This window comes from Photobacterium sp. MCCC 1A19761, from assembly GCF_037389125.1.
Classification (GTDB): domain Bacteria; phylum Pseudomonadota; class Gammaproteobacteria; order Enterobacterales; family Vibrionaceae; genus Photobacterium.
The window spans coordinates 1-57671 of the sequence record NZ_JAZGTF010000031.1 but is presented as its reverse complement, the minus strand read 5'-3'; the positions used below and the strand labels follow the sequence as shown (position 1 = coordinate 57671).

Genomic DNA, 57671 nt, shown 5'->3' with positions numbered 1-57671 from the left:
CGCCACCGGGCAATCCGGTTATTGCCGGAATCGGCGATGAAGATATCGTTGGTAACCGGGTCGATTTCGATTCCCTGCGGTTTATTCAACTGCCCGGGCAGGGCACCCAATCCGCCAAAGAAGGTATAGGGGATCAGCTCCCCGATCCGGGGGTCATACTGAAAGACTGACACAATCCCGCTGAGATAATTGCCCACGATAATCATCGGCACACTGGCATCCACCTGGCCGGGGAGTCGGGATCGGGGCGTATAAGCAGCAATCCCCAGTGAGCCTGGCAGCAGCGGTAAACTAATGGGCGCAGCCGAATCTGTCTGGCCACTGTCACTGGCCTGAAGCTGGTAATTCCCGGCATCCACCATCCAGAGCAGCGCTTCGGGATCGTCAAACTTGTCGTTCAGCAGGATCCGCAGCCAGGTCTGCTGCCAGCGCTGAACCCACTCCGTTTGTGCAGCCATCGCAAGGCTGAACCAGGAAGGCATGCCAGCCGGCTGCATCGCCTGGAACAATTTATCCTGCCACCCCAGCTGATGGTTCAGCCAGCTTTCCAACAGTGGAAAAGGCTGGCGACGCGGTGACGATGGCGGATTTGCCGTCATCTCCCCTGCGACCGCGGTCACAAAATGAAACTGGCCGGGGTTATCCCGCTCATCGCCGATCCGCTGTAACACTTTGGTTGCGCGAACTGTTTGGTCTTTAAGCGACGGCAGGTGAACTTGATGGACCTGAAGTGACGCCAAAATCGGCTCGGTAATCAACAAGCGATTTTTCCCGGGCAGCGGCGTGATCTGAATGGGGGCAAAGAAGCCGTCCAGTACGCCTTGAAGCCGACCTTCCAGGTTATATACAGAGATCGCGTTCGGCTCTGCTCCGGGGATTAAGATCCGGTTCTGGATCACCGCAACATCACGCGCCAGTGCCAGCCCGTCAATGTAGCACTTCTGAGTGCCTTCAAAAGGAAGTCCCTGTCCCTGCCAGTTGCAGCGAACCACGGTCGCAAAGCCGGTATTTGCAATATACAGCGCGCCCTGATGATCGAGACTCAGCCCCTGGGGCCACAACAAGTGGATTGGGCCATCAGGGCCTTCAATCTGATGAATGGAACGGCGATACTCACCGGTTTCTGAGAAAACCACCAGCCGGCTGGCCCCGCCTTCCCCTTCATAGAACTCATCGGCGACACACAGTTCTCCCTGATAAAAGGCCAGCCCGTTCGGCCCCTGAAGCTGGACATGCGGTTCATCACCGAAACAGCGCTGTGATGTAATGTTGAGCTGCTCATCGTACGTCAGCAGGTGTATGCGCCGATTGCCGATATCACTGACATAAATCCAGGGTTGTTCCGGGTGGGCCAGCAGGCGGAACGGCATGTTGAACGCCTGTGGCCCCGAACCGATGGTGCCGAAATGGCCAATGACCTGCTCAAGCACATAGTCAAAGATCAATATCCGGTTATGCGCCGTGTCTGCCAGCCAGAGATTGCCGTACCGATCCACGCAGCTTCCCACCGGCGTATTAAGCGATACATTGCCTTCAACAGCACAAGGCACTTCAGGAAGGCGCTCAACCACACGCCCGATGTATGACTGAAATTCGATTCCCATGTTGCAGGTCCATCCACTTTGGTGATTCGACAGTATATGAGGTTAATTACATATCAATTATCATTAGCTGATGGATTGGCGGTTGAAAAATAATCACCTGCAGAGTTTGACTGAGTTCAAACTTTATTGATACGGCCGACGGATGCCTCGTCTGTCTCGACAAAAATAAACACGGCCAGGATCCGAGCTTACGGATCACTGGCCGTTCTTATTGACGCCACGGTGTCACGGTCACGTTCCCGATTCACACGTGGCCTCAGTCGACTCACCTGCTCAGGACACGGCGTTCCGTGAAGAGATAAAACCTGCCCGGATTCTTACGTCGCGACTGATTCTGACGAGAAACGCGTCGTTATCAGCTTACTCCTGCGGACTCATGTATGGCTGGCGATGCTCATGCCATGCTTCAATCCAGGAGAACAACTCCCCTGCCGGCATCGGCTGCGCAATATAGAACCCCTGAGCCACATCGCATGTTGTAGTGCGAATAAATGCCCAGTCTTCCGCGGTCTCTACCCCCTCGGCCACTGAACGCAGTCCCAGTTGTGAAGCCATAGTGGCACTGGCTTCAAAGATAATTCGCAGCGCCGGATCTGAATGCGCATCGTGCACAAACCCGCGGTCAATTTTCAGCTCATTGAACGGCGTATCACGCAGTTGTGCCAAAGACGAGTGCCCGGTGCCGAAATCATCAATTGACAGTGCCACGCCTTTGATCCGCAAACGGGTCAGAATATCCAGCGCCGCCTGTCGATCCTTCACCAAACGACTTTCAGTGACCTCAAGCACCAGGCCGGAGAGATGAACACCAATATCGTCCGCGACTTCCTGCAGCCAATCCGGAAATGCCAACGATGTCAGGCTTTCCATCGACACGTTGACCGCCATCGTCAGTTGGATGCCATCGTTATGCCAGGCCTGAAGCAACTCCAGCGCCCGGGCCAGCACAATCACCGTCAGTTCTCCAATCAGACCGCACTCTTCGGCCAACGGCACAAACCGATCAGGTTCAATCAGGCCGTATTCCGGGTGCAGCCAACGCACCAGGGCTTCCACGCCAAGCACCTCTCCGGTGTGCACATCCACCTGCGGCTGGTAATAGTTCACCAGTTGCCCCTGCTGAATCGCCTGACGAAGCTCATCAATGGTGCATTCAAACGGATTATCCACACAAGTCACAGTATTGAGTGTCGGTCGTTTCGCAATGATCGCTTTAATTTGGGATGCGGTGACTGGTTTTTGCAAGCCTTCCAACACGTTCAGTTGATGCGCCTGCGCAAGCGCGCGGGCACCTTTTAAAATGGCGCGTTCCTGACCGCTCATCAGAACGACGCCTCCCCGAAATCCAATGCGTCCCAGATGACGAACAAACTCAATGCCATCCATTTGCGGCATACGCAAATCACAGAACAGCAGCTCCACTTGCTCCGGATTCTGTTCCAGGGCCCGCAGTGCATCCTCAGCATTGTCGTGCAGGAGCAACTCCTCACTCACCAGCGAATTGAGCTGGTGTGCAATTAACTTCAATGAAAATGACTCGTCGTCAATTAACATGATGGCCATAAGTTTCTCCTAATTGCGCCGCTTTACCGGCAAGATAAGCCTTCACGGCAGCTTCTGTACTCGCGGACACATCTGCCAATTGCGCCATGAACGCGGACGCAGCAGAAAGATCGCCCTTGGTGCAGGTATTTTCCAGCTCGGCACACAAATCACCCAGTTGAAGTGCCCCGACAGAACGAGAAGATGACTTCAGCTTGTGCGAAATTTCAATCATTTGTCTAACATCTTCATCACTGTAAGCTTGTTGCAATAACTTTTCCTGACCCTGCATCACGGAAAGGTATTCTGTGAGAAACTCATCCACAACCGCCGGGTCAGAGCCCACCAGCGCTTCCAGTTTAGACACTTGCAACACCACCACAGCAGGTTTCGGGGCACCCAGCATCTGCTGTGGCTGGGCTTGTTCCGATTCACACACAGGATGCGGGAGCCATTGCGCCAGAACCTGCCTGAGTACATCCAGCTGCACCGGTTTGGTCAGGAAATCATCCATTCCCGCTTCCATCGCCCGTCGTTTCTCGCCCCTCAGCGCATTGGCTGTCAGGGCAATAACGGGTTTGCGCTGGCTGCCAGTTTCCGCATCACGCACCGCGCGGGTTAACTGATAGCCGTCCATTTCCGGCATATGCAGATCCGTCAGCAACAGGGCATATTGATCATCCTGCCAGAGCTGCCACGCCTGACTCCCGTTTTCAGCAACTTCTGCGGCATACCCCAGCATGTTCAGCTGCTTGAGGATCACCTTGCGGTTAATCTCGTCGTCTTCGGCCACCAGGATCAATCGCTGTTCTGCCCGGGCCTGCGCCACAGTCGGGGCTGCTGGTAGAATTGCACCACTTTCCCCGACGGTTTCCGTGACCGTGCTCGGTGACATCACCCCGGCAGCCACAGCAACGGCCTCCAGGAATTCCCGACGACGCATCGCCAGGCCGCTCATGGTGACCGTATTGGGTAAGGTGCATTGGAATGCCCGCTCTCCACCGGGTGTCAGGATGAGGCGCCGTATCTGTGTCAGAGTGTCAAGCGGGTCTTGCGGCTCATTCGCAACCCATGCTGATGGCCCTGAGGCGGTAATGACCACCGTGTTGGCCGACAATCCCCGGACCAGTGCCAATGCCTCCGCTTCCCGGGCGACAATCTGTACTTTCCCCCCGGCCAGATGCAGATAAAGCGCCAGATCGTCAACCGGTAACTCGGGGTCGGCTATTAACACAGCAAAGACCTGATCCAAATGCGGCGGCACGAAAAGTCCCTCACCAGAGACCGGCTGGATCGGCAGCGTGACCGTAAACTGTGCGCCCTGCCCCGGACGGCTTTCCACATCAATGATTCCCGCCAGCAACGCCACCAGCCGTTGGGTAATCGCCAATCCGAGACCGGTGCCGCCAAACCGCCGGGTAGTCGAGGACTCCGCCTGGCTGAAAGATTCAAACAGCGAGCTCTGCGCCATGTCCGAGATCCCGATACCATTGTCGATCACCCGAAACACGACCTGCTCCGGTTTCCCTTCAGGGCACTCCACCCGAATCCAGACTCGCCCGGCAATATTTTTGCGCCCGCCACTGAACTTAATTGCGTTGCCAATCAAGTTATAGAAGATTTGTCGAAGTCGGGTCGGATCTGACGCCACCCAGGTCGGGATCCGGGGGTCAATAAATAGATGAAGGGACACCCCCTGACGCTCCGCCAATGGCAGCAGAGAGGTACAGATCCCCTCCACTATTCCTTCGATCGCCACCGGGATCTGCTCCAGTTCCAACCGTCCGGCTTCAATTTTGGAGAAATCCAAAATGTCATCGATTAGGCGCAGCAAGGAAAATGCGGAGTCCCGAATGGTGTTGACTTCATCTTGCTGGCGACTGTCCAGCTCACTGTGTGAGAGCACTTCCAGTAAACCGATCACCCCATTCATCGGGGTCCGGATTTCATGGCTCATGGCCGCCAGAAAAGCTGACTTGGCCTGGCTAGCCTGCTCAGCCTCCTCACGGGCTAGTTCCAGTTTGTCGTTGGTCGCACGCAGTGAAGCGGTTCGCTCAGATACACGCAATGCAAGCTGCTCGCGTTCGCGGGCAATTTCTTCATTGGCAACTTTCAATTGCCGGGTCCGCTCATCAACCCTCACTTCAAGCTGTAAATTCAGCTCCCGCAACGCCCCTTCGGCTTGTTCCCGGGCCCGGACTTCGCGATTCAGCCAGACCGTGCTTTGATAAGAGCTGATTAACATCCGGCTCATCACAAACAGCAACAAGCTCAACAAACCACCGGCGGTGAGGGTGATCCAGGACAGGGAAAAATCAATGGTTGACTCAAAGGCTGGTGTCGCACTGAACGCAACCGTCCAGGGATGGCCGGCAATATAGATAATTTCCGTTGATTGCAGTGCGGGCGGGGTGCTGGACAGATCCAGCTTGAGTACTTCATGGCCATCAAACAGCAACTGCTCAGGACGATTGGACTTCCCGTCAAATAACTGAAAACTCACAGCAGAGTTGGTTGTCAGCAGCCCCTGCAATAAATTCCCGGCACGAAATGGACTGTACACATACCCGACAAAGGCCTGACGACGTGCTTCAATCGTCTCTGGCGGGGTTGCCACGTTATACACGGGCAAGTAGAGAATAAATCCCGGCTGTATTTCTTCTGTGAGGGGATCGGTCCACGCCACTTTGCCTGACAGTACCGCGGAGGCACTGTCCCGGGCCTTGATCAGCGCCGTCTGCTGCTCGGGAAGCATCTGCATATCGAAGCCGTAATACTGATAATTCAGCTCATCCATGGGTTCGATAAAGACCGTCGGCGTATATGTTTCCCGCTCCCCTTCCGGAATAATGCGGTAGCGGCCCAAGCCTTCTGCCTGTATTTGCCGGATATGCGCCTGTTTATCTTGATCTGTAACCGGCACAGCAAATCCGATGCCGTGAATCCCGGGATAGTGCATCCCAAGGCGCAGCTTTCTCACATAGCTTTGCCATTCGAGACGCTCAACCTGCTCTGACGCCGCGAACAAGGCCACGCCGCCCAACAAGACCTGCTCATGGGCCACCATTCGACTTTTGATCCGCGCCGCCACGTCATGGGTTTCATTCTGAAAACGTTGCTCAACATCCCGGTTGACATAGGCGGTTGCCAATTGCCATGAAATTGCCGTGACGACGAGCGAAAGGAACAACACTATCCATGGTATTTTTCGAGCTACACCGACTTCTAGCACTGGCTGTCCTTCTCTCAGTGTTTTGCCTGGCAAATTCCATCGCCGGGCAGCCTGGTTTAGGGATGCAATGTTTCAAGGTTCAGAGTGTCAAGGTTCAGAGTGTCGAAATTCAGGGTGCCGAAATTCAGGGCATCAGGCCCCGCATACCCACACATTGCATATAACATTTTTAGTACACAGGGACGCAAATTAACAAGGAATTAATCGAATCAGGCAGCAGATGCTGATGAAATGAGGTCAGGTGGGCGGGAAGTGTTACAAAACCAGACAGGTTTACTGGCTTTGTAACACTTCTTGAAACAGCTGGTAATCGAATTAAGCGATTTTTTGTTGCGCACTATGTTGCGCAGGGAGCAGTTCATCAACAATCTGTTTGAGCAGGAAAGTTTCACGCTCGATCGACATCCCTTTCTTATCACTATTGGCCATGGTTTCTTCATTGTGACGAATGGCATCGAAGATATTGATCCAGACCGGTTTCATCCCGTTGCTGATTTCGTAATCTTCCAGTTGCGTCTCTCCCAGCTCGGTATCAATGGTGCAGACGTAACAGTAGGACTCCATATGCACGATGTCGTGCTCCGGCTTGTACCAGGGACGAAACTCTTCGTAGAGACCAAACTCCCGGAGATCGCGAATATTACGCGCGCCGGTTTCTTCGGCCAGCTCGCGGATTAAGCCCTGAACGATATCTTCCCCGGCATCGACCCCGCCCCCCGGCAAGGTGTAATCGTGATAGCGAGCGGTGTAGAGCATCAGAATGTTCTCGCCATCCAGAATGATGCCACGGGCCGCTCGGCGGTGAAAAATACGCCCTTCCAGGGTGTCAATATCCGGATGGACCGTTGATCTCAGTAATCGCATACTTGCTTATTCATCTTTTGCTTCAGACAGGCCGGGCATTCTAGCGAACCTGTTACCACTTGAACAGGCGATGGAAGAAGTCCTCGACCTGTTTGATGCAGGTTTGCTTGAGTACACCTCGCGGATCCCAGGCAGGTAAGTCCATCGTCCCGATACATGACTGCTCCAGCCCGCCCATCGGATGACGCTGATAGGTAAAGTTTTGAATTTGAGCCGGGGTGCGCATCACCAGAGGCTCCGGATCCCGACGCTGAATATAGTCCGCATACAAACGCAGCGGGCCGGATGAGCCGGTGAGGTTCGCGCTCTGGTTGTCATCGCGTCCCATCCAGACGGTCACCACTTCCCGACCGTCAACCCCCACATACCAGCTGTCTCGGCCTTTATCTGAGGTGCCAGTTTTACCGGCCAGACGTGACGACGGCAGCACGGAATTCAGGTAACGGGCGGTGCCTTCGGTCACGACTTTCTGCATGGCATATAAGGTTAGCCAGGAAGCTTGCTCGGGCACAGCCCGGGCTGATTTCGGGATACGCTGATAGAGGATATTCCCCTCACTGTCGACCACCGAACTCAGCGCCGTCAGTTCGCTCTTCATACCCCCGCTGGCGATGGTCTGATACATCTGCGTGACTTCCACTGGGGTCAGAGTAAAGGCACCCAGCAACATCGAAGGCAATTTCGGGACTTCCTGGCGATCCACACCCAGCAGATCCAGCGTTTCGATGACCCGATCCAGACCAACGGCCAACCCGAGATTAACCGTCGGCACGTTGTAAGATTTCGCTAACGCCTGGTACAAGGGAACCTGACCGCGATACTGGCGATCATAATTGCGTGGCGACCAGCGTTCGCCATTCTCGCCCGTGAGCGTGAGTGGCCGGTCAGCCAGAGTCGTCGCCAGAGAAAAACGTTCCGGCTGTGACAGCGCCGATAAATACACCGCAGGCTTCACCACAGAACCAATCGGCCGGCGGGCATCGATAGCCCGGTTGAAGCCGTCGAAGCCCGGACGGCTGCCGCCCACCATGGCACGAATTTCACCGCTCAGGCGATCGGCCACCACCACCGCGGTTTCTAACTCATTACCGGCCTGTTTTTCCAATTGTGGAATGGTTTTCCGGACCGCCTGCTCCGCTTTGGCCTGAGAATCCGGATCGAGCGTGGTAAACAACCGCAGCCCCTGACCGGGACGATAATCTTTCACGTTGTCTGCCAGCTCCCGCTCCAACTGACCAAAATAGGCCGGCTGGCGATGCGCCACCTGCCCTTTGGATTGCAAATCCAGCGGACGCTTGATCGCGCGCGCATAGTCCGCCTGCTCCAGCTTGCCACTCTCGACCATCAAGCGCAGCACCAGATTTCGCCGCTCTGTTGCGCGTTCCGGATAACGCCAGGGATGATAGTAAGAAGGCCCTTTGACCAGACCGACCAACAACGCTTGCTGATCAACCCGCAGCTCGGTCAGCGGCAAACCAAAGTAAAAACGCGCACCCAGCTCAAAACCATGAATCGCATCAGCACCGGCCTGCGCCAGGTAGATTTGGTTCAGATAAGCATCCAGAATTTGATCTTTGCTGTAGCGATAATCGATGATTAACGCCATATAGGCTTCTTTCAGCTTGCGCCATAAACTGCGCTCGCTGCTGAGGAACAGATTCTTCGCCAGCTGCTGAGTCAGGGTACTGCCACCCTGAACCGTCCGGCCAGCCTTCAGGTTGGCAACCAGTGCCCGGGCAATCGCTGCCGGTGACACACCGTCATGCTGGTAAAAATCACGATCTTCGGTCGCAATCAAGGCATCAATCAAAGGCTGCGGCATATCCGCTTTCGCTCGGTAAATCCGCTGCTCGTCGGCTTTGGCTTCCAGCATGCCCAGCAACTTCGGCTCGACACTGAAGGTGCCGTATTCCCGGCCGGTATCCGGCTCATAAATCCGCTTCACTTTGGAATAGCTGAACTCCACCACGACATGTTGCTGCGCTTTTTCGCCATCCGAAAACTCAAACGGACGCCGGATGAACTCCACCTTGAGTCGGCTGGTCGCATATTCGCCGCTCTGGGTCGGGCGGCTCACTTTGCGGTACTTGAGCGTTTCCAGCTCATTGACCAGATCCTCGTAACGGATCAAAGCGCCGGGTTGCAACGTCAACTCGCGGGCATACACTACAGACGGCAGCTGCCACAATTGCCCTTCAAATTTTTCCGTCACCACCTGATTCAGCGAATGGCCCATCCAGGCTCCGCCACCGGCCAGCAAGGCAACGCCCAGCACACCGGCTTTGAGCAGTCGTTTCTTAGGCCGGGTCGTCACCGGCGGCGGTGTCGGTTCAGGCGATGCACCCGCTCCCTGACGAGATTCATCAGCGGGCGGTACATGCGGCGTCTTGGGGTTTTGTTCTGGTGTCGTCATGATAATTTGCAATAAAAATGGGCAGCAACAGAGAAGAATCGGAGCAGACAATACCCGAGCCCCCTTCCGGCAATGTCATCGGCCTGTCAAAGAAACACCTCGCCCCGCGTGTCGCGACTGGCCTTTCACGGCAAAATCACGCAGAATACGCGCCCTGAATGAGATGCCGAGAACAACTATGGAACGCGATTACCAACTTGACTGCCTGCTCACCATGCCCCGCCATGAACTGGAAGAATTCAGCTTACGGGTGATTGGCCGAATGGTCCCGGAAGATGTGATGGAAGAGCTGTTTACTTTTGAGCATGAAGAAGTGGACAGCGAAGAGCGGATGCAGGCAGCCCGATTTGATGCCCTGCTGCGGATGACGGCAATCGCTCTGGGTGAAGTCAATGTCGCGTTTTCCGAATCAGCGCAGGCGCAACAAAACATTGAGCGCATGACCCGTCTGATCCTCTGGCACTTCTACGCCATGTCATTCAACCTGGAAGAAGCTATCACCCTGGAGCAGCATTGCACACAAGTCGAAACTATCCTCAAGCAGGCCCCGAAAGACGCCTTCGGCTGGATCAAGGTACTCACCGAGCTGCTGCACACTTATGCCGACCTGAGTGACAAAAGCAACGGGTAAGATGGCTAGGATACCGTCAGCCCCTGGCTGACGGTATGAGGCAACCGGATTCCGGTTTGGTGGGGATTAACCCAGCAGGGATTCCTGATGATGGGTGATGAGATCTGCCATCGCATCTGCGGCCCGCTGCTGCGCATGCGCCAGCGTATCTTCGTGGGCGATCAACTCAACCACTTCGTAATAACACTTCAGCTTCGGCTCGGTCCCTGACGGACGCACCACCACCCGCGACCCATCATCGAGATGATAGATCAGCACATCACTGGCCGGCAGATCGATCGGTTCAACCGCCCCGTCGGCATGGATCCGCTGCGAAGTCTTCAGATCTTCTGTGATCATCACCTGACGCCCGGCAATACTGGCCGGCGGCTCCGCCCGCAGTTGCTCCCCAACCGATGGCGCGCCGGGCTGTAAGGCAATACTGCGCTGGGCATTGAGGTACAAGCCATGCTCACGATAGATGGATTCCAGCTGATCCCAGATCGTTTTGCCCTGCGAAGCCAACTCAGCCGTGAGCTGGGCAAAGGCCACCAGCGCGGACAGGCCGTCTTTATCCCACACCTCGCTGCCGACGGTGTAGCCCAGTGCCTCTTCGTAAGCAAACAGGAAGCGGCTGTCTTCGCTCTGGCGTTGCATCGCAACATTGGTGAGCCACTTGAACCCGGTCAGCGTCTGGAAGTAATTCGCTTGCTGGGCTTTCGCGACCTGCTTGAGCAAGCTTGAAGAGACTATCGTGGTTCCCACCAGATTCTGACCCGGCTCGGCATGAGTGAGCAGGTAATGCCCCAACAATACCCCCACCTGATCGCCGGTCAGCATCTGGTAGTCACCGGCTTCGGTGCGAACCGCAACGGCAAATCGGTCGGCATCCGGGTCATTGGCGCAAGCCAGCGTCGCGCCGTGTTGTTTCGCTTCGGCAATCACCATATCCATTGCGCCCGGCTCTTCGGGGTTCGGGAAGTTGACCGTCGGAAAAGTACCGTCCGGCTCGCGCTGCGCTGCAACGCTGTACACCTGGGTAAACCCGGCATCAGCCAGCAAAGCCTCGGCCATGTGCGCACCAACCCCGTGCATTGCGGTATAGGCGATACTGACGGATTCCGGCTGGGTGTGGTTGGACAACAGTGCGCTTTGATTAAGCGCATGGCGGTAAGTGTCATAGAACGACTCGCTCAGCCAGTACAGCAGTCCCTGCTGCTTGGCCAGTTCCAAATCCAGGAGATCCAACTCTTGCCGGGTGGCCAGATCAATCTTTTCCGCAATGCCGCTGTCGTGGGGAGGAATGATCTGCGCACCATTGCCCCAGTACACTTTGAAGCCGTTATAGGCCGGTGGGTTGTGACTGGCGGTCACCACCACCCCGGCCGCCGCGCCAAAATGTTTCACCCCGAAGGCAACCATCGGCGTCGGCGCCACATGGGTGGTCATGTAGACTTTAATGCCCTGCGCCGTCAGGACCGACGCAGTGTCATGGGCAAATCGTTTGGAGTCCGGCCGCCCATCAAACCCGATGACCACACCGCGCTCCGCGGCATCGGATTCTGTGGCCAGCAGGTACTGACCCAGCCCGGTGGCCGTTTCCCGGATCACCAGGTGGTTCATTCGGTTCGGACCAGCCCCCACAATACCGCGCAGGCCCGCCGTCCCAAATGCCAGACGACCGGAGAATCGCTCAGCCAGCTCGGCTTCATTGTGGGTATCGATCAGCTGTTGAAGCTCATTACGGGTTTTCGGATCCGGGTCACGCGCTAACCAACGCGCAATTTCTGTCTTCATCATGACTATTCCTACAACGCAAGTTTCAGAACACAGCAATACAAATGAGAGTTATTATCACCAATTTACGCTCATTCTATGACTTTCTGACACATCAAATGCTGAAATATTCGCCAATTCAGGTAAGGTCGACTGCGTTGAATACATCATGGCGATTAAAAACACCATGGCTTTGACAACCCTAGCCCTCAAAACGGATAACACCAAGTATAGAGGGAATCGGGTACTCAACCATTCTGCGCGGCGACGGCCTGCAGGCCGCCCGCTGTGGCTGTCACTGTCTCATGTCATCATTTGGATCGATCCCGCCGGGTGATCCGGGCCTAATCCCACTTCCAGAAGGATTTGCCGATCCCTCTGACTTTGTTGGTGGTCGGCGCCTGATACCAAGGCGTTGCCTCGACCCCGTCATTCAGGACATACCCCAGGAAATTGCTGTACGCCTCCCCCAAATCGACATATTCCAACGGGGGTTGCCAGTCATCCGGAATAATGACGGCGAACGGGTAGCCCTGCGCATTTTTAAAGCCGCCCGCCGTCTCGGCATTGTTCACCGAAAAGGCCAGCCGGGAAGCCTGCTCAGACAAGTGAATTTCATAACCGGTTCCGGGCACATACAGATACGGATCATAAGGCGGCAGAGCGATGTCACTGACTTTCAGAGGCGTCTCAAAGTCCACCACAACACTGAATTTATGGCCTTGCACCAGCGGCTCTTCCGCTTCGGTATTGGCAAACGCTTTGCCGGGGATCTGCATCAGGGCTTTAGTGCCCGTCAACAATCGCTGATCGAAACTCCCGTTCTGACTAAACGACTTCGGATAACCGCTTTCCTGCTCGGCCGTCCCCGGTTTAAACAAGTTCACTGTTCCCGTCCCCGATGTACTCTCAGGTAACCCGATGTGCAAATACCAGTCGTGGGTATAATCTGAGCCCCGGGCAATGATATAACCGTAGACAATCAAAGAATTCACGTCCTCGCCCGTCATACCGTATCCCACCCGGTATCCGACCACCAAGTCGTTAAAATCATAATCGTTTTTCGCCGGATAGTTATCTTCATAGGCTGCGATGTAATAGTCATCTGCCGCCGGATAATAGACCCAGGACTCAGACGTGTTTTGCACCTGGTTTTGGGTGATCACCAACGGCGCCTCTTCCTGGCCCGGTGCGAGGTCAGCCAAGTACTGCGCATCTTCAACACTGATCAAGGCCAGGTCTTCAAATCCTGCGGTGTAATCATAGAAGGCTTCCGGGTCGCCCAGCTGCGTATTGGTCTCCAGTAAACTGACGACTAAGGTTGCCGATACCGCCTGATCCAGCGCCATATCCACCGGAATAGTTAAAAGACCATCAAAAGATGTTCCATTGAGCTCACTGTCAGCGTTCGGCGTGATCAGGGACGAGCCGGTCTGGCCAATAATCGTAAAATAGCTCTGGCGCTCCGTTTGACCGGCGCTGGCCAGCAAAGAACTGGTTGGCGTGGAAAAATCAGTAAAGGTATAGCTGTTCCCGCCGCTGACAATGGTCAACTGCACAGCGCTGATGGTTACCCCCTGAGTCGAAGCTTTTTCAGTACCACTTGCCGCTTCATTAATATCAACGGCGAGGACCAGCGCGCCGTTGTGAGCCAAACGGAACGCTTCCAGTTCAGCCGGAGTCAGTGCCGCGGTGCTGTGCTTCAAATCAAACAGATTGATATTACCTTGCCCGTTTTTGATGGTATCCGTGAGCAATACAGAAACCGGCTCCGCCCAAACGACCGGACTCAGCCACAACCCGCACAACCAGAACCAAACATGCTTTTTCATATCGCGACCTCCCTGGTCATCCCCTGCTCCCCCTCATAATCACTGAACAAATCAAACCGGACGGTTTGCACGTGGTTTGGCAGCGACAAAGGCAAGGTAAAGACGGATTGCGGATCAATTGTGCCGAGATACAACACACTCCCGGACGACAGATAGACTTTCAGATACAGGTGCTCACCCACCAGACCATATTCCCGTGGGTCCAGTTTAAAAGTGCGCAGTTGGTATTGCTGGAATCTGGCATCAGCCGGAACCGTGTTGTCGGCCAACAAAGAACTGGAGACTGATTCGGCCACATCACCCGAGTCCGGGGCAGTCGAACCACCGCCGCCACATCCAACCAACAGGACACCTATCAAACTCAATCGTGTAATTTTCATGGCTCTCTCCGGATTACATCCCGGCGAGAACGTTTCACATCCCGTGCCAACTTAATAAAGGCTAAGAAATCAATATTTTAACGAGATAATCTATCATTCACTTTTCCGTGGTTTGCAATTTGCAAATCGTCCTGGCAGACCGTCAGACAAACGACAACGGGTTCAATTACGTGATCAAACAGCGGTGGAAATACATGGAGAGGAAAAGTGCCAGCTTATTTCAGACGAAGGAGAAACAAAAAGCGGTACATACATATACCGCTTTCTTTGGTCATGGCTTGCGCCCTGCAGTTTAGCGCTGGAACGGATAAACGCTGCCCAGAGACAGGATCTGAGTCAGTTCATCCAACGCTGTGCGCGATTCCACCAGCAGTTGCGGATCAGCCAGATCGGCTTCAACCAGGCTGTCACGGTAATGACGATCAACCCACTGGTTCAGACGGGTAAACAAAGCATCATTCATCAGCGTCGATGGGTTCACCGCCTGACGTTCCTGCTCATTCAGCACCACACGCAGACGCAGACAAGCCGGACCGCCGCCGTTGGCCATGCTTTGCTTCAGGTCGTACACTTGCACCTTATCAATGCCACGTTTTGCAGCCAGCAGTTGCTCGATGTACGCCCAGACATTCGGGTTATTGCGACACTCTTCCGGCAGTACCAGCATGGTCTCGCCGCTCGGCAAGGAAACCAGCTGAGAGTTGAACAGATAACTGTGAACCGCATCGTCCACCGACACCGCGCTGGTCGGCACTTCAATCACATTGAACTGGCCGCCCATTTTCTGTGACAGTTGATCGTAAACCCCTTGCTGATCCAGGAAGGCTTGCTCATGGCAAAACAGGATATCCCGGTTGCCGACAGCAATCACGTCGTTATGGAACACCCCTTGATCAATCACATCCGGGTTCTGCTGGGCAATCACTACTTTATTCGGATCCAGCTGGTGCAGGCGCGCGACGGCTTCGCAGGCTTCAAACGTATGGCGGGCCGGGAACTTCCTCGGCGCCGGGTGACGGCTGTCAAACGCATAACGACCAAAGACGAAAAATTCTACCCCCTGATCACCATACTGATGGCAGAAGCGGGTATGGTTCGCTGCACCTTCATCGCCGAAATGCTCGACGGTCGGCAGCGCCGCATGGTGAACAAAATGCTCCGGCGACGCGAAAGTCGCTTTCAGGATCCGCCCGGTCACATCGTGCTCGATCGAACGGTGGAACTTGTTGGTCAGGTTCGCCGGCGTAAAATGGATTTTACCGTCCGCTGTATCTGATGACGGTGAAACGGTCGCGGCATTGGCTGTCCACATGCTTGAAGCTGAGCAGCATGCAGCCAGCACTTTCGGTGCCTGTTTTGCGGCTTGCTCAATCACGGCCTGATCACTGCCGGTAAAACCAAGGCGACGGAGAGTTTGCACATCCGGACGCTCTTGCGGAGCCAATACTCCTTGTACCATGCCCATGTCGGCAAGCGCTTTCATTTTTGACAGCCCTTGCTTCGCGGCCTGTTTCGGGTTTGATGGGGCAGCCTGGTTTTTGGCCGACGCCACGTTACCGTATGACAGACCACTGTAGTTATGTGTTGGTCCCACCAACCCATCAAAATTTGCTTCAAGTGCTTTCATAGACATTCCATGTTTGTTCATAACATCGTAAAGATAACAAAACATTTACATTATCAACAAGTGCGGCACAATATGCCATTCGATACCCATTAATTAGATAGTATCACTGCTACACAGCATGACTATTCATCGCCTGAGAAATGACCATGATTCCCCGCTTCCCGCATGCTTCCGACCGGACGCCATTTTTTCAGCCCATTTCCTCCCAAAGCGCGTGGCACGCCAATATTCAGTGTCTGCCGCACTCAACGCTCGAGTACATATTTACCCACTTCTCCACACAAAAAAATCAGCCTGAAATTGGCTGACTTTTTTCAATTTTGTGTACACGATCAGGCTTCTGACGGCCGATCTACTCACAAATCCCACTCCACAACGTGGCCTTCATCGTACACACCATCGCTATACGCCGGGGTGAAATTGATAAAAATATTATTTTTCTCAATGGGGATCTGTTCGGAAATTGTATGGGCAATTAGTTCCAGCATCGCCGCAATCTGTGCTTCGGTATTGAAGTTCGGTGCGATCAAATCCACCAGCAACGGATGGGTGGTTTCTGGCTGGTTGTTCACCACCTGGCCATGATGCGCATAATGTCCGGCAGGCAGATATTCCCAGGTGACCATAATGTGATGCAGCGGGATCTTGGCGGCATCGGAGACGGCACGGGATAACGAAGTCACTGCTTCAGCCACCTTCGACTCCTGTTCAAACGGCAACGACTTAATACGAATGAGCGGCATAGTGACTCCTTTTCCTTCCGGTGATCGCCCGAAACGATGTGATTCAGCTCGGGACACGATGTAACGGAATAGCTGATGTAACGGACGATTTAATGAATAAGTTAGCTAAAGCCTAGTGAAAGCCTGCACATCACCCCTATCTCATTCATAAGACACGGGCAAAAAAGTGCAAAAATCATAAAAAAATTGCTCAGAGTGCAACAGTCAGGGGAGGATTCAGGAAAGTGGCCAGCCCCGTACAATACCGGAACTGACCTGAAATCACGAGCGCATGGGCTCAATCGCAGGAATGATCGTCACAGCATGGATTCACTACCCGCTCGGCACACGTGTACGGCTCAATATGAATAATGACGTCCACCACTTCATCCAACTTGTCCAGGATATGTGACTTGAAGTTTTCGCTGATCGTATGGGCATGTTCGACACTCATGTCCGGTTCCACCAGCAAGTGAAAATCTAATAAAATAGTACTGCCGGTGCGACGACTGCGAATGGCGTGGACCTCACGAATATCCGCATCATCTGCCGCATATTGCTGGATCTTGGCTTCAATCTGGCTATCGGCTTCCGCCTCTGTCAGTTCAAGCAAAGCCGGCCAGAGGATCTCCGCGGCAGCTTTCAGGATCATCGCGGTGACCAACAGCGCCGCAACTTGGTCAAGATAATGCAGGCCGGGGAACAGGTAATTGGCCATCACCGCAACCGCAACCGGAAAGGAGCTGAGGGCATCCGTTCGGTGATGCCAGGCATTGGCATGCAGTGCCCTGCTGTTAATCCGTTTCGCCTGGACCAGGGTCCAGCGATACAGCCCTTCCTTCACCACAATCGATGCCACCGCTGCGAAAAAAGCGAGCATGCCCGGCGCTGCCGCAGGCTCCTGACTGAGCGCATGGAGAGAGTCCCACCCGATTCCAATCCCGACGATCGCCAACAGGACGCCAATAAAGATATTGGTCAGGGTTTCAAAACGACCGTGGCCATAGGGATGGTTTTTATCCGCCGGTGCCGTCCAGTATCTGGAGCCAATCAAAATGGCGGTATCGGTGACCAAATCTGAAAAACTGTGTACCCCATCGGCAACCAGTGCCTGGCTGCCGGTCAGCTTGCCCACCCCGATTTTCACAATGGCCAAGGCAACGTTCGCCACAGAGCCAACCCAGGTGGCCTTGCGAATCACTTGAACCGGGCTTTCTGACATATTTCAACTCGCTCTTTCTATTCAGGCGTCTTTCCGGTTGAGAAAAACACAGAAGATCCGCCCATTCAGCTTTCAACAGATGGCTGTATCATGACACTTTCCCGCGTCTCAAAAAAGCGACGCGTCTTAAGAATGCATTATAATTAAGTGACAGATTGATCGAACACCCGTAAATCTCCCCCGGTAATTCACCGTACAGGATAAACGATGGTCAATAAACGCTGCGAGGTGGCCTTCTTTTCGGTATCACTGGGATGTCTTCTGCTCCTTTCCGGCTGTTCGTCAACGACCCAGACCCACGCCAACAACCTTCCTTCCGGGATGGATGCCCACCAGTTTCGCCAGCAATATATGGAACTATACCGCACGCAGGAGGCCCAGCCGCAACCTCAGCCGATTCTGATCTTCAAGTCGATCCCAAAAAAATGAGCCGTCAGCGAACGCCTCTGCAATCACTCAATAAAAAAGCTGCAATGAAAAAGCGCCACAGGCAATGCTCAAAATGGCACCTCTGCAGAAAATGCGCTTTGGGTAGAAAGGAATATAAATGCCTCCCGTAAACACAACAAAAAAACACCATATGAAACTGGTTTTTTTGGCTGTACGATGAATCATCAAATGATTCTTTATAAAAATTCACGTTAACGCTACATCTTTTAATCGCTTTTTATTATTTGATTTATCTGTACAAAATAGTTGCAACCGGCAATTGCAACAAAACATCGCCCAGATCACATTAATCAAGAAAAGCAACTGATTTCAAATTGAAAAAATTTACCTTCATTCCATAATAGGACGGTCAATATTAAAATATTGATAATAACAAAAGGACTTTTATGAGACATATTGCCGATTTTATCGAGCAGCTTGAACGGGGCAAAGCGCCTTTCAATATCTGGGTGTACTCAAGTAAAGGTCAATACAGTCAGCTTGGCAATCAAAGTAAACAACTACGAACACCACTGCTATACCAGGCCTTGGATCAGCACCTGCAAGTCGTTATCGAAACGAATCAGGATGCTTTTCTGCTTTTGCCTGAAGTACATGCCGTCGTACCCGTAACGTTTCGCGAAGGCCAGATTCAGGTATTGACCCAACCCAATGCTGCATAAGCTCTAAAAATATTACTAACAAAAATCAATAACCATGAAGTATGTGGCTAGGTTAAGTTTTTGTGCTTTTGTAATATTGGAAAATAAAACAGACCATCAGGTCTGTTTTTTTTTTGCTCACGCTTTACCGCAACAATAGTAATATAATTTCATATTCGTAATTCATACGATGAACAAACTCAATTCACGGTGTCATTTCAATCACCACCAGTCTTATTCAGCTTGAGTCTGAAAGAAATCACCAATAAATCCTTTTTTACCGGAATTAAATTAACGGACTTAGTATTGCTTGCCTGAAGCCTGGCCGGTGATGATCAATGACGGCATCAGTTGGCGCTGACCATTGGCACACGCCGCCTTGCCATCTTCCCACCCTTCATCAAAGCGGGTATCGCTGTTCTCCAGGCTGATATCTTTCTGATAGTCCATATCCGGACTGCCGCTGAGATTCAGCGAGCTTTCGCACCCCTGGTTATACCCGTAATGATAAATACTGTCGTACTCAACATTGCTGACATAGGCATCAGGATACAATCGGTATTCTTCCATCTCAGATCGGCTACAACCCAAGATGGCCAGCACCAGTGCTCCCAGAACCGTCCAGCGTAAACATTGCTTCATCATAAGGCCCCTGCTGCAATTCGTTTTCAGTGATCTAAGTCTATACCCAAACAAGCGCAACAGTCAGAGTTCAGCCTCATACCAGGGGCTTTAGGGCGATGAAAAGGATGAAGAATTCAGAAGCGAGAATGAATCAGGCTGCGTTTGGCAGCCTGATTGGAGAGGGGACTACTTGTGATTCAGCACGGCATTGAAACGCTCAAAACCGGCTTCAAGATCCCGGATCAGATCATCAACATCTTCCAGGCCGATATGCAGGCGCAACAGAGGCCCCGCAAAATCTTTCTTCTTGGCTGTTCTCAGGGTATTGATATTCTCATTGGCCAAAATCAGGCTCTCGAATCCACCCCAGGAGTAGCCCATGCTGAAATGCTCCATACCGTCCAGCAGCGCCGTCAGCGCTTCGGTATTGCCGCGATTGAGCACCACGGAGAATAAACCGTTGGCACCCTGAAAATCACGGACGAAGAACTCATGCCCTTCACAACTCGGCAGGGCCGGGTGGCGCACATGATCCACTTCTTCACGCTCTGCCAACCAGCGGGCCACTTTCAGGCTGTTCTGTTCGTGTTGCTTCAAGCGAACCCCCAGCGTGCGTAAACCACGCATCGCCAGATAAACATCATCCGGAGACGTGCACTGCCCCATCAAATAACTGTTTTCCCGCAATTGATCCCAGCAGCGTTCATTGGCTGTCGCGGTCCCCAACATCACATCAGAGTGACCGACAATGTATTTGGTGGCTGCCTGGATAGAAATATCCACGCCGTGCTCAAAGGGCTGAAAGTGAATCGGAGATGCCCAGGTGTTATCCAGCATCACAACCAAACCGTGTTCATGCGCGACACGGGCCAGCGTCGGGACATCCTGCACTTCCATCGTAATCGAACACGGCGACTCGAGAAACAGCACGGTCGTATTCGGGCGGATCAGCTCGCGGATCCCCTCGCCGATCATCGGATCATAATAGGTCGTTTCCACACCCATTTTGTCGAGAATCTTGTCGCAAAAATCGCGGGTCGGCTCATACACCCCATCCACCATGAGGATGTGATCACCGGCTTTCACAAATGAAAGAATGGCATTGCTGATCGCGGCAGTGCCACACGGATACAGCGCACACCCGACACCGCCTTCAAGCTCAACCATGGCCTCCTGAAAAGCAAAATGCGTATTGGTGCCGCGGCGTCCGTAAAATAGCGCTTTATTGGCGCGGTTCGCCGTCGCATGTTTCATCTCGGCGACAGAATCAAACACAATGGTCGATGCCCGGCTGACCGGCGGATTCACCAGATGCTGGGTCCACTTCTTCGCACGCCCGGCCGTAACTATTTTGGTGTCTTGCTGTTTCTTTCCCATTATCTACCCAAATTCCCTTATAAACCCTGACATTGACGTTAACACAATTGTAAAGGCCTTGGGTAGCAGGCAGGAATTTTATCTTATCGCAGCATAACGCTGCGCCGGTCGTTCGGTGTGAGGCTGCGGAATGCCTGGTAAATCAAAGCGCACGGTATGCGGATCTGTCATTTCCAGATGCGCCCGGAAATTCAAACAGGCGCCCATCACGTCAAGATTGCCGGCGACTTTGGCTGTCAGCACTGCCAGCAAAATCGCTTTGTAGGCAAAATGCCGATGCAGGTCGATGGCGACCTCGGCCGAGCAGGGCTTTCCGCCGTGGGGACGCAGCACCTGAAGGGCCTGCTTTTTCGGATACAGTTGAAATACATTATGATTGATGCTTTTCGCCTGCTTAATCATATTACGAATTTCACAGCGGGACACAGGGCTATAGCAGCCGTGATATTCTTCACCGGCAACACTCTTGAGATACTCATGATGGAGCGGGGTCATTTGCCCGTTCTGGCTGGGCAAACTGAGGAAAATAATGTCTTCGTAGTCGTCCCCCAGGGTTTGAAATATCCCTCGGGTTTGTGCCACATAACCTTTATTGAGGAGACAGTTGATTGCCTTCAGGCCCGACAGGTACTGGGTCAGAATCGACATCATGGCCTCATGCATCGCACAATCCCCCATCTGGGGACAAGGTTCTGAAACCGACTCTGTATCCAGTAATTCATGTAACTGCGCATCGACAAACTGGACAATTCGATGATTCAACTTCATTTCTGTGTCGTACATAAAACAGCCTTTGTCATTTATCTGTGGATTAAGTTAAAACTCGTCACGCTCACTTTCGATAAATGCAACCGCGATTGCGCTTCACTTTCCTTGCGATTCAAGCAACCAAACAATGTGACTTTTCGCACAGTTTTATCAGTGAAGTTAAATTGAGTATCGACAAGTATTGATTAATTTGCATACAAAAAATGACAGGCATCATAAAAAAGTTCTAATCGTCTCAATGCTAAGACAAAGGCCGCCTGAGCGACCTTTATCCTGTCCGTTCACCATTTTGCCTGTGATTACCCGGGATTCAGGGTGTTTCACTCACGGGCTCAGGCAGATAATCCCGGGCCTTGAGCCGCAGCATTTCCGGCAATACTGTTCCGACAGAGACCGATGACCAGGTCCCGGTCAGGATCCCGATGAACATCGCCAGGGCAAACCCTTCCAGTGGCCCGCCCCCCAGTAACCACAACGCGCCTACAGTCATCAGCGTGGTGCCCGATGTGACCAGTGTCCGTGAAATTGTCGCCGCCAGGGCTTCATTACTAACCTGGCTGATCGGTGCCTGTGGTTTGGCAATCAGCACTTCCCGGATGCGGTCGGCGATAATGATCGAATCATTCAGGGAATAGCCCAGAATTGCCAGTACCGCTGCCAGCACGGTGAGGTTGAACTCCATTTGTGTTGCCGCAAAAAAGCCCAACACAAAAATCACATCATGGGCCAGTGCAACCACCGCGCCGGACGCCAAGCGCCATTCAAAGCGATAGCTGAGATAGCCCAAAATGCACAGCACCGACACCAACAGGGCCAATCCGCCCTGCTCTGCCAACTCCTGCCCCACCTGCGGCCCGACCATACTAGTGTTTAACACCTGCACTTCGGCATCCAGTTTGTTCAGGACATCAGCCACATCCGGCGACTGCCCCTGCGCCGGGATCGCGTAACGCAGCACCCAACGGCCAGGCTCACCTGCAGCAATTACACTCACATCCTGACCCAACGCGGCATCCAGTGCCTGATCCAGTTCATGGTTGGTGACGGCCTGTTCAAGCTGCACTTCAGTAACGATCCCACCGGTAAAATCCAGCCCCCAGTTCAAGCCGCGAATCCCAATCATCAGAAGAGATGCGACCAGCAGGAGCAGCGACACCAGGGTGGTGAAATAGCGCCACCGGGTGGCATTTTTTATCGAAATCATCATTTTTAAATTCGCACCTCACGTCGTGCATCACGACCCCACACCAGATTAATCAGGGCGCGGGAAGCAAAAATACCGGTAAACATACTGGTCAACAGACCCAGCCCCAGCGTCAGGGCAAACCCCTGCACCGGACCATTCCCCACGGCATACAACACCACCGCGGTGATCATGGTGGTGAAATTCGCATCGAAGATCGTCGTGAAGGCACTGCGAAAGCCCTGATCGATCGCTTGCGCCAGACTGCGCCCTTCCTGAAGCTTGTCGCGGATCCGCTCAAAAATCAGCACATTGGTATCCACGGCCATGCCTACCGTCAGCACCAGACCCGCGATCCCCGGCAAAGTCAGCACCGCGCCCGGGATCAAGGCCAACAGACCAAACAGCATCACCATATTGGCAATCAGGGCAATATTAGCGACCCATCCCAATCGCCGGTACCAGAGTGCCATGAAGACCAGAGTCATACCTAAGCCCAATGCCAAAGCGGCAAAGCCATTTTCGATATTCTCAGCCCCCAGGGTCGGGCCAATCGTCCGCTCTTCCACTATGGTGACCGGTGCCGTCAGCGATCCCGCACGCAGCAACAGTGCCAGCTCCTGCGCATCGGCAATATTTCCGGCGCCAGTGATCCGAAAGCGGTTCCCCAACTGGCTCTGTATTGTGGCGACACTGATCACCTGACTGCGTTGCTCGGTATTCCCCGACGCGTTCCGGCTGTACTCGCTAAAGACCGTTGCCATTGCCTGACCGATGTGCTGGCGGGAAAATGATGACATCAGTTGGCCACCCGCCCGATCCAGGGTGATGTTGACCTCCGCGGATCCCATTTCACCAAACCCGGCGCGGGCATCAACAATATGCTCGCCGGTCAACACCGGCTGGCTGGCCATACGGACCGGCTGTCCCTGTGCATCCGACAATGTGAGACTGCTGTCACTGCCGGGCGCCTTAACGGCATGAAATGCCAGGCTGGCCGTTGCCCCCAGCACACGTTTTGCTGCCGCCTGATCCTGAACGCCGGGCAGCTCAATCCGGATCCGGTTTTCGCCCTGACGTTGCACCAGAGCTTCGGTGATCCCTAACTCTTCAATCCGGCTGCGCATGGTTTGCAGGTTTTGCTGGACCGTGAGTTGGCGTAACTCACGTTGCTCCTCCGGGCTCAGCGTTAAAGTCAGCTGATTTCCGGCCCCATGGACCACTTGCCATTGCGGCGCTTGCTGCCGCAGATACTCCTGCACTTGCCCCTCGGCTTCCGTTGAGGGCAGAGACACGGTCAGACGATCCGCTCCGGCCAGTGTCACCCGGGCCTGGCGAATCCCTTGCTCGCGCAAGGTATATCGCAGTGAATCCCGAAGCTGTGTCGCGTGGGCCTGATACACGGGCTCAAGGTCCACCTCCAGCAGGAACTGAACCCCGCCCCGTAAATCCAGCCCCAGTTTAATAGGGGCAAAGCCCAGTTGTTGCAGCCAATCCGGAGCCGCCGGTGACATCGCCAGGGTTAACCGGGTATCGCTGACATCAGCCCCTAACAACGCCGCTAATTCTTGCTTGGCTTCGGTTTGTTGCGAGGACTGCTGCAAGACCACAACCGTTTTCTCCGGCTGCTGGTCAATCCGCTTGACGGCAATCCCGCGAGCAGCCAATTCATGCTGAAGCTGAACGATATCCGGCCCCGCGCCGCCCGATGAGCCGATCTGGATTGCCGCATCTTCGCCATACCAGGTCGGGAGGGCGCTCAGCAGCATCACCACCAAAGAGACGACCAACACCACATATTTCCATAACGGATAGTGGTTCAGCCGTCGTTGCAATTGTTTCTTTCTCATTGTTGTTCACCATACACTGGGTTCCGGCCATGACAGACATGTGCCGGACCCCGTCGCCGACAACAGTCGGCCAATATGAAACGTACGCCCCCCTGCTGTAACAGAGGCTAAAAACGGTACATTGTGACAGGCGCCGTGAAACGGCAGACCTGCGCCGGCGTCCATTCAGACGCGATCAGCGCACAAGAGAAAAGTGGTTCGGGTGGGGTTGATAGAGCTGATTACTTTCTTTCCAGCCGGCAACTCGCCCGGCAGGCGGGATCACCCGCCGTGTCCAGTCCAGCGTGGCATGAAAATCGATGCGGTAGCCGACAGCAAAACTCGGTGCCGGCTCGATCGGCAGTTCGAACGCCAGCAAATACTGCGGCTCAGGTTCATCTGCGTTATCCCGGCTGCCAAGGGCCATTCGGGAGGATCCGAACAATGCCAGAGCCAATTGCCGATCGGAGGAGGAATGGTGATGGGTATCGTGCTCGGGTGGCACCTGACTGCCGGCATCCGGACACGGGAACACGGGTTCGGCTCCCGGAGGGGATATTACATCCCGCTCATCCGCAGTTACGCCGAAATGAAAACCGACAAGGCGAACATCGTCAAGGACAGGAGCTTCAAAGAGAGTATCTTCAAGATGAGCGCTGGCAAGCGCAGAGACCGGCTGAACCGGTACGGTGACAAGCTGCGGGGCAACGTGAGCCGCTGTTGCCAGATGTGCAGTAACCGGCGTAAGGACGCCCAGACCAACACATACCACCAACAAAAACATGCTCAGAAGCTTCCGAAGCATACGACCAGCACTCCAGACCGTCTTATACCATCACTGCTGGCATCATAGGAGGTGTACACGCATGGCACAAGGAAATATTACGCCTGCGGCCCGTAAGCGCTTCTCCTCAATGAGGGCTTTCACCGTTCAGTCCTCGTTGGACGATTCACCGGTCATCCGGCACAAACCCGTTTTTTCATTGCTGACACCAGGCGGGTTCATTATAGTGATGCCCATTCGCCCGAAGAATCAGACAAACAGGGAAGCAACAGATGACAACAAAAAACATTGCATTTATTGGGCTGGGAACCATGGGCTTTCCAATGGCCGGTCACCTGGCCAGTGCCGGGCATCAGGTCACGGTCTATAATCGCACCACGGCCAAAGCACAGCAGTGGGTCGAAACTTACAAAGGTCAGTATGCGCTTACACCGGGTGAAGCATCTGAAAATGCTGACTTCATCTTTACTTGTGTCGGCAATGACGACGACCTGCGTGAAGTTTACTGCGGCACGTCCGGAATTCTCGCTCACGCCAAACCCGGTGCCATTCTGATCGATAACACTACTGCCTCCGCTGAAGTAGCGCGTGAGATTGCTGCTCAGGCCGAAGCCAAAGGCATGGCCTTTATGGATGCCCCGGTTTCCGGTGGTGAAGCCGGCGCGGTCAATGGCTGTCTGACCGTGATGGTCGGCGGCAAACCGGATGTCTTTGCGGCCGCCAAACCGGTCATTGATTGCTTTGCCAAAGCCACAACCCTGATGGGCGATATCGGCTACGGGCAGATCACCAAAATGGCCAACCAAATCTGTATCGCCGGGGTGCTGCAAGGCTTGTCAGAAGCCATCACGCTGGCCAAATCCGCGGGTCTGGACATTGAGAAAATGACCGAAGTGCTCAAGCACGGCGCAGCCGGCTCCTGGCAGCTGGAAAACCGTGCGGTCACGATGGCGGCTGATAAATTTGATTTTGGTTTTGCCATTGACTGGATGCGCAAAGATCTTGGGATCTGCTTCGATGCGGCGGAAAAATTAGGCGTCGATCTTCCCCTGACCAAACAGGTTGATGAGAAGTATGCCGCGCTGCAAGCTCGCGGCTTCAACCGCGCGGATACCTCAGTGCTCATCAAGCAATTCGACAAATAATTCATCTCTTGGCAAGCGGCGCGGCTGACTAACCAGCCTCGCCGCTTTTCGCTTTTTTTGTTCGCTTAGTTGTTATCGATGATGCCATCACAGTTATTATCAATGCCATCCCGACTACGCGGACCTCTTTCATTTTTGCCCGGATTCACGTTGGGATCGGCGTCATTACAATCATCCCCGCCAAACTCAGCCGCGCAGTAGCCATCCCCGTCCGCATCCACACAGGTATTACTGTTGTCTCCCCCACCGCCTGGTGTGGTGTTGTCCGGCACCCAATTCAGGGCACTGTAGGCCTGAATGAGTCCATAGCCATAATTTTTATCAAAGCCTGGATCCCCCAAATCTTTGGCCGTAGCAATCAACGCCTCTTTCACTTGAGCGGCCGGTATGCCTTTCGCCAACAACATGGCTGCGAGCGCACTGACATGCGGGGTCGCCATAGAGGTGCCCTGGAAGAAAAAGTAGCCCCACTGACCGGTCCCGTCGAATGTTTCCTGTAGCACCCCGTCACCGTAGCCATCATTGTTGAAATCCGTATTGGTCGTTCCGCCCGGGGCAACCAGATCGAGCCCTTTACCACGATTCGAATATGAAGCGACATCATCATTGATATCTGTTGCTCCGACCGCAATCACACTTGGATAGATAGCCGGATAACTGACATTTTTACGGAAACCGTCATTCCCGGCAGCCGCCACCACGATGACCCCGTGATCAGCAGCATAATCCAGCGCTGCATCCATCAGCGGATCATTGGTCATCCCGTAACGTGCGCTCACGCCAAGGCTCATATTGATCACCTTCGCGCCGTTGTTGACCGCAAAATAAATCCCGTCGGAGATATCAGCAAATGAACCTGAACCACTATCGCTCAGCACTTTCACCGGCATCACGCAACTGCCGTATGCCAAGCCATCCACCCCATAATTCCCGGATGTTTGGGCAATCGTCCCGGATACATGCGTTCCGTGACCGTCACCGTCCGTGGGATCGGAATCGCCATTGACAATATCAGCACCTTGCTGAATGGACACGCAACCAATGCCGTCCGGCCCCCCTAAACGCAGACCGGTATCCAGCACTGCAACGGTCTCTCCGACCCCGCTGGTGAGTCCCCAGGCATCTGCCGCCTGAATTCGCTCAAAATGCCACTGGTAACTGGAATAATCCGCCTCAGTGGCGAAATGGGTAGCGATAAAATTCTTACTGGCCTTTTTCCCCTGTGCCCTGTAGGCGTTCAACTTGCCAGATTCCTGACCCGGTTCAACTTCAACCAGAGAAACCTTCGCGTTGGGATAAAACCGTAACACTTTCTCTTGTCCCAACTCATCAGGTGAGGCTTGTACCAAAATCTGACCCGGTCTGAAATTGGGCTCGGCCAGTGTTGTGAAAGGTGTCAGCAGCGAAAACAGATACAAGCTACTGCGCAAATGAATACTCTTTTTGAATACGGGCTTTAACACGGCGTCCTCCTTCACCTACCGTTTTTCCTAAGTGTAGGAGGGACCCGAAACCTTCAAGACAAAAAAGTACAAATGTCTCATCTTGGATACATTTACATTTTATGGATGATAAACAAGAGGATAAAAACTAAGTCAGCGGAACAGGACGAATACTCACCCGAGATTGGGCGCTAACACTCTGAAAAAAAGGCTTAACAAAAAACCGCCAATGAATGGCGGTTTTTGAGGTTAACATTGAATGCTCCGTTCTGCGGAAATGTTGTGGCCTTACAGGCTCACAAAAATCCCGGCCAGTGCAGCACTCATCAGGTTCGCCAGGGTTGCTGCCAGCACAGCTTTGAAGCCCAGCCCTGCCACATCACTGCGACGATCCGGTGCCATCACACCAATAGAACCCAGCTGAATGGCAATCGAGCCGATGTTGGCAAAACCACACAGTGCGAAGGTGATGATCACCTGGCTGTTCTGAGACAGAGTCTCTTTGATGTTCACAAAATCCAGGAAAGCCACGAACTCATTCAGGATCAGTTTCTGACCGATAAACGCCCCGGCTTGCAGCATTTCAGTGGCCGGTACACCAATGATAAAGGCCAGTGGCGAGAACAGGTAACCCAGGATGCTTTGCATCGTCAGGTTTTGCATTCCAAACCATTCACCCACCATTTCCAGACCGGCATTGGCCATGGCGATCACACTGATAAATGCGATCAGCATGGTCCCGATGGCGACCGCGACGCGCATCCCGTTCATGGCACCGGATGCCAGGGCGTCAATCGCATTGCTGTGATCGCTCGATGCCATTTCGATATCTGTTTGCTCAGTCGGCGTTCCCTGCTCAGGAACCAGGATTTTCGCCATCAACAGGCTCCCCGGTGCGGCCATAAAGCTGGCGGCAATCAGGTATTTCAGATCAACCCCCAGACCGGCGTAACCGCCCAGCACACTTCCGGCAACCGAGGCCATACCACCGGTCATAACCGCAAACAGCTCGGAGCGCGTCATCCGCGACAGGAAAGGTTTAACCAACAGCGGCGATTCGCCCTGAGACAGAAAGATATTCCCCGTCGCCACCAGCGATTCCGCACGGCTGGTGCCCAATACTTTCTGGATGCCGCCACCAATAACTTTGATGACCCATTGCATCACGCCGAGATAGTAAAGAAGAGAGATCAGAGCACTAATGAAGATAACGAGAGGAAGGACACGAACCGCAAAGATAAATCCGGAATTGGCGAGGTCGCCAAACAAGAACTGAATCCCTTCATCGGCAAAACCCAGTACGCTGGCGACACCGCTGCTCATCGCACCCAACATCATCTGCCCGACCGGCATATACAATACCAAAGCGGCAAAACCGGCTTGTAACAACAAAGCCCCGCCCACGGTACGCCAGTTAATGGCTTTTCGATTTTCAGATAACGCGCAAGCGCATGCGACCAGCACTAAAATACCGGCCAAACTAATTAACAACTGCATTATTTCGTCCTGTTGCTTGGAATAAATGGAATGCCGAAATATGAAGGTGTTACTGCTTGCTGCAACAAGAGAGCGACTGCTTTCGGGGAAAAAGCAAAATAGGAAGGATCTGAACCCTGAGGTTCAGTGAATAACTTGGATTCCGCCCACATGTACAACATACAAGTCACCTTGATAACAAGCTAAAATAACGCCGGTCCAACTCCGTGGGTCGTTCACATTTCCATGGTGACAGCTTGTAACTAAGGTGGCTGAACTCTAGGGTTCTGGCCGGAAGCGGAGTATATAGAGATATAGTTCACATTAACAAGCCCAAAGGCTGATATTTTTGTGATCAATGATTCTTTTGTTCAGAAAACAAGCAGGGACCAGCAAAAGCCAGTCCCCGCACGTCGTTATCCTCCCGCCTGCGGGAAAACAATCGCTTTAGAATTTGTAATCCACAGACCACATCAGCTGCTGTGAGTTTTCCAGTTTGGTCTGGTGCTCTTCATAGTCCTGCTCCAGGTAGCGGTAGGTCAGATCTGTCGACCATTGATCGTTGATTTGATACATCGCGCCCACCTGGCCGCCCCACACAAAGTCAGTGGAGCTTTCATTGCCGATTTCACTGTCAGCTACACCAGCAGAAACACCGGCAAACAGATTCACTTTTTGTGCGACCGGCATCAGATAGTCATACGAAGCCAGGAACATGTTTTGCTCGCTCTTATCCATGTAGCTATACGTGCCCATCAAGCGATGATGGTCGTTCAAAATAGCGCCACCTCGCAGTTGTACCGCAACATCTTCGCCATTCTGATCATTCGCGCCTTTGATGCTGTCTTCCTGATAACCGACACCGGCACCCACAAACCAATCAGTGCTGACTGCAAATGCAGGGGTTGCAGCCACAGCGGCCAGAGTCAGGGTTGAGATCATTGCTAATTTTTTCATTGGATAGCTCCTCGATTATCCGATACCACGCACCACATTGATGCATTCGGTAGTGTTCGATTTGTTGAGACCCACTTTACACCGAGAAGCTGAACCAAAACTTAAAATATAAAACAATGTTTTATTCATGAATCAAATCTGAACCGACCCCTGAGAATCATGTCCTTTTGTGTCCGATTCATGTCTGGTTCAGCCCGTGATTGACTCATCTGCGTACCCAGGCATAATGAACAAGGACTTATCAAGCCGGATACTTCGATGCCAAAATCAAGCACATTGAGATGTGCGCGAATCGCCCTCCCCCTGCTGCTGACTCTGCCTCTGGTTATCTCGCCGGTTTCGCAGGCCAATCAATACGTTGCAGATCGTAAGTTGCTGAACTATCTCGACAGCTATGGCAACCTGTTTCTGAGGAATGCCAAGAACTTCCGATTACCGGATCCGCTCATCGTCAACGGCAACATGAATCTGGAGTACAGCAACATCGAGTCACTGCCGCGCAAATTGACCGTCGAAGGCAATCTCAATCTGGCTTATAGCAAAATCAAAACCCTCCCCTTGCAACTGGTTGTTCATGGTTATATCAATCTCGCCCATTCAGAGATTACGGCGCTCAACAATGGATTACAGGTTCCGGGCGATTTAAGTCTGATGGGAACCAAAATTAAGGAGCTGCCGTCTTATTTATATGTCGGCGGAGATCTTTATCTGGCCAATACGGCCATTACGGCATTGCCGCAATTTTTAGTGGTGAAGGGAAATATCTATTTGGGGGGCGCACGGGTCACACAGTTCCCGAAAGAAATATCGGTAGGCGGGAAAATTTATAAATAACCTAGGCTCCAATTTCCTCATATAAACAATGCTTCAAAAAATAAAAAGCAAACGTTTGCCAAATTGAAAAATAAGAATTTCATTTCAAGACATTTAAACAGGAGAGTTACAGGCTAAGTTTTCGGCGGGAATTTGAGCCAGAAACACGGAGACTAACGCTATTGTGCTTCTGGCATTTTTCACATTAAATGTGCATATGAATCAATAAATTGCGCCTTCGCGCAGCAGAAATTACTTCGATCTACCTTTCACGTTCGTGGTTTGCGATTGATGGTAGAACCATTGTCTGCGGTTTCTATTATTAGTCATATTTACCTCTCATTTTCCAAAACGAGTAAGGTTGATATTTCGCTTTATTAATACCGTCTTACTCTTCAAATCAGCTTTACTATACCTAACTGGATATGACGTCCTGATGACAGTTAAATAAAAGTAATGCGTCACATACCCTGATGAAGTTACTTTCAGTATAGAACCTATCAATTTTAAAAAGTTCAGTCGAAAGAGCAGGGATTAAAGGGCAGATATCAAACAAGATGGGGATTACAGCAGTTAGTTAACGGATTCAGGAACCCACGCTTCTCAATACTTATCACCATCTTATTCACATCAACAAAATTCAATATAAGAGCCAATGATGCATTTTGCAACCATTATTTTTCAGCGCATCATCCTGTTTTGTTATCTCCTTCGCAAATATTAACCATCGCACAGATTAAACCAAGTCCTAACCTTTTCATAACTAACGGGTTCTTATCAAATGTAATCCGGTGACCGGGATGATTTGTACTGATTGTACAGATACAGATGTCTCAAAACAGAGACCCGGTTTCCGTTGACTGCATCATTTATTTTGTTAACATATCCGTTACAATTTGACTTAAGGTTGACGATATGGCTATTCATAGCATTGCCTTAGAACAAGCAGTAGATGTCCCTAAGCAAGTCCTGTTTCAGTTGCTCTCCGATCACGACAATCTCGGACGTTTCTTTAGTGCCGAGTATTCGCTCATCAAACAAGGGAAGCCCGAGGTGAACGGCATTGGCGCTGTGCGAGAAGTCAACCTTGGTCGCTTTCGTTTCCGCGAGCAGATTATCGATTATAAAGAAAACGAACATCTGCACTATAAAATCATTGAGGGCGCGCCGCTGAACGAACATGGTGGCTGGATCCGTTTCGAAAGTCTGAGTGCCGATAAAAGCCTGATCCACTACCGCATCAAATTTTCCCCGCGCATCCGCGGCACCGGTTGGTTTATCAAACTGCTGCTGGAAAAGAGCATCAAGAAAGCACTGGCGAACCTAGCCACCTATGGTGAATCGACATGGAAGGCGCAGCAAATCTCCCAACCGCGTTCCGGAGCCTGAATCACCCGCTTTGATCTTCCTGCGGTCATGGCAGGTGTTCGTCTGCTTCTTCTCCCCTTCTTTCTTCAATATCTCTGCTGCTCGACGCTTCCTGACTCAGGCGAGGTGTTTCACGGCCCGGCTCTCGTCTCGTGATGACATCAAACTGTCAACTCCGGCAATTACGCTTTCAGGCGCATATTCAAGGTTTCGGCAAGTCTTTGATCGAATCGATTGCATCTCTGATATGAACAAGATTTAATAACTGCCATTCTTCTTGACTTGCATACGACATCAGATTTTAAGGAACACGCATGGGACACCAACCGCTGCTCACTACGGATCGACTTATTCTGAGACCATTCCAGCTATCCGACGCCCCCAAAGTCCAGCGTCTTGCCGGCCATGAGCAAGTTGCCAATGGCACTATTAATATCCCCCACCCTTATATGGACGGGATGGCCGGTCAATGGATTGGGAAACACCTGGCAGGCTGGCAAAGTGGTCAGTCTGCAATTTATGCTATTACGCTCAAGATGAATTACCAATTGGTAGGATGCGTCGGCTTGCACAACATCGCCAATCAACGTGCCCAGCTTGGTTACTGGCTGGGTGTACCGTATTGGGGCAACGGTTACTGTACAGAAGCCGCCAAACGCATCACGGAGTTCGGGTTCAAGCGCTTGCACCTTGAGGTGATCTACGGCCAGCATTTCCGTCGGGATCCGACGCCGGGTAAGATCCTGAAAAACATCGGCATGGAACATATCATGACCAAAGCCGATGCAACCCGAGCCCACAGGATCACCGAGGATCTTGAATACTATGAGCTGAAAGCCCTCGTGGAGGCTTAGCCACAGCCCACAGACTCGATAGACAGATCGATGTGATATAAAGGCGGCAAACATTTATTCAGGCAGGATATATCACTGCCATCGCATTACTATTGACGTATTCACAATCCATCATGCCGCCATTCTGCCGTCAATTGATCTACAGTTAAAAACTCATCAAAAATAATCACCCAACTCAAACAAATACCAAATAACATTTATAAAAGCTGAATACATAAACGATTTTTTATAACACTTTTTCTCATTCATGAATCACCAGATCTGTTTAATTATTTACAATAAATTTTAACTTAATTAAATATATGAATAGAGTGTTAACAAAATAACGTAAAATGAAACAAAGTGTTAGACTTAAAATTCATCAAATTTTCATCTGTTTTTGTGATCAGACGCTATACTCAAATTAACGGGTCACTCGGGGAAATATGAATTGATTCTGCATGAACCCATATATTTCTCGTTTTATCCGAAAGGTAAATCATATTGAGGCCATAACATCCTGATTAAGAATTAAAACAACAATAACATGACTCAGAATGAAATATAGAACCTGACGGCCGGTCTTATTTTTCGCAGGGGCACACCGTTGCACTTGCAAAAAAGAATAAGGCGATTGCCGCAGACTGATGAGGTGAAGAAAATGTCTAGCTTAAAAGTACTGACTGCTACTGCTGCCATCCTGATGTCGACTTCTGTCCTGGCGGATATACGAGTCGCAGATACACACAATGGCGCATGGATTACAGTGACTGAGAACGGTCAGCCCGCTGCGAATGCATCGGTTTCTGTTGCGAATGTTCCACAACAGAAAAAAACTTATCAGACCGATGATAAAGGCCGGGTATTTATTCCTCTGACTATCGAACAATCTCGCTCTATTAAATATAAAGCGAAAACAGAAAGCGGACGTGAATCAAGCCGTTATGCTTTCCACTCAACTAACCGTTAACTGAGTTCAGTCAACGATTCAGTGTTCTCCAGGCCCTGCCATGCAGGGCCTTTCTTTATTGTTCTATCTGTATTAGCTCCCTGTATTAGCTCCACCGCTTAAACATCATGCGCTGAAAGAACGATGGCTCAAAGAACACCATGCTCAAAGTCATACTAAATCACATCGTGTCACGCCGTTTCAAATCTCTGGATAACATCAGGGCTAATCCCAGAATTTGTAAAAACAACGCCAGATTCCGCTGCCTGGAAATAGATTCCATCACGCCTTGATATGACTGCTCCAATGCCAGGTTATGTATATAGAGTTGATCAATTTTATTTCGATACTCGATCTGAGTGTCATTCATTCTTTGCATGATTGCCGGAATTTCAACGTTCGACAGATCGGACAGCGAAATATTCAACCAATCATGGAGCTCTTCAATCACTTGTGCTTTCACAGATGCCGACAGCGGTTGGGGATTCACATTTGCAATCGACATCAAAATCAAAACCAATTCACGCTTTCTTTCAATCGTTTCAACTTGCTGCCAGGTTAACCCAATTAATTTTTCGTTGCTCTCCTGCTGTTGAATCATCCCATTGGCCTCTTGCATGGCATGATCAAGAGAAAAGTTGGTCATGAGTGCCGAGATAATATTCAACAGTAATCCGAGCGCCACAAAAAACCATGTTGGCACAAACCATTTACGCATCCAAATTCCCCTGCTCAACCGCCCGGATAAATACATCGCGGGCCTATGTGATCAGGGTAGTTCATCTCCGTATGGCGCATCGTATCGCTTCATCCCGATGACCCCTGTTGTCTAACTATCAAAAAACCAACACATTTCTTTGGTGAACTATTTCCTTTCTGGCTACGTTTAAAAGTACTGTTTCAGAAGGGAAAGTGTGCAATGGAAAACCGACAACGAAAAGCAACACGTACGCTGTGGCTGACAGGTGAAAGTGCAGAGCGAAAGCGTCAGGAACTCAAAGATGCCTTCAATCAGACCTGGCAACTGTATGAGTCTCTTTTTGAGGTAATCAACAACGACGCCGCTTTTTTCAGTAAACCAGAGCCTTTACGTCACCCGCTCATCTTCTATTACGGCCACACCGCCGTTTTTTACATCAATAAGTTAAAACTCGGAAAATACGTTGATCAACGAATCAATGAACACTTCGAGTCAATGTTCGCCATTGGCGTGGACGAGATGTCGTGGGATGATCTCAATGACAACCACTATGACTGGCCATCTGTCGCCGAGGTTAAACACTATCGCGACCAGGTCGCAGCGCTGGTCAATGCCTTTATCGAAACCATGCCGCTCGAATTGCCGATCACCGCAGCCGATCCGGCCTGGGTGATACTGATGGGGATCGAACACGAACGGATCCATCTGGAAACCTCGTCAGTTATCATCCGTCAGCTTCCCCTGTGCGATGTCAGTCCCCATCCGAACTGGCAGCCTTGCCGGGACAGCTGTATCCCGGCTGATAACCAACTCCTGTCAGTCAGTGGCGAAACCATCATCCTGGGCAAACCTGAATCCGATCCCACATACGGCTGGGACAATGAATACGGCGAACAATGCTTTCAGGTCGGCAATTTCAAGGCCGCCAAATATCTGGTGTCAAATCAGGAATACCTGGCCTTCGTAAAAGCCGACGGCTACCGGCAGCCCCGCTACTGGAATGAGGAAGGGAAAGCCTGGTTGGCCTATACGCAAGCCAGCATGCCACGCTTCTGGCGGTTACAGGATGGTGCGTGGTTACAACGTAACCTATCAGAGGAAATCCCGCTCCCGCTGAACTGGCCGGTGGAAGTGAACCAGCTTGAAGCCAAAGCGTTTTGCAACTGGAAAGCCGAACAAAAACAAGCCAACATCCGGCTACTGACCGAGGCTGAATGGTATGTCCTTCGCCAAAGTATCGAGGAAGATTCCCCGGCCTGGCACGAGCCCCCCGGCAATATCGAGCTGGCTTACTATGCTTCGTCCTGTCCGGTTGATCGGTTTGAGCACGGCGGCTTTTGCGATATCGTCGGCAATGTCTGGCAATGGACCGAGACCTGCATTGACGGATTTCAGGGCTTTGCTGTTCATCCCCTCTATGACGATTTCTCTACCCCGACCTTCGACGGCAAGCACAACCTGATCAAAGGCGGATCCTGGATCTCGACCGGAAACGAATCAATTAAATCCTCCCGCTACGCCTTCCGAAGGCACTTCTATCAGCACGCCGGGTTCCGCTATGTTGAATCCAATCAGAATCCGGACAGCATGACCTCGCTGAATATTTATGAAACCGATGAGCTGATCTCCCAGTATCTTGAGTTCCACTATGGCGATGAGTATTTTTCCGTCCCGAACTTCTGCATCAACGGCGTCAAACAATGCCTACACGAAATTCAGCTCAACCATCAAGGAAAAGCCCTGGACATTGGTTGCTCGGTCGGCCGCGCCTCATTTGAGCTGGCCAGACATTTCGCCCAAGTGGATGCCATTGACTTCTCAGCCCGATTTATTCAGCAGGCCTACAGCCTGACCGAGCAGGGCGAGAAACGCTACACCATCCGAACCGAAGGCGACTTGGTCGAGTTTAAGAGTATTACGCTGGATGAACTCGGCTACAGCAGCGTTGCCGACCGAATCAACTTTGTTCAGGGGGATGCCTGTAACCTCAAGCCCCAGTTCAGCGGCTATGATCTGGTCTACGCTTCGAATCTGATTGACCGCCTCAACGATCCGAAACAATTCCTGTCCACGATCCACCAGCGGATCAATCACGGCGGCTACCTGGTCGTCACTTCGCCCTACACTTGGCTGGAGGAATATACCGACAAAGCCAAATGGCTCGGCGGAATCAAGGTCAACGGGGAGAACTTCACCACCCTGGACGGCCTGACCGAAACCCTGATCCCTCATTTTGAGCTAGTCGCGGTGAAAGAAATCCCGTTTGTGATCCGGGAAACCAAACGCAAGTTCCAGCACAGCTTGTCCGAGATGACCATCTGGCGTAAGCGCTAATCTTGGCTATGCTGTCACATGATGCTACTGTACTGCCCCCAACGGCAGTACAGAGCATGATTCCGTGAAAACACCTTGTGTCGCAAAATGTAAAAACAACGAAGGCATCTGCAGCGGCTGCTTTCGTACCATGGCCGAAATCTCAACGTGGCGCCATATGGACGAAGAAAATCAAGTCCGGACAATCAACGAAATCCGCGGCGAACAGTCGACCCACACCTGTCAACAATGCGGCAAACCGGCTTTTTGTGATATCAGTGCCGGGAAGAGTAGCTGCTGGTGTTTCGAAATCAGCCGCCGGGACACATCGGGTCTGGAGACTGACGGTACAACTTGCCTGTGCCGGGCCTGCCTATCTCAACTCCCCCTGCGTGATCATTAAAGCGCATCCAACCAGAACGCATATCGGATCAACTTAATAAATGGGGATAACTGCCGCATATAATGCTATATCAGCACCGTTATGCTTGGCTTGAGTTTCTCTTTTCAGGCCCTATAATCGAATGATCCACCTACAATGTATAAAACCGAATGCATATATTTTATCGACTGGCCATCCTGATCACATTGCTGTCTCCGCTCGTCCAGGCACAGCCCCTGAATGTCCTGCCAGACAACGAAAAGCTGTGTATGGAAGCTGTTGGACGGCTTTTGGCCCGCCAGCAGGCCATCTTCAGCAATAACCAGGCCGAACCCAACCAGCGACGGTTAGCCGAACGAGCGATCGATACCACCCGGGAAGCTTTCTCGGAGAGTGAAAGTTACTGCCAGGCCCAGGCAGCACTCCAGGCCTACGAAAGCCAAAAAGATAAAGACGACAGTTTTCAGCAGCGCCAGGGAGAAGTGAACTACTTCGGACGCAGCACCATTTAAGCGTTCTGCTGTCTTATCAGCGCAACCTGACAGTCACCGAGATAAGCTATTATTAGCAACAAGGCTGTATCGGGGAGAAAAACCAATGCCTACCAAACCTTGGCTGTGGACGGGTATTTTGTTTGCTGCGGCATTGCTCGGATGTGAAGAAAAAGTCACTGCCGGCTTCGCCGTCAAAGATCTTCAGGACAGCTGGGTGCTGGTCAAGATTGACGGCAAAGATATTACAATCACTGAACCCCGAACGCCGCCGGGGATGCAGATTGGTACCGATCTCAAAGTGGCCGGATTCAGTGGCTGCAATCGTTTCTTCGGCCAGGTCGAACTCACGCCCAAAAGTAAGTTCCGAATCACCGCCATGGGCACCACCAAAATGGCCTGTATCCAGAATGAACTGGCAACCATTGAGTCGACCATGACCAAGTCGCTGCAAAAATGGAACAGCATCGCACTTGAAAACAACCTCCTGACGCTGACATCCGAGCAGCATATCCTGACCTTCACACCAGGGGAGATATCCGTCCCGGAAACCCCACAGTAATGAGCAGGGCACCCCATGAAACTGAGTAAACGCAAAGCCAGAGTTCTCAGTTCAGCGATTCAGGACTGGGAGAACAATGCCCTGATCACCCCAGAGCAGGCCAAACAATTACGTCGCAGCTACCAGATCGTCGGTTTTGACTGGCGCCTGTTGGCGGTTTACTCTTTCTGGATTGCCATCACCTGCCTGATCATTGCCGTCGGCGTGCTGCTGGCAGATGACTACCTTCTGGCCCTGCTAGCGCAAATCATCGACACACCCGCCAGCGTCCTGGCACTACTCAGCGCCGGGATCGCAGCGGCTTGCTACATCATCGGCACGCGGCGGCGGGACAAATATCCCGAGAAAAACATCAGCAACGAAGCGACCTTTTTCTTCGGTGTCTTCATGACCGCAGTGACGGTTGCCTTTTTGCGCGAAACCAGCGGAATCGCACATCGCTACGATGCGTTGCTGTTGCTCCTGCTCACCCTGGTTTACGGCGTGCTCGGCATTCGCCTGAGCTCCATTCTGATCTGGTTGTTTGCCCTGATCAGCTTCGGTGCCTGGGAAATGGTTCAAACCTATGAGCTGGCAAGCCCTGAAGGCTATTTCCTCGGGATGAATCAGGCATTACGATTTGTCTTTGTGGGGATCGCCGTGCTGGCCGTCAGCCGGTATACCGAACGCCGGGCCGATTACCAGTACCTGAGTGAACCGACGTTGTTTGTTGGCCTGCTGTACCTGCTGAGTACCCTGTGGTTGCTGTCAATCTTCGGCAACTACGCCGATGCCACCGAGTGGGCCGACGTCCCGCAATTTCATCTGCTGCCCTGGTCCATCCTCGCCGGACTGGTCTGCCTGGGCGTGATTTACCTCGGGATCCGGTTCGACAATCCCCTGTGCCGGAGCTTCGGGATCACCTTCCTGCTGATCAATCTCTACACCCGCTACTTCGAATACTTCTGGGAATCGATGCATAAAACCATCTTCTTCGCGATTCTGGCACTCAGTTTCTGGGTGCTCGGAACCAAAGCCGAAAAGCTGTGGCAGCTCGGTCGGCAGTTACAGTCGGAAAGTCAGAAACACTGACGCCATCTGTGCTTATCCGAAAAAATCATCGATTATTCATTGGTTAAATCGATCAACTTGGTATGATGAACCCTTCATCCGGCTCAAGCCTGATAGGGAGAATAACAATGAAAAAACTACTCGTTGCGATGTTAATGACTGGACTGCTCACAGGATGTTCTGACAATGAGGTTGGAGATGTATCGCTTGGTGTTTTTACGCTGAAGGACATCAAAATTGAAAATTTAAAGGACGATATTGTGACGGGTGTAACCTGCCACATTGCCTCTGTCGAAGCTGATTTCAGTTTAGCCGACCCCAGTGACAGCTCCATTTCTTGTCGTCAAACGGGAGACATTACACCCGAGATGATCGCAAAAATTGATAAGAGTAAATCCGGAGAAGTCGTATTCAAGAAGTCCAAAAGTATCTTCTTCAAGTCGATGAAAGTCAGACGCATCTTTGATGCAGACAATCAGACCCTGCTCTACTTGTCATATACCACGAAAGAAACGGAGGGCAGCTTTAAGCACAGCCTTTCAACTGTTCCGTTGTGGGGCACTGCTGCTTATATCGAGCCTAACGTAGCACCTGGCGCAGCACATTAAGAACATGGCAGCGAATGCTGCCATGTTCTTATCAAGATTGCATGTGAGCGGTACCGGTTTGGCTATCGCCGCTGCAACAGCCAGGCGATGGCACCGTAGGCGAACGCCTGCCCCCACAACTGCAACCACAGGGGCAAGACCTGATAGAACTCGGCGCCCATCTGATTCAACCGCAGGAAAGCGTTTATCGCCGGGGTGGCCGGGATCAACTGAACCAATGCCTGGATCGGCGCCGGGATCATCGACACCGGCCAGATAAAACCGAGCGAGAAGATCAGCGGGATCGAACTCAGCAACACCACCACGATCGCCAACTCCCGACGGGGCAAAAGATGACCGAGGATCATCCCAAGCCCAATCACCGCCAGTAGAAACGGCACCGTGATCGCCAGTAGATCGGCAATCGTCGCTAGGCGGCTGATGTGGTAATAGGTGAAACTAAAGCCAAAGTAATACATCACCAACGGCAGATAGATCAGGACGAACACCATCGCTCGCACCAACACCAACTGCCAGGCCGGGGACTGATACCAGTAGCCGGGCTGACCCGGTACAAGTGGCAGCGTCCGCTGTCCGCAGCCCAGCAACGACACCGCGATCAGCAGGGTCTGGTGAAGGATCAGCACAAAGACCGCCGGAACGATATAGTCGATATAGCCCATTCCTGGATTGAACACTGGCTGCATGGTCAGGTGGATCGGGCTATGCTGCTGCGATGCCAGTGCAATATGTTCGCCAGACGTCACCATCCGGATCACCTTCGCTTTTGCGCCCAGGGTTCCGCCAGCTTTGGCCAACCCTTCCACCACGGTGCCGTACACCAGGAAATAGGCGGCATCCCCGGCAAAAGCCAGGGTCGGCGACTTACCCAGCAATAAATCCCGGGCAAAGAATTCCGGGATCACCAGCAGCCCCTGAACCTGCCCCCGGTTCAGCATCGCTTGCGCTTCAGCCATGCCAGTTACCCGCTGCGTCAGCGCCACCTGAGGGGTCGCATCCACCATCCGCTCCAGTTCACGGCTAAGCTGGCTCTGATCCAGGTTCACCACCACCACCTGCTGCTCTCGCGGCAGTTGATTGGCGTAAGGCAAGGGATAGAGAAACGAATAAATCAACACGCCGCCAAAGACCGTAAACAGGATCGATGGATTGGTGAAAATCGCCTTCAGCTCTTGCCGAATCAATGCACGCCAGCTCATGACACCACCTCTTGTTCACTCGCACCTGTCGCCAGTTGCTTCGCCTTCAACGCCGCAACCCCGAGCACTGGCAGAAAAGCAGCCAGCGCCATCAGTTGCGGCATCGCTTCATTCAGGCTCTGGCCATGATTCACCTGATGCAACTGGACATCCAGATAATGGGTGACCGGCAACACCGCACGCCAGATCTGCGCCAGCGTCGGCATATCGGTCGCCGGAAACGTTACGCCGACAAAGGCAAAGGCGGGCGCCGTAAAACCAGCCGCCAGGCTCATGGCGCGGGTCGTGTCCCGGGTCGCAAGATACAGCACAGCGCCGACGCCCTGACAGGCCAGCACGGTCAGCAATTGTGCCGTTCCCAGAATCAGCCAGCTCCCGTGCATCGGCCAGCCCAACACACCGTACAGCGCAACCAGAAACAGCAGACCGTGCATCCACAGGATCAAGGTGTAAGGCAGCAGTTTGCCAAGCAAACGTCGACACGGCGCCGGTTTGAACCAGGTTGGCAAAGACTGCTGACGATCTTGCGTAGCCAGCACCATGATCGTGGTGATCACCATGAGGATCTGCCACATCGCCGGCACCGCCCCCGCGACCAGGAACTGGCCGTAATGATTGTTGCTGTTATAGAGCGGGGTGACCTGGGTGCGGATCGGCACCGCTTTCCCCATCGCCTGACTCAGTACAGCATTTCCCTCCGCCAGGTTCAGCAACGTATCGAGCTGGGCATTCAGCGTCCCCTGAGCCTGCATCACGGCGGAATTCACCAGTTTGGCAATCAGGATGAATTGGCTGTTGTAGAAGGCCGTAATATTCGGTGTATGGCCGAGCAACGTCTGCTTTTCCAACTGGGCCGGTAACACCACCAGCGCATAAATGTCACCGGCACGCAGCGCGGCACTGCCCTGCTCGACCGAGGGAAACGTTCGGGCAACCGCCAGCGCCGGGCTGGCGTCATAATAGCGCACCGCCTGACGGGATAGCCGGCTATGGTCGAGGTCAACTACCCCGATCGGCAGATCCCGGGCAATCCCGGCGGAAAAGACCGCCCAAACAATCAAAAACAGCAGCGGCGGCACCCAGCTCAGCAGTGCCCTGAGCCAGCCGTCCCGGGCCAGCAAATGCCATTCATGACGTAAATGGTGAGAAAACGACATCATGATCACTCAACGAGTACACTCATACCGACCCGCAGCCCGTCGATCGGGTTCACCGGACGCGCCTCGACTTCAAACGTACGCATATCAAATCCCTGCGCCGGATCGGTGGTCCGCCAGGTTGCGAAATCCCCCATCACGGAAACATGACTGACCGCAAAGGCATATTTCTGATCGCCTAAGGCCGGGATCCGGGCCTCGAACTGCGCGCCGGTACGATAGTCTTTCAGTTTGTCCTCACGGACATGGAACACGGCCCAAGCGTCGTTCATATCCACTACACTCACCACCGGGAACCCCTGAGGCGCCAGCTCACCGGTATGCAGCAGAATTTCCGCCACCTCGCCGTTATGCCAGCTTTCGATTTGGGTATCTGCGGCATAAGCTTCTACTTCTGCAACCGCACCCGCGGCCATCCGGGCCTTCTCGACAGCTGCCCGTTTGGTCTCAACCCGAGCCCCTTCCTTGGCCATTTCAAACATCTGGTAGGCCGCACGTTCGGTATAGCGTGCCGCCTGCCACTGGGCATAGGCTTCATCGCGTTTCTGCTCGGCGACCACCCCTTCTTTATAGAGGTTATCGACGCGCTGGTATGTTTTGCCCCGCAACTCTGCCGCAGACTTGGCCTTACGCCAGGTATCTTTCGACGCCTCGATTTCCTGGCTCCGGGCACCTTTCTCGGCCTGCTCAGCCATCGCTCCGGCTGCTTCCTGTCCGGCTTTCGCCTGCTCCAGTTTGGCGTCCAGCTCCGGACTCAGCAGGGTAAAAATCAGATCGCCGCGCTGGATTTGATCGCCTTTGCGGACCATCACCTGCTCGATCCGGCCAGGCACTTTGGAAGAAATATTGTATTGCTGGGCTTCAATTTGGCCCTGCATCCGCTCCGGTTGCGGCTGATACGCCTGCCAGAAGGTGTAGCCGAGCCAGCCCACCAGCGCTGCGGCCGGAATCATTACGGCGAATGCCTTTGATTTGCTCATGATTGAACCTCTACACCCTGAAATTGTTGATATTGATTGAAACGGTTGATTTCACCACTGACGGCCAATAACCGCGACAGGGAAATCACATACTGGTACGCCGCAGCCGAGCGCTGGGTCCGGACGCTGGCCAGATACAACTCGGCATCGACGACATCAAGCGAGGTCGACAGCCCCTGACTGAACGCTTTTTCCCGCATCCGCAAGTTTTCGCTTGCCAGAGACAGACTCGATGCCAGACCCTGATATTCTTCCAGGGCCTGCATCGCTTCCCGATAGGTTTTCTCGACCAGCACCGACAAATCTTGCTCAGCCTGCGCTCTGAGATAATTCACTTGGGTCACCGCGCTGTGGGCCGCCTTCACTTTGTCAGAGCGGCCGGAGCGATCCAGCAGCGGAATGTTCACGCCGACGCCGACGGCCCAGTCCGGCGCTGTTTTAGCTGCCAGCGAGTCATCCTCGTGCAGGCTATAGTTTCCGTACAGGTAGACTTCCGGGTAATACTTGCCTTTTTCGACATCGATCACCCCCTTCGCCTGGCGACTTTTGGCATCCAGGATCTTCAGGCCCGGATAATCCGCCAGCGTTTTCTCGATGAAGGCAACCATTGGCGGCAGCGAGTCATTGGTAAACAGCGGTGTGGAAGGCAGGACCGGCTGAGAACGCTTGAGCATCTTGGTCAGGGCAACCTGGGCGATTTCCATATCCCGCGCCGCTTTCTGACGCTCGACCCGGGCCTTGTCATAAGACGCTTCCGCCTGCAGACGTTCCACTTTGGCAATCTGTCCTTGTTGCTCCAGCTTCTTGGCATGTTCAAAGTGCTTTTGCAGCCCCTGCTCGACATCAATCCGGGTTTGCAATACATGCTGAGTCATCGCGACCCCGAAGTAGAGTTTGGCCAGATCTTCGAACTTCGCCTGTTGCTTCATCGCCAGCAGAAAACCAGCTTCGTCATGCTGCCCTTTGGCGATTTCCTGCACCGCGGTGATACGCCCGCCGGTAAAGATCGGCCAGATCGCCCGCAGCGAACTGGTAAACACATCACGATCGGTTAGTCGGGAGGTAAACAGCTGATCGATTTTCGCCGGATTTATCCCGGCCATCTGCGCCAGTCCGGCGATGGCATCACCGGCCGGCATACTCTCGGCAATATCGGAAGGCTTGATTTCAACAGCCTTGTCCAGTCGGGTGTAATTGGCACCGGCCGTCACCTGCGGCAAGTACATATCCCGCGCCGCGTCTTGCAGATAGCGCGCACGGTCAACATTGGCCCGCTCCGCGGCCAGAGCATCGTTCTGGCTGACGACCGCTTGCCAGGCGACACTGAAACTGACGGCTTGCTGGCCCACCGGTAAAGCGTGGCTTGGCGCTTGCGTCACCTCGGGCACACTGGCCGAGGTCATCGGCTGCGTCTGGTCCGCCTGACTCGTCAGCGGGAGCATCAACAGCGCTGCACAACAGGTCAGGGCTGCGATTGGAGTTCTTTTCATGCTTCGTTCCATCAGACCGAAAAGGGATTCGTATGGCCCCAATTCTAGAGCAATTGCTCTACATTTCAACCAAGCCCTGTGATATCTCGCACTTTTTTCGTGCCAGGCGCAAGCGATCCCGACCGCACTTCACCGATGATCAAGGTCAGCATAAGAAAAAGCCCGGAAGCGGGCTCCCGGGCTTTGTTTTTTGTAGTGAGTGCTCAGACACTTTTGTTATTAATACTGCAGGCAAAGTGCCTGACAAGGTAACCAACAGTTCATACCGGCACGGATTCAAGCCTGTGACAGGTGTGGGCAACCGTGCTCAGCATGACACTGTTCGTGTTTTTAAACATCGTATTATTAACACATCGTGTTATTAAAACATCGTGTTATTAAAACATCGTGTTTTTAAACATCGCGTTGTAACAACTGAACGTTGTTAAAATCAGCGTTGTAAAAACGGTGCCAGTGCGGCGAACAATTGGTCGATCTCTGTTGTGGTGTTATAGTGCATCAAGCCAATTCGGATCACCCCGCCATCGGCCATCACGCCCAGTTGCTCACACAGCCCCTGCGCATAGAAGTGGCCGTTCCAGACACACATATTCTGTTTGCCCAGATGGACCGCAACATCCCCCGGCGTTACCCCGTCGATACGAATCGCAAAGGTCGGCGTGCGCTGGTGCAGACGGTCTGCATCGGTGATCCCATACAGACGCATATTTGAATACTGCGCAGCACAAGCCAGGAAATGTCGACTCAGCACCGTTTCATGTTGCTGGTATTGCGCGTAGCTCTGCTGCAATCGCTGACGCAAATCCGCCCCCGGCTCGCCCCATTGGGCAAGATACTCAACTGCGGCCACAAATCCGGCTAATGCTTCAAAGCTCTGAGTGCCGGTTTCGAAGCGGCCCGGTCCCTGATTGGTTGCCGGTTCAACTTTGTATGGACGCAGGGTCTGAAGCCACTGCGGCGCGATATACGCGATCCCGACATGCGGTCCGAAGAACTTGTAAGCCGAGCAGGCCAGAAAATCACAGCCCAGCGCCTGAACATCGACCAGCGCGTGCGGGACATAATGCACCGCGTCGACATAGACCTGAGCGCCCACCTGATGCGCCGCCTCAATCACCCGCTGCATGTCCACCAGCGAACCGGTCGTGTTGGACGCATAGGTCACCGCCACCAACCGGGTTTTGTCGCTCAGCAGCGAGATCAGATGATCATAATCTAAAGTACAGTCAGCTTCGTTGACCCGCACCTGATGGACCACCGCGCCTTTATCTTCTGCCGCCTGCTGCCAACTCGACACGTTGGAGTAATGATCCAACGCGGTCACGATGATTTCATCACCAGCCTGCCAGTCGCGGCTAATCGCACGGCTGAGCTGGAATGTCAGCGAGGTCATGTTGGCCCCGAAGACAATATTTTCGGCAGAGGGTGCGCCCAACAGTGCTTGGGCAGAGCGCCGTGCCTTGGCAACGACCTCAACGGTCTTCTCACTGGAGAAGAAGGCACCGCCAAGATTGGAATTGTAATGGCCCAGATAGGCGGTCATTGCATCCAGCACCGGCGTCGGCACCTGCGATCCCCCCGGACCATCGAAAAAGTAAACCGGCTGATCATTGACGATCTGGTTCAGGGCCGGAAATGCGTCACGTACGGCTTCAGGCGTGAACGGCATGGTTAAACTCCTTGGCAGTCAGTACAAACAGATCCAAATATCCTTGCTCATCTTTCTTCACCGCTTTAATCGGGCGAGCGTTGTGCCACAGCTGGCTGTCATCAAGCAAGGCAACCTCACCTTCCGCCAGGGCCATGCTCAAAAACGGTAACTCTGTTTTATCTTTGTAAACCAAGAACTCGCCGCCTTCGATGTTGTGACGGCCAATCCCAATCACCGCCAGGTGGTCAAACCCGTCCTGGTGAACCCCTTCCGGCGCTACCTGAGTTTCTTCATCAATGGCCGAAATACGGATTTGGTGAATTTCGATTTCCTGCTCATCGGCCAGACCGTTGGCAGACTTGAAGATTTCGCACATTTCGCGCATCCCGTCGCTGCTGACGATTGCCTCTTCCAGCGGTTCGAAGCTGCGGCTGACATTACCCTGGAACGTATTGATATCGTCCGACTGGACAAACGGGCGCGGTGGCAAATGCTCAACCTGCCCCTGATTCAGCTTCACAATGGAGTAGCGACGCAGCCGATACTCACCGTCGGCATGGCCGGTTTTCGGCAAAAAATTAAAAGACGAGGAAAGATCGCTCACCGCCTTACCACTCAGTTGAGTCAATTGAAGCGTACGTTCGAAAGAAGAATGCATAATCCTGTTCCTTGTGTCATCCACACTAAGTCCATATCATCAGTCTGGCGGTTACAGAACCCGCCAAACGATTTAACAATTAAGCTACATTCAGGATTAAACAAATCGGCACCGAAGCCAAGGGGAGAGATTTAAAATTTTATGAAAACGACAAAATAAAGAATGATAGTTCAAGCAACGACACGAAATCAGTCATAACAACCAGATATTGAAAAGTGCACTATCAATATCCAGTTATGTATACTGAAACACAAATTAACTAATTGATTTATAACGATATACTTGTGGTTCTTAGGGCTCATTCCGGGATCATTGGACTAGCATAAAATGCTATCTGTGACTTAATTCTCAACTTTGTAATTTGATAAGTTGGATGAAGTTGGTGTGATTCACCAGCTCGGAAACAGCAGGCTCTGCTGTTTCCGAAACCATGGTATCAACGGTAGGCAGGACGTTCGACCGCGCGGTATTCATCACCGCTTTTCTTGTAAAATGTGTTGTTCACGATTGCATAGGTCACCCCGGCAATCACCGCAAAGGTCGCAATTTCCGGCAAACGGGATTTATGGTAATGCTGCTCTTGCACCACCACCACATCACGATGGTAATGATGATCATGCCGGTCATAATGGCGGTGCTTATGGTGCTTGTGTTTATGATGCCGATGTTTATGGTGATGATCGCCATGATGGTCCCACTTCGCCTGAGCCGTGATCGGCAACCCCGCCAAAGCGCAGGCGAATAAACAACAGACTAATGTTTTCATATTATAATTCTCTGGTTTATTTCTTTGCCGTCAGCATATCGGTAAGATACGTGCGTATGTCAGGTTGAAGTTAGCCCTGTGTCAAACTTACAAAGGGCCAAGAGCGCATTTCAACGGGGTGCTTATCAACCTCAACATCAGTCAATCGATTCATCTACAACAGTCAAGCAGAGCACCATGTCACAACCAATCGGCCTCGGCTGCCCCCAGTTTCATCTCGCCGCCTATCTTGAAAATCGTCCGAACATGTTGAACTACCCGACACTTTCCGAGCACATTCCTCTGGTGCCGGGAGAGATCCAGGCGATTGGCCAGGCATGCGGCAACGGCTGGCGCAAAGTGTTTAACGTCTATGCCAAGTTGCTGTATACGCTGGATACTTCCTTGTTTCCGTACGCTCTTTCGGCGCCGACCTGGCAGACATACCGGGAGCAATATTTACTCCAGCAAGGCAGCCACACTGCCCTGTTGTTCAGTCCGCCGCAGTTGTCCGTACCGGATAAACACGACCAAGCTACCCCGGTCATCCATCTCATCATGGGCCGAACCTATGCCAAGCGGCTGATCGCCGAAGGCAAACTCACCGCACCCATGGAATGGCTGGACAACGAGTTTGCGATCAACACTGAGCATCGGGTGATCATATGCCCGTATTTCGACTATCGTCAGCTCTCGAATCTCAAAATTGCCCGTCTGGCAGAACTGATGAAACGACTGGTGACAGAAACCCGCGAAGGGGATTAAGGGAGGTATAGAGAGATAGCCATCGACGGGCTTCACTGAACACATAACCATTTACACACAGTTCAACCCGTTGCTAAGAGCGGACAGTCGAGATGTATTATCCTTAAAGCTGTCGCCACAACCCACGAGATCGTCTGCCCTGCAGGCGATTACCACAGGTATTTCCGGATAAGGGCGTATGCAGACCGATCTGGCCCCCCTGATCTTCGAGTTGTGTACCATCATCATCAGCGCGGCCATTCTCGGGACGCTGTTTCTCTATGCCCGCCAGCCCATCATCCTGGCCTACATTGCGGCCGGGATCATCATCGGCCCGCAGGGACTGAACCTGATCCACAACGCCGGGAATGTCACCCAAATCGGCAATCTCGGGGTGATCCTGCTGCTGTTCTTAATCGGCCTGAATCTCCAGCCGAGAAAACTGCTGCAACTGTTCAAAGAAAGCTCCCTGGTGACCTTCGCCACCAGCGGCTTTTTCTTTCTGGTGACGCTGATCGTTGCCCTAGCCTGCCTGTTTCCGCTGGGCGAGTCGCTGATCATCGCTGCGGCGATGATGTTTTCCAGCACGGTGATCGGCCTGAAGCTGATCCCCACCACCACCCTGCATCACAAGCACATGGGGGAAGTGATGACCAGTATTCTGCTAGTGCAGGATCTGCTGGCCATCAGCGTGCTGATCTTTCTCAATCTCAGCGACGGCAACACCATGCTCATTGCTTTCGCGATGATGCTGCTGAAGTTTTCCGGGCTTTGCCTGCTGGCTTATGTCGGGGTTCGCTATATTATTCTGCCGCTATTCAGCCGCTTTGATGTGATCCAGGAATACAGCTTTGTGATGACGCTGGCCTGGTGTTTCTTTCTGGCAGAGCTTGGACATCAGGCCGGGTTGTCGTATGAAAGCGGGGCGTTTGTGGCCGGAGTCTCGATTGCCGTCAGCCGGGTGTCGCAGGTGATTTCGATTCACCTGAAACCACTGCGGGAGTTTTTTCTGATCCTGTTCTTTTTTGCCATTGGTGCCCGGATGGATCTGGCCGCAGGAAACCTGTACAGCCTGCTGGGGATTGGGTTTGGCATTCTGCTGGTCCCCGTCAAATCCTGGGGATTTAACAAGGCCTTAACCCTGGCGCATGAGCACCCCGGATTGACCCGCGAGCTGGGTGCCCGACTCAGCCAGGCCAGTGAATTCTCATTTCTGGTCGCCTATACCGCCACCAATAACGCCATGTTGTCCCCGGCCGCAACCTTGTTTATCCAGACCACCACTATCACCACATTCGTCATATCAACCTACTGGGTGGTGAGGCGCTACCCGACGCCGATTTCCATCGACAACACCCTCCGTCGGGACTAATGCAACCATCAGGACCAATACAGCCGTCGGATTACGAACATCCTCCCTTCACTCGGCGAACGGATATGTGATACGCGTGATCAGTTGCTCCGGCGAAACCTGAAGGGTGACCAGTGGTACCCGCTGAAGCGCCGGGTTTACCTCACCATCGGCTGCCAGCCACTGCCGGATATTGCGATACCCCTGACGCAATGCGTCCGCCAGCACACGATTCTCCACCAGCAAATACGTCCGGGTCGTGAGATAACTGCTGCGGTTCGCCAGTGCAAACATCTGATCGTCCAGCGTCTGCCGATCCAGGCTTTGCATACCGGACAGCACGTCGAGCGTTTCCCCGGCCACATCCAGATGAGCGAATACCAGACCCTGACGACGTAACTGTGCCAGCAATTGGGTGTAGTTGGCTTGGGTCAGTGGCGCAGTCAATTCAAGGTGGTGCACTTTTCCCTGCAGGGTAAACACAGCCAGCGCACCGTCTTCCAGCTGAAAATCCCGTTGCCGATCCAGACAGATCACCGACTGACCGGGATACAGTTCCGAACAGTCATAAGCATCCGGCAAGCTGCCGACAGCATCTGCGGCCATCCCCCAGGGAAAACGTTCCCACGGTGGGGACTGTGATGCCAACGCACGACCCGGCACCAGCGACACGAATAGCAGTAACACGAACAACAGCAACGCGGATAACAGCGAGACAATCTGTAGTCGCTCTCGAAACAGCGCAAACGCGTGTTTCCGGGGCAACATCCGGCGCAAGCTAGGGATCAACATCAAAACAATCAGTATCCTTCGGGTCGGTCACACAAACGCTCATGTTTTACCGATTGCTTGGCAAAACTGCAATCCCTACATCCAAAAACCCATATATAAAGAAGGGAAAAGAGGCGGCATTTAAAGAAAGGAAAAGATAAAACGGGTGGCGCAACATCAAACGGGGCTGATGAATAACATTCACCAGCCCCGCTCAAACACATGATGACTTACTGTGTATGACCCCGGTTACATCGACCAGATGTAGAAAATCTGCGATTTCATCCGAATAATGATCCCGCGGATCACATCGAGGAATCCCAGGAAGCCAATCGGCTTCTCGGCACTGACCCATGCCAGCCCCACAGAGCCGACCGGGATGTCGTAACCATCCGGCTCATCAATCTTCAGACGAACAAAATGATGTTTGTTCATCGCATTCTGACCGGTCACCTGACGAACACTGTCATCGCGGCCCAGCAGGTTCCCCTGCGCTTCGCCGGTGGCTTCCACAATCCCTTCAACTTCCACACTGAAGATCTTGCCCGGATAAACCGCTGAGGTAAATTCCCCCCGCTGGCCCACTTTCACATTGCGAATAGCTTGGTGATTCACCCGCATCAGCACATACTTTTCATCGAGGTACATCTGCATCCGCGGCATCAGCCCGACATACTGCCCCTCGCGCATAATAAAGTTATTCAGATAACCGTCGGCCGGGGCATACACCTTAGTGTTATCCAGCTCCCACTGCGCCTGAGCTACGCTTGCTTGCTCACGCGCGACCTCCGCCTGCTGGCTGTTCACGGCCAGTTTGGCTTTTTCCCAATCCAGCATCGTCTTCTTTGCCGTCAACTGGTGCTTCTCCAGTTGCGAAGCGAGTGCAACCGACTCGGCGCGGGCCACAGCTACGGCCGTGTGCTGCTCGTCCATCTGGGTATCGGTAATGGTATGCTGTACCACCGAATTCTGCTCCAGGTAACGGTTCAGGATGGCTTGCTTGAGTTTCAAATTCTCTTTCGCCGCGACCCACTTGTTGCGGGTGATCTCAATCTCTTTCTCAGCAGCAAGCGCCGTTTCCCAGGCAATACCAATATTTTCCCGAGCCATCAACAGCGCTGCTTCCTCTTGTGCCAGCGTCGCTTTAGCCTTGTTCAGCGCGATCTGATACGGCTCGCGGTCGAGTTCATAAATCAGTTGCCCCTGTTGCACCTTCTCATTCGACGCAACGTAAATTTGTGCCACATGGCCTTTAATCTGCGTGGAAGGCGGACGCAACTGTACATGTGGTGACTGCACCACTGAGCCACCGGACATGTCCATCGGGGTAAAGGTGATCAGACCGACCCAGACAAACAGCAACCAGCCAATCCCCCCGAGCACGGAGAACCCTTGGGTGAACTTATTCCACGGCATGCCAACCAAACGCAGCAGGTAAATGAATAACGCCCAAACGGCCAATCCCTCAAGCATGATCCATCTCCTGTTGTGGGCATGTATTCCCGGTCACCGTCGCTGTTTCAGCCTGAATGTCGGCCAAGGCAGACGCCTCCCCAACGGCTGGCTCCCCTTTCCAGATATCCCGGATCCGCCGTAGCGCCTGCTCGCCATCGACGAAGGCGATGACCACCGCAATCACCCACACCCAGTGCCAGATAAAACCGATCCAGGTCAGCGCGGTGATCAATCCAAGCTGATGATGCTCTTTGTGATGGGCCTTCTGGATCGGTAATTCATGAATCCGCCAAAATCCGTAGGCTGCCGCCCCAATCACCCCCACCAGAACCACCGTCGCGACCACATGAAGGGCGGTATCTACCCCACTGTCAACAAACGGCATACTGAACAAACTCATCCTCAAAGCACTCCCAAACAATACTGATATTCATCATTTTTATGGTGGGCAAGTTTGCATTGATATGTGACACAGGTATCATTCGTGGTTTGATTATATCGATTTGGTTGAGTTTATTACGCAATCTCTCCAGGACAATTTCGCCATGCATGCAACGCCTGCACTTCACACCAGTTTTATCCGCGCCGCATTTCTCCAGCCACTGTTCCTCGGGATAGAAAAGCACTACCGGCTCTCGGCCACAGCGCTGGGGATTCCGCCAAAACTGCTGGCCGAACCGATGGCATTGATCCCGGCGGTGGATTTTCATCGTTGGCTGACGGCCATTGCAGAGCTGACGCAGGATCCAGCGTTCATCATCCGAATCGCGCCGCAACTGACATTCGGCAACATGGGTTATTTGGGCAACTGGCTGCTCTCCAGCCCGGATCTGGCGCTGGCCTTCCGGCGCATCAATTACGGCACGTCTTGTTTGCAATCCGGCGCGGGGTTTCACGGCGAGCAGTCCGGCAATATGATTAAGTGGTGTTATGACAACCACTTTTCCGAGGGGCAGCCGCGGTTAGCCGACAGCCTGCGGATCGCCGTGCTGTACACCAACACGTTACGCCATTTCATGGGGAAAGATTATCATCCCAAACGGGTGGAAATCAGCGGACCGCCCTGCGGCAACGGGCAGGTAGAACAATTTTTTGGCTGCGAGATCACCTGGAACGCCCCGACCACCAAGGTCTGGCTCGATATCTCAGTGCTGGAGCACGGCAGCAATACGCCGTTTGCGGTGCATCGACCGATGCTGCTGAGCAACTTTCAGCTGGATGAATTATTGAACATGCCGCAGCCGCAAGACATGGCCAAGGTGATGTACGAGATGGTTACTTATGCCTGCTACTACGGTTTTCCGACCCTGGATTTTGTCGCCGACCGGTTTCAGGTATCCCGCCAACAACTCCAGCGCCGGCTCCATACCCAAGGCTGGACTTTCACCAACGTGACCAGCTATGTGTTGTGCAACCTGGCGATCAAATACATGCTCAAAGATATGCCGATCGGCCAGATTGCCACCGAGCTGGGTTATCACAATGTGCAGAGTTTCAGCAAAGCCTTCCGGCGCCAGCGCGGGATGACGCCGACGCAGTATAAAGACAAGCTGTTAGAACGTAACCTGGCCGGATTGCCTTAAGCGACGCTGTCCCGCCGACACTGCATAAAGAAATGCTTTTCAGGCGTAATGTGATACCACATATCAAAGATCGCCTGGTCGTCTTCCAAGGTCGGTTTAAAAAAGATCCGATAACCGGTGAGATCGCGACGTGCCGCGTAGTCAAACGGATCGGCATGATTGGGGTCTTGAATAATTTCGCGGCTGAGTTTGACGGGTGTGAGCATATAATCACTCTCTTTCACCACATACCGATAATCCACGAACAATTGATACTCCAGTTGGGTCTGCTGCTCGTGCTCATAGCGTACCCATTCCTGTGATTTCACCGTCCCGTCCGGCTTGAAATCATAGGTGACCCAGCTTTGTTCATCCGGCCGCTCCTGCTGCGGCGTACATTGCCATTTCCCGGCAATCACAGGTAGAGGTGAAGCCACCGCACTTCCTGATCCAAGTATTCCGGCCAGCATCAACAACCCGGACATCCTATGGCGCATCGCCCTCTCCTTTCAATCATCAGTATCTGGACAACAATAAGTTAACATTGCTACCAGCTGCAACAAAAAAGGAGCTGAAATCAGCCCCTTTCTCACTTTCCAGTCAACGGATCACCCGATTTGTTCATTTACGCGGATTTGGGTGCACTTTGTTCCGCCACCTTAGCCAGGATCGCTGAAATCGGCACAATCGGCCCCATCATGTTGATCCGCATGGGTGAGCCGCCGGTGCCGAAATGCAGTTCGGAAGTGTCAGCCGTTGAGTAGTTATATTTGTAGTTGAATTTCCCGGTGGCAATATGCAGTAAATCAAATTCCTTGCGGTGGCATGAGATGTATGCACGCCAGTACATTGCATCCAACACCTCGCCAGGGTGCTCTGCTCGGATAATAAATCGCCAGCTTCCGTCCTCGCCGTAGAAGTCGAGCGGAAAAGTATCTTTTATTTTTTTTTTGCTTAGCAAAGTAAACCTATCCACATTGCCTTTCTGTCAGGGGGATTATGCAAGGATTGCACGAGAATGGAAGAGGAATGCGAAGAATTCAGAAAATTTTGACAAAACAAACGCTTTGCCAGGTAATATCTTTGTAAAGATATCATAAAAAAAATTACATTATCAGGCTTGTTTATGAAGTTTCTTTGCCTATAATGCTGAAAACCGGAGCGTCTGCCAACGCTCCGGTTTTTTTGTGCCTGCTTTCTGGTGAATTGAATGCTATCTGCCAATAGCAACCAAACCAGTCAGCAAAATTCGATAGATTAAGGAAAGACTAATGCGTATCGAACAAGACTTGAAATTGGGTTTTAAAGATGTTCTGTTTCGTCCAAAACGTTCAACCCTCAAAAGCCGCTCTCAAGTTGAATTAACCCGCGATTTTACATTCAAGCATAGCGGTCGTCAATGGTCTGGTGTCCCTATCATTGCTGCCAATATGGATTCCGTGGGTAGTTTTGACATGGCGAAAGCCCTGGCGCAACACAAAGTCATGACCGCAGTCCATAAACACTACACCGTTGAAGACTGGGCCGGCTTTATCCGCGATAACGACGCCAGCGTGCTGAACAATGTCATGGTATCGACCGGTACGTCTGATGCCGACTTCCAGAAAACCAAAGACATCATGGCCCTGAGCGATGATCTCATCTTCATCTGCATCGATATTGCCAACGGCTACTCAGAGCACCTGGTCGAGTACGTTGAGCGAGTTCGCGCCGCCTTCCCGGACAAAGTGATCAGCGCCGGAAACGTCGTGACCGGGGATATGTGTGAAGAGCTGATTCTGGCCGGTGCCGATATCGTGAAAGTGGGCATCGGACCGGGCTCGGTCTGCACTACCCGCGTGAAAACCGGGGTTGGTTACCCGCAGCTGTCTGCAATCATCGAATGTGGCGATGCCGCACACGGCCTGGGCGGCCAGATCATCGGCGACGGCGGCTGTACTTGTGCCGGTGATGTATCCAAAGCCTTTGGTGGCGGTGCCGACTTCGTGATGCTGGGCGGTATGCTGGCCGGTCACGAAGAAAGCAACGGCGAGATTGTCGAGCAGAACGGTGAAATGTTCATGAAGTTCTACGGCATGTCTTCGCAAAGTGCGATGGACAAACACTCCGGCGGCGTCGCCAACTACCGCGCGGCTGAAGGAAAAACCGTATTATTGCCATTCCGTGGCCCGGTGGAAAACACCATCCAGGACATCATGGGCGGTGTACGCTCAACCTGCACCTACGTTGGCGCCGCGAAGCTCAAAGAGCTGACCAAGCGCACCACCTTCATCCGCGTTCGCGAGCAGGAAAACAACGTTTACGGGAAAGAGTAAACTCGGTTTTTTCCGAAGTTTTTAATGTTGAAACAACCATAAAGTGATATTTACCACCATAACTTGATAATTGTCACAACCATAATTTGATATAGCCTCTTCCTTGTCCATACTTATGTAAGTTTACGACAATTTTATGAAGAGGCCATTTTATGTCTTCTCTACCCCAGCTTTCTGATAACGTACTCATCGCGCTTGAGAACGCCTTTCAAAACCCTGCTCGAAATTTGACGAAGTCTCGTGGTAAAAATATCCATCGGTATGCTAGTGTAAAGATGGGCAAGCGTGTCACAGTAGAATCTGCGTTAGAATGTGATGCTTGCTATCATTTTGACTTTACTATCGATGTCATTCGATTCTGCTCACAACCTATCAGATTTTCATACTATTTAAACGGAAAGAGACATACCTATGTTTGTAGTGGTCAACTAAATCCGGACACTTTGTTAGGCCGATTCTCGGCTTCAGCAGGCGGCACCCCGTCATTGTGTTGATGTGGGCGCTGCCAGTTGTAGTAATCCATCAGGTATATACCGACGTCTCGTATCGCTTCACGAGCAGTCATGTAGCCCGTTGATGGGATCCATTCTGTCTTTAAGCTCCGAAATAAACGCTCCATTGGCGCATTGTCCCAACAGTTTCCGCGGCGACTCATGCTCTGTGTCATTTGATAACGCCATAGCCGTTGCCTGAACTTCCTGCTCGCATATTGGCTGCCTTGGTCTGAGTGAAACATGACACCACGAGGACATCCTCGTTGCTGATAAGCCATATCCAAAGCTTTCACAACCAAGTCTGCATCAGGCTTTTCCGACATAGCCCAACCTACGGCTCGCCGCGTATGCAGGTCGATAACGGCTGCCAAGTAATGCCAACGGCTACCAGCCCAGATATACGTGATATCTCCGCACCAAACTTGATTGGGTTTGGCAATATCGAACTCCCTCTCTAGTCGATTTGGGATGTCCGGTCGTTCCACCTGCGCCGTTTTATATGTATGAGAGCCAGGTTGCTTCGACATCAG

52 protein-coding genes (1 of these 52 running past the window's edge) are annotated in these 57671 nt (G+C 52.6%); 18 read left to right on the top strand and 34 right to left on the bottom strand.

Features of this window, described 5'->3' with window-relative positions; translation table 11 throughout:
- The 5 genes from VV869_RS20650 to mrcB form a co-directional block, all read right to left on the bottom strand.
- Nucleotides 1-1604, bottom strand: partial view of an NHL repeat-containing protein gene (locus VV869_RS20650; protein ID WP_337736825.1) — the 5' portion only. Its footprint begins 481 nt before the window's first position; only the first 1604 of its 2085 coding nucleotides appear in the window; its start codon is at nucleotides 1602-1604; its stop codon lies off the left edge, out of view.
- 360 nt (nucleotides 1605-1964) lie between these two features.
- Nucleotides 1965-3167 carry an EAL domain-containing response regulator gene (locus VV869_RS20645; protein ID WP_337736824.1) on the bottom strand — a complete coding sequence of 401 codons (1203 nt, stop codon included), beginning with the start codon at nucleotides 3165-3167 and terminating at the stop codon, nucleotides 1965-1967.
- A complete protein-coding gene (locus VV869_RS20640) occupies nucleotides 3148-6336 on the bottom strand; it encodes a CHASE domain-containing protein (protein ID WP_337736823.1) in 3189 nt (1062 codons plus the stop codon). The genes VV869_RS20645 and VV869_RS20640 overlap by 20 nt, the downstream gene beginning before the upstream one ends.
- 357 nt (nucleotides 6337-6693) lie before the next feature.
- A complete protein-coding gene (locus tag VV869_RS20635; protein ID WP_337736822.1) occupies nucleotides 6694-7242 on the bottom strand; it encodes an NUDIX hydrolase in 549 nt (182 codons plus the stop codon).
- 52 nt (nucleotides 7243-7294) lie between these two features.
- Complete coding sequence (gene mrcB / locus VV869_RS20630; protein ID WP_337736821.1) at nucleotides 7295-9655, bottom strand: penicillin-binding protein 1B; 2361 nt, start codon at nucleotides 9653-9655, stop codon at nucleotides 7295-7297.
- A gap of 178 nt (nucleotides 9656-9833) precedes the next feature.
- Between mrcB and VV869_RS20625 the strand changes: the two genes are divergently transcribed.
- The gene (locus VV869_RS20625) at nucleotides 9834-10286 is read left to right on the top strand and encodes an exoribonuclease R (RefSeq protein ID WP_337736820.1); all 453 of its coding nucleotides are present in this window, start codon (nucleotides 9834-9836) and stop codon (nucleotides 10284-10286) included.
- Nucleotides 10287-10352: 66 nt separating this feature from the next.
- On the opposite strand, the gene VV869_RS20620 is transcribed toward VV869_RS20625, so the two are convergent.
- The 6 genes from VV869_RS20620 to VV869_RS20595 form a co-directional block, all read right to left on the bottom strand.
- Complete coding sequence (locus tag VV869_RS20620) at nucleotides 10353-12062, bottom strand: phospho-sugar mutase (RefSeq protein ID WP_337736876.1); 1710 nt, start codon at nucleotides 12060-12062, stop codon at nucleotides 10353-10355.
- Nucleotides 12063-12385: 323 nt separating this feature from the next.
- On the bottom strand, nucleotides 12386-13873 hold the full coding sequence (locus VV869_RS20615) for an LruC domain-containing protein (RefSeq protein ID WP_337736819.1): 1488 nt from the start codon (nucleotides 13871-13873) through the stop codon (nucleotides 12386-12388).
- Nucleotides 13870-14253: a hypothetical protein gene (locus VV869_RS20610; RefSeq protein ID WP_337736818.1), complete on the bottom strand. Its 384-nt coding sequence runs from the start codon at nucleotides 14251-14253 to the stop codon at nucleotides 13870-13872. The genes VV869_RS20615 and VV869_RS20610 overlap by 4 nt, the downstream gene beginning before the upstream one ends.
- 292 nt (nucleotides 14254-14545) lie before the next feature.
- Nucleotides 14546-15880, bottom strand: coding sequence for an N-succinylarginine dihydrolase (gene astB / locus VV869_RS20605; RefSeq protein ID WP_337736817.1), 1335 nt, complete (start codon nucleotides 15878-15880; stop codon nucleotides 14546-14548).
- A gap of 356 nt (nucleotides 15881-16236) precedes the next feature.
- A complete protein-coding gene (locus tag VV869_RS20600) occupies nucleotides 16237-16623 on the bottom strand; it encodes a tautomerase family protein (RefSeq protein WP_337736816.1) in 387 nt (128 codons plus the stop codon).
- 277 nt (nucleotides 16624-16900) lie between these two features.
- Nucleotides 16901-17824, bottom strand: a complete 924-nt coding sequence (locus VV869_RS20595) for a cation diffusion facilitator family transporter (RefSeq protein WP_337736815.1) — start codon at nucleotides 17822-17824, stop codon at nucleotides 16901-16903.
- Nucleotides 17825-18031: 207 nt separating this feature from the next.
- On the opposite strand from VV869_RS20595, the gene VV869_RS20590 reads away from it, so the two are divergent.
- Nucleotides 18032-18253 (top strand): hypothetical protein, encoded by a 222-nt coding sequence (locus tag VV869_RS20590; RefSeq protein ID WP_337736814.1) that lies wholly within the window; start codon nucleotides 18032-18034, stop codon nucleotides 18251-18253.
- A gap of 407 nt (nucleotides 18254-18660) precedes the next feature.
- A complete protein-coding gene (locus VV869_RS20585) occupies nucleotides 18661-18936 on the top strand; it encodes a hypothetical protein (RefSeq protein ID WP_337736813.1) in 276 nt (91 codons plus the stop codon).
- Between the two features lie 279 nt (nucleotides 18937-19215).
- On the opposite strand, the gene VV869_RS20580 is transcribed toward VV869_RS20585, so the two are convergent.
- The 6 genes from VV869_RS20580 to VV869_RS20555 form a co-directional block, all read right to left on the bottom strand.
- Complete coding sequence (locus VV869_RS20580) at nucleotides 19216-19560, bottom strand: hypothetical protein (protein WP_337736811.1); 345 nt, start codon at nucleotides 19558-19560, stop codon at nucleotides 19216-19218.
- A 165-nt stretch (nucleotides 19561-19725) separates the two neighbouring features.
- Nucleotides 19726-20916, bottom strand: coding sequence for a cystathionine beta-lyase (locus VV869_RS20575; protein ID WP_337736810.1), 1191 nt, complete (start codon nucleotides 20914-20916; stop codon nucleotides 19726-19728).
- Between the two features lie 78 nt (nucleotides 20917-20994).
- Nucleotides 20995-21699, bottom strand: coding sequence for a hypothetical protein (locus VV869_RS20570; RefSeq protein WP_337736809.1), 705 nt, complete (start codon nucleotides 21697-21699; stop codon nucleotides 20995-20997).
- Nucleotides 21700-21994: 295 nt separating this feature from the next.
- Entirely contained in the window at nucleotides 21995-22891 is an 897-nt protein-coding gene (gene secF / locus VV869_RS20565) for a protein translocase subunit SecF (protein WP_443147349.1), read from the bottom strand.
- A gap of 2 nt (nucleotides 22892-22893) precedes the next feature.
- Nucleotides 22894-24717 carry a protein translocase subunit SecD gene (secD, locus tag VV869_RS20560; RefSeq protein WP_337736808.1) on the bottom strand — a complete coding sequence of 608 codons (1824 nt, stop codon included), beginning with the start codon at nucleotides 24715-24717 and terminating at the stop codon, nucleotides 22894-22896.
- Nucleotides 24718-24892: 175 nt separating this feature from the next.
- Entirely contained in the window at nucleotides 24893-25501 is a 609-nt protein-coding gene (locus VV869_RS20555) for a hypothetical protein (protein ID WP_337736807.1), read from the bottom strand.
- A gap of 251 nt (nucleotides 25502-25752) precedes the next feature.
- On the opposite strand from VV869_RS20555, the gene VV869_RS20550 reads away from it, so the two are divergent.
- Nucleotides 25753-26625 carry an NAD(P)-dependent oxidoreductase gene (locus tag VV869_RS20550; RefSeq protein ID WP_337736805.1) on the top strand — a complete coding sequence of 291 codons (873 nt, stop codon included), beginning with the start codon at nucleotides 25753-25755 and terminating at the stop codon, nucleotides 26623-26625.
- A 65-nt stretch (nucleotides 26626-26690) separates the two neighbouring features.
- Here the strand turns inward: VV869_RS20550 and VV869_RS20545 are convergent, their stop codons facing one another.
- From VV869_RS20545 to VV869_RS20535, 3 genes are all read right to left on the bottom strand, one after another.
- Nucleotides 26691-28088 (bottom strand): S8 family serine peptidase, encoded by a 1398-nt coding sequence (locus VV869_RS20545; protein WP_337736804.1) that lies wholly within the window; start codon nucleotides 28086-28088, stop codon nucleotides 26691-26693.
- Nucleotides 28089-28355: 267 nt separating this feature from the next.
- A complete protein-coding gene (locus tag VV869_RS20540) occupies nucleotides 28356-29564 on the bottom strand; it encodes a NupC/NupG family nucleoside CNT transporter (protein ID WP_337736803.1) in 1209 nt (402 codons plus the stop codon).
- Between the two features lie 426 nt (nucleotides 29565-29990).
- On the bottom strand, nucleotides 29991-30500 hold the full coding sequence (locus VV869_RS20535) for an outer membrane beta-barrel protein (protein ID WP_337736801.1): 510 nt from the start codon (nucleotides 30498-30500) through the stop codon (nucleotides 29991-29993).
- Nucleotides 30501-30758: 258 nt separating this feature from the next.
- Here VV869_RS20535 and VV869_RS20530 point away from each other — a divergent pair, with 258 nt between their 5' ends.
- The 4 genes from VV869_RS20530 (at nucleotide 30759) to VV869_RS20515 (ending at nucleotide 34484) form a co-directional block, all read left to right on the top strand.
- Entirely contained in the window at nucleotides 30759-31334 is a 576-nt protein-coding gene (locus VV869_RS20530) for a hypothetical protein (RefSeq protein WP_337736800.1), read from the top strand.
- Nucleotides 31335-32228: 894 nt separating this feature from the next.
- Nucleotides 32229-32702 (top strand): SRPBCC family protein, encoded by a 474-nt coding sequence (locus tag VV869_RS20525; protein ID WP_337736799.1) that lies wholly within the window; start codon nucleotides 32229-32231, stop codon nucleotides 32700-32702.
- A gap of 293 nt (nucleotides 32703-32995) precedes the next feature.
- Entirely contained in the window at nucleotides 32996-33535 is a 540-nt protein-coding gene (locus VV869_RS20520) for a GNAT family N-acetyltransferase (protein WP_337736798.1), read from the top strand.
- A gap of 640 nt (nucleotides 33536-34175) precedes the next feature.
- A complete protein-coding gene (locus VV869_RS20515; RefSeq protein ID WP_337736797.1) occupies nucleotides 34176-34484 on the top strand; it encodes a hypothetical protein in 309 nt (102 codons plus the stop codon).
- A 160-nt stretch (nucleotides 34485-34644) separates the two neighbouring features.
- Here VV869_RS20515 and VV869_RS20510 read toward each other — a convergent pair whose 3' ends face one another.
- Nucleotides 34645-35181 carry a hypothetical protein gene (locus tag VV869_RS20510; protein WP_337736796.1) on the bottom strand — a complete coding sequence of 179 codons (537 nt, stop codon included), beginning with the start codon at nucleotides 35179-35181 and terminating at the stop codon, nucleotides 34645-34647.
- Nucleotides 35182-35382: 201 nt separating this feature from the next.
- On the opposite strand from VV869_RS20510, the gene ovoA reads away from it, so the two are divergent.
- The 6 genes from ovoA to VV869_RS20480 all read left to right on the top strand — a co-directional run bounded on the left by ovoA (nucleotide 35383) and on the right by VV869_RS20480 (nucleotide 40569).
- Entirely contained in the window at nucleotides 35383-37497 is a 2115-nt protein-coding gene (gene ovoA / locus VV869_RS20505) for a 5-histidylcysteine sulfoxide synthase (RefSeq protein WP_337736795.1), read from the top strand.
- A 64-nt stretch (nucleotides 37498-37561) separates the two neighbouring features.
- Nucleotides 37562-37879 carry a cysteine-rich CWC family protein gene (locus VV869_RS20500; RefSeq protein ID WP_337736794.1) on the top strand — a complete coding sequence of 106 codons (318 nt, stop codon included), beginning with the start codon at nucleotides 37562-37564 and terminating at the stop codon, nucleotides 37877-37879.
- Between the two features lie 149 nt (nucleotides 37880-38028).
- Nucleotides 38029-38370, top strand: a complete 342-nt coding sequence (locus tag VV869_RS20495; RefSeq protein WP_337736793.1) for a hypothetical protein — start codon at nucleotides 38029-38031, stop codon at nucleotides 38368-38370.
- 85 nt (nucleotides 38371-38455) lie between these two features.
- Entirely contained in the window at nucleotides 38456-38911 is a 456-nt protein-coding gene (locus VV869_RS20490; protein ID WP_337736792.1) for an META domain-containing protein, read from the top strand.
- A gap of 15 nt (nucleotides 38912-38926) precedes the next feature.
- A complete protein-coding gene (locus tag VV869_RS20485) occupies nucleotides 38927-39982 on the top strand; it encodes a hypothetical protein (RefSeq protein WP_337736791.1) in 1056 nt (351 codons plus the stop codon).
- Between the two features lie 107 nt (nucleotides 39983-40089).
- Nucleotides 40090-40569: a CreA family protein gene (locus VV869_RS20480; RefSeq protein ID WP_337736790.1), complete on the top strand. Its 480-nt coding sequence runs from the start codon at nucleotides 40090-40092 to the stop codon at nucleotides 40567-40569.
- 62 nt (nucleotides 40570-40631) lie between these two features.
- Here VV869_RS20480 and VV869_RS20475 read toward each other — a convergent pair whose 3' ends face one another.
- The 7 genes from VV869_RS20475 to VV869_RS20445 form a co-directional block, all read right to left on the bottom strand.
- Complete coding sequence (locus VV869_RS20475) at nucleotides 40632-41768, bottom strand: ABC transporter permease (protein WP_337736789.1); 1137 nt, start codon at nucleotides 41766-41768, stop codon at nucleotides 40632-40634.
- The gene (locus VV869_RS20470) at nucleotides 41765-42928 is read right to left on the bottom strand and encodes an ABC transporter permease (RefSeq protein ID WP_337736788.1); all 1164 of its coding nucleotides are present in this window, start codon (nucleotides 42926-42928) and stop codon (nucleotides 41765-41767) included. Before VV869_RS20470 ends, VV869_RS20475 begins: the two co-directional genes overlap by 4 nt.
- A 2-nt stretch (nucleotides 42929-42930) precedes the next feature.
- Complete coding sequence (locus VV869_RS20465) at nucleotides 42931-43905, bottom strand: HlyD family secretion protein (protein WP_337736787.1); 975 nt, start codon at nucleotides 43903-43905, stop codon at nucleotides 42931-42933.
- On the bottom strand, nucleotides 43902-45395 hold the full coding sequence (locus VV869_RS20460; RefSeq protein ID WP_337736786.1) for a TolC family protein: 1494 nt from the start codon (nucleotides 45393-45395) through the stop codon (nucleotides 43902-43904). The genes VV869_RS20465 and VV869_RS20460 overlap by 4 nt, the downstream gene beginning before the upstream one ends.
- A 430-nt stretch (nucleotides 45396-45825) precedes the next feature.
- Nucleotides 45826-47064 carry a cysteine desulfurase-like protein gene (locus VV869_RS20455; protein ID WP_337736785.1) on the bottom strand — a complete coding sequence of 413 codons (1239 nt, stop codon included), beginning with the start codon at nucleotides 47062-47064 and terminating at the stop codon, nucleotides 45826-45828.
- Nucleotides 47048-47704, bottom strand: a complete 657-nt coding sequence (locus VV869_RS20450; RefSeq protein ID WP_337736784.1) for a 2OG-Fe dioxygenase family protein — start codon at nucleotides 47702-47704, stop codon at nucleotides 47048-47050. Before VV869_RS20450 ends, VV869_RS20455 begins: the two co-directional genes overlap by 17 nt.
- A 436-nt stretch (nucleotides 47705-48140) precedes the next feature.
- Nucleotides 48141-48470: a hypothetical protein gene (locus VV869_RS20445; RefSeq protein WP_337736783.1), complete on the bottom strand. Its 330-nt coding sequence runs from the start codon at nucleotides 48468-48470 to the stop codon at nucleotides 48141-48143.
- Nucleotides 48471-48647: 177 nt separating this feature from the next.
- Between VV869_RS20445 and VV869_RS20440 the strand changes: the two genes are divergently transcribed.
- Nucleotides 48648-49214 carry a DUF6942 family protein gene (locus tag VV869_RS20440; protein ID WP_337736782.1) on the top strand — a complete coding sequence of 189 codons (567 nt, stop codon included), beginning with the start codon at nucleotides 48648-48650 and terminating at the stop codon, nucleotides 49212-49214.
- A 178-nt stretch (nucleotides 49215-49392) separates the two neighbouring features.
- Entirely contained in the window at nucleotides 49393-50565 is a 1173-nt protein-coding gene (locus tag VV869_RS20435; RefSeq protein WP_337736781.1) for a cation:proton antiporter, read from the top strand.
- 48 nt (nucleotides 50566-50613) lie between these two features.
- On the opposite strand, the gene VV869_RS20430 is transcribed toward VV869_RS20435, so the two are convergent.
- From VV869_RS20430 to VV869_RS20420, 3 genes are all read right to left on the bottom strand, one after another.
- Nucleotides 50614-51336 carry a hypothetical protein gene (locus VV869_RS20430; RefSeq protein ID WP_337736780.1) on the bottom strand — a complete coding sequence of 241 codons (723 nt, stop codon included), beginning with the start codon at nucleotides 51334-51336 and terminating at the stop codon, nucleotides 50614-50616.
- 228 nt (nucleotides 51337-51564) lie between these two features.
- The gene (locus tag VV869_RS20425; protein WP_337736779.1) at nucleotides 51565-52788 is read right to left on the bottom strand and encodes an HlyD family secretion protein; all 1224 of its coding nucleotides are present in this window, start codon (nucleotides 52786-52788) and stop codon (nucleotides 51565-51567) included.
- Entirely contained in the window at nucleotides 52781-53170 is a 390-nt protein-coding gene (locus tag VV869_RS20420; protein WP_337736777.1) for an MFS transporter, read from the bottom strand. Before VV869_RS20420 ends, VV869_RS20425 begins: the two co-directional genes overlap by 8 nt.
- A gap of 145 nt (nucleotides 53171-53315) precedes the next feature.
- Between VV869_RS20420 and VV869_RS20415 the strand changes: the two genes are divergently transcribed.
- Nucleotides 53316-54353: an AraC family transcriptional regulator gene (locus tag VV869_RS20415; protein ID WP_337736776.1), complete on the top strand. Its 1038-nt coding sequence runs from the start codon at nucleotides 53316-53318 to the stop codon at nucleotides 54351-54353.
- Here VV869_RS20415 and VV869_RS20410 read toward each other — a convergent pair.
- Nucleotides 54350-54829 carry a hypothetical protein gene (locus VV869_RS20410; protein ID WP_337736775.1) on the bottom strand — a complete coding sequence of 160 codons (480 nt, stop codon included), beginning with the start codon at nucleotides 54827-54829 and terminating at the stop codon, nucleotides 54350-54352. The two genes, VV869_RS20415 and VV869_RS20410, sit on opposite strands and share 4 nt — an antisense overlap.
- 128 nt (nucleotides 54830-54957) lie before the next feature.
- Complete coding sequence (locus tag VV869_RS20405) at nucleotides 54958-55308, bottom strand: hypothetical protein (protein WP_337736774.1); 351 nt, start codon at nucleotides 55306-55308, stop codon at nucleotides 54958-54960.
- Nucleotides 55309-55603: 295 nt separating this feature from the next.
- Between VV869_RS20405 and VV869_RS20400 the strand changes: the two genes are divergently transcribed.
- Nucleotides 55604-56647: a GMP reductase gene (locus VV869_RS20400; RefSeq protein ID WP_337736773.1), complete on the top strand. Its 1044-nt coding sequence runs from the start codon at nucleotides 55604-55606 to the stop codon at nucleotides 56645-56647.
- A gap of 424 nt (nucleotides 56648-57071) precedes the next feature.
- Here VV869_RS20400 and VV869_RS20395 read toward each other — a convergent pair.
- Nucleotides 57072-57671, bottom strand: a 600-nt coding sequence (locus tag VV869_RS20395; protein WP_337736772.1) for an IS3 family transposase, incomplete at its 5' end; no start/stop codon positions are given.

Bases quoted from the DNA above. Each gene is read 5' to 3' on its own strand.
- VV869_RS20645 (WP_337736824.1), bottom strand. From the start codon at position 3,167: ATGGCCATCATGTTAATTGACGACGAGTCATTTTCATTGAAGTTAATT.
- VV869_RS20635 (WP_337736822.1), bottom strand. From the start codon at position 7,242: ATGCGATTACTGAGATCAACGGTCCATCCGGATATTGACACCCTGGAA.
- mrcB (WP_337736821.1), bottom strand. From the start codon at position 9,655: ATGACGACACCAGAACAAAACCCCAAGACGCCGCATGTACCGCCCGCT.
- VV869_RS20625 (WP_337736820.1), top strand. From the start codon at position 9,834: ATGGAACGCGATTACCAACTTGACTGCCTGCTCACCATGCCCCGCCAT.
- VV869_RS20620 (WP_337736876.1), bottom strand. From the start codon at position 12,062: ATGAAGACAGAAATTGCGCGTTGGTTAGCGCGTGACCCGGATCCGAAA.
- VV869_RS20615 (WP_337736819.1), bottom strand. From the start codon at position 13,873: ATGAAAAAGCATGTTTGGTTCTGGTTGTGCGGGTTGTGGCTGAGTCCG.
- VV869_RS20610 (WP_337736818.1), bottom strand. From the start codon at position 14,253: ATGAAAATTACACGATTGAGTTTGATAGGTGTCCTGTTGGTTGGATGT.
- astB (WP_337736817.1), bottom strand. From the start codon at position 15,880: ATGAAAGCACTTGAAGCAAATTTTGATGGGTTGGTGGGACCAACACAT.
- VV869_RS20600 (WP_337736816.1), bottom strand. From the start codon at position 16,623: ATGCCGCTCATTCGTATTAAGTCGTTGCCGTTTGAACAGGAGTCGAAG.
- VV869_RS20595 (WP_337736815.1), bottom strand. From the start codon at position 17,824: ATGTCAGAAAGCCCGGTTCAAGTGATTCGCAAGGCCACCTGGGTTGGC.
- VV869_RS20590 (WP_337736814.1), top strand. From the start codon at position 18,032: ATGGTCAATAAACGCTGCGAGGTGGCCTTCTTTTCGGTATCACTGGGA.
- VV869_RS20585 (WP_337736813.1), top strand. From the start codon at position 18,661: ATGAGACATATTGCCGATTTTATCGAGCAGCTTGAACGGGGCAAAGCG.
- VV869_RS20580 (WP_337736811.1), bottom strand. From the start codon at position 19,560: ATGATGAAGCAATGTTTACGCTGGACGGTTCTGGGAGCACTGGTGCTG.
- VV869_RS20575 (WP_337736810.1), bottom strand. From the start codon at position 20,916: ATGGGAAAGAAACAGCAAGACACCAAAATAGTTACGGCCGGGCGTGCG.
- VV869_RS20570 (WP_337736809.1), bottom strand. From the start codon at position 21,699: ATGTACGACACAGAAATGAAGTTGAATCATCGAATTGTCCAGTTTGTC.
- secF (WP_443147349.1), bottom strand. From the start codon at position 22,891: ATGATGATTTCGATAAAAAATGCCACCCGGTGGCGCTATTTCACCACC.
- secD (WP_337736808.1), bottom strand. From the start codon at position 24,717: ATGAGAAAGAAACAATTGCAACGACGGCTGAACCACTATCCGTTATGG.
- VV869_RS20555 (WP_337736807.1), bottom strand. From the start codon at position 25,501: ATGCTTCGGAAGCTTCTGAGCATGTTTTTGTTGGTGGTATGTGTTGGT.
- VV869_RS20550 (WP_337736805.1), top strand. From the start codon at position 25,753: ATGACAACAAAAAACATTGCATTTATTGGGCTGGGAACCATGGGCTTT.
- VV869_RS20540 (WP_337736803.1), bottom strand. From the start codon at position 29,564: ATGCAGTTGTTAATTAGTTTGGCCGGTATTTTAGTGCTGGTCGCATGC.
- VV869_RS20535 (WP_337736801.1), bottom strand. From the start codon at position 30,500: ATGAAAAAATTAGCAATGATCTCAACCCTGACTCTGGCCGCTGTGGCT.
- VV869_RS20530 (WP_337736800.1), top strand. From the start codon at position 30,759: ATGCCAAAATCAAGCACATTGAGATGTGCGCGAATCGCCCTCCCCCTG.
- VV869_RS20525 (WP_337736799.1), top strand. From the start codon at position 32,229: ATGGCTATTCATAGCATTGCCTTAGAACAAGCAGTAGATGTCCCTAAG.
- VV869_RS20520 (WP_337736798.1), top strand. From the start codon at position 32,996: ATGGGACACCAACCGCTGCTCACTACGGATCGACTTATTCTGAGACCA.
- VV869_RS20515 (WP_337736797.1), top strand. From the start codon at position 34,176: ATGTCTAGCTTAAAAGTACTGACTGCTACTGCTGCCATCCTGATGTCG.
- VV869_RS20510 (WP_337736796.1), bottom strand. From the start codon at position 35,181: ATGCGTAAATGGTTTGTGCCAACATGGTTTTTTGTGGCGCTCGGATTA.
- ovoA (WP_337736795.1), top strand. From the start codon at position 35,383: ATGGAAAACCGACAACGAAAAGCAACACGTACGCTGTGGCTGACAGGT.
- VV869_RS20495 (WP_337736793.1), top strand. From the start codon at position 38,029: ATGCATATATTTTATCGACTGGCCATCCTGATCACATTGCTGTCTCCG.
- VV869_RS20490 (WP_337736792.1), top strand. From the start codon at position 38,456: ATGCCTACCAAACCTTGGCTGTGGACGGGTATTTTGTTTGCTGCGGCA.
- VV869_RS20485 (WP_337736791.1), top strand. From the start codon at position 38,927: ATGAAACTGAGTAAACGCAAAGCCAGAGTTCTCAGTTCAGCGATTCAG.
- VV869_RS20480 (WP_337736790.1), top strand. From the start codon at position 40,090: ATGAAAAAACTACTCGTTGCGATGTTAATGACTGGACTGCTCACAGGA.
- VV869_RS20475 (WP_337736789.1), bottom strand. From the start codon at position 41,768: ATGAGCTGGCGTGCATTGATTCGGCAAGAGCTGAAGGCGATTTTCACC.
- VV869_RS20470 (WP_337736788.1), bottom strand. From the start codon at position 42,928: ATGATGTCGTTTTCTCACCATTTACGTCATGAATGGCATTTGCTGGCC.
- VV869_RS20465 (WP_337736787.1), bottom strand. From the start codon at position 43,905: ATGAGCAAATCAAAGGCATTCGCCGTAATGATTCCGGCCGCAGCGCTG.
- VV869_RS20460 (WP_337736786.1), bottom strand. From the start codon at position 45,395: ATGAAAAGAACTCCAATCGCAGCCCTGACCTGTTGTGCAGCGCTGTTG.
- VV869_RS20455 (WP_337736785.1), bottom strand. From the start codon at position 47,064: ATGCCGTTCACGCCTGAAGCCGTACGTGACGCATTTCCGGCCCTGAAC.
- VV869_RS20450 (WP_337736784.1), bottom strand. From the start codon at position 47,704: ATGCATTCTTCTTTCGAACGTACGCTTCAATTGACTCAACTGAGTGGT.
- VV869_RS20445 (WP_337736783.1), bottom strand. From the start codon at position 48,470: ATGAAAACATTAGTCTGTTGTTTATTCGCCTGCGCTTTGGCGGGGTTG.
- VV869_RS20440 (WP_337736782.1), top strand. From the start codon at position 48,648: ATGTCACAACCAATCGGCCTCGGCTGCCCCCAGTTTCATCTCGCCGCC.
- VV869_RS20435 (WP_337736781.1), top strand. From the start codon at position 49,393: ATGCAGACCGATCTGGCCCCCCTGATCTTCGAGTTGTGTACCATCATC.
- VV869_RS20430 (WP_337736780.1), bottom strand. From the start codon at position 51,336: ATGTTGATCCCTAGCTTGCGCCGGATGTTGCCCCGGAAACACGCGTTT.
- VV869_RS20425 (WP_337736779.1), bottom strand. From the start codon at position 52,788: ATGCTTGAGGGATTGGCCGTTTGGGCGTTATTCATTTACCTGCTGCGT.
- VV869_RS20420 (WP_337736777.1), bottom strand. From the start codon at position 53,170: ATGAGTTTGTTCAGTATGCCGTTTGTTGACAGTGGGGTAGATACCGCC.
- VV869_RS20415 (WP_337736776.1), top strand. From the start codon at position 53,316: ATGCATGCAACGCCTGCACTTCACACCAGTTTTATCCGCGCCGCATTT.
- VV869_RS20410 (WP_337736775.1), bottom strand. From the start codon at position 54,829: ATGCGCCATAGGATGTCCGGGTTGTTGATGCTGGCCGGAATACTTGGA.
- VV869_RS20400 (WP_337736773.1), top strand. From the start codon at position 55,604: ATGCGTATCGAACAAGACTTGAAATTGGGTTTTAAAGATGTTCTGTTT.